This is a genomic window from Lelliottia sp. 489 (genome assembly GCF_050435885.1).
Classification (GTDB): Bacteria; Pseudomonadota; Gammaproteobacteria; order Enterobacterales; family Enterobacteriaceae; genus Enterobacter; species Enterobacter nimipressuralis.
Window position 1 is genome coordinate 229,929 of sequence record NZ_JBNDLC010000003.1, and the last position, 57,671, is coordinate 287,599.

51 protein-coding genes, 1 tRNA gene and 1 pseudogene (2 of these 53 cut by a window edge) are annotated in these 57,671 nt (G+C 55.4%); 19 read left to right on the forward strand and 34 right to left on the reverse strand.

Annotated features, from left to right (window positions below):
- Nucleotides 1-173: the 3' portion of an amino-acid N-acetyltransferase gene (gene argA / locus ABIE11_RS12355; protein WP_100779095.1), read on the forward strand. Its footprint begins 1,159 nt before the window's first position; 173 of the gene's 1,332 nt are visible here — the last part of the coding sequence; its start codon lies beyond the left edge, outside the window; it ends in the stop codon at nt 171-173.
- Nucleotides 174-223: 50 nt separating this feature from the next.
- On the opposite strand, the gene recD is transcribed toward argA, so the two are convergent.
- The 12 genes from recD to rppH form a co-directional block, all read right to left on the reverse strand.
- The gene (recD, locus tag ABIE11_RS12360; protein WP_429184594.1) at nt 224-2,044 is read right to left on the reverse strand and encodes an exodeoxyribonuclease V subunit alpha; all 1,821 of its coding nucleotides are present in this window, start codon (nt 2,042-2,044) and stop codon (nt 224-226) included.
- A complete protein-coding gene (recB, locus tag ABIE11_RS12365; protein ID WP_429184595.1) occupies nt 2,041-5,586 on the reverse strand; it encodes an exodeoxyribonuclease V subunit beta in 3,546 nt (1,181 codons plus the stop codon). Before recB ends, recD begins: the two co-directional genes overlap by 4 nt.
- Nucleotides 5,583-8,465: a pitrilysin gene (ptrA, locus tag ABIE11_RS12370; RefSeq protein WP_409255811.1), complete on the reverse strand. Its 2,883-nt coding sequence runs from the start codon at nt 8,463-8,465 to the stop codon at nt 5,583-5,585. Before ptrA ends, recB begins: the two co-directional genes overlap by 4 nt.
- A 140-nt stretch (nt 8,466-8,605) precedes the next feature.
- Nucleotides 8,606-11,980 carry an exodeoxyribonuclease V subunit gamma gene (gene recC, locus ABIE11_RS12375; RefSeq protein ID WP_429184596.1) on the reverse strand — a complete coding sequence of 1,125 codons (3,375 nt, stop codon included), beginning with the start codon at nt 11,978-11,980 and terminating at the stop codon, nt 8,606-8,608.
- A 12-nt stretch (nt 11,981-11,992) separates the two neighbouring features.
- Nucleotides 11,993-12,316: a prepilin-type N-terminal cleavage/methylation domain-containing protein gene (locus ABIE11_RS12380; protein ID WP_129035075.1), complete on the reverse strand. Its 324-nt coding sequence runs from the start codon at nt 12,314-12,316 to the stop codon at nt 11,993-11,995.
- Entirely contained in the window at nt 12,301-12,702 is a 402-nt protein-coding gene (locus tag ABIE11_RS12385) for a DUF2509 family protein (RefSeq protein WP_429184597.1), read from the reverse strand. The genes ABIE11_RS12380 and ABIE11_RS12385 overlap by 16 nt, the downstream gene beginning before the upstream one ends.
- The gene (locus tag ABIE11_RS12390; RefSeq protein WP_429184598.1) at nt 12,699-13,262 is read right to left on the reverse strand and encodes a prepilin peptidase-dependent protein; all 564 of its coding nucleotides are present in this window, start codon (nt 13,260-13,262) and stop codon (nt 12,699-12,701) included. The genes ABIE11_RS12385 and ABIE11_RS12390 overlap by 4 nt, the downstream gene beginning before the upstream one ends.
- Nucleotides 13,256-13,717 (reverse strand): prepilin peptidase-dependent protein, encoded by a 462-nt coding sequence (locus ABIE11_RS12395; protein ID WP_429184599.1) that lies wholly within the window; start codon nt 13,715-13,717, stop codon nt 13,256-13,258. The genes ABIE11_RS12390 and ABIE11_RS12395 overlap by 7 nt, the downstream gene beginning before the upstream one ends.
- A 184-nt stretch (nt 13,718-13,901) precedes the next feature.
- Entirely contained in the window at nt 13,902-14,696 is a 795-nt protein-coding gene (gene thyA, locus ABIE11_RS12400; RefSeq protein ID WP_429184600.1) for a thymidylate synthase, read from the reverse strand.
- A gap of 6 nt (nt 14,697-14,702) precedes the next feature.
- A complete protein-coding gene (gene lgt, locus ABIE11_RS12405; RefSeq protein ID WP_107702914.1) occupies nt 14,703-15,578 on the reverse strand; it encodes a prolipoprotein diacylglyceryl transferase in 876 nt (291 codons plus the stop codon).
- A 189-nt stretch (nt 15,579-15,767) separates the two neighbouring features.
- Nucleotides 15,768-18,014 (reverse strand): phosphoenolpyruvate--protein phosphotransferase, encoded by a 2,247-nt coding sequence (ptsP, locus tag ABIE11_RS12410; RefSeq protein WP_100779084.1) that lies wholly within the window; start codon nt 18,012-18,014, stop codon nt 15,768-15,770.
- Nucleotides 18,015-18,026: 12 nt separating this feature from the next.
- Nucleotides 18,027-18,557, reverse strand: a complete 531-nt coding sequence (gene rppH, locus ABIE11_RS12415) for an RNA pyrophosphohydrolase (protein WP_100779083.1) — start codon at nt 18,555-18,557, stop codon at nt 18,027-18,029.
- Nucleotides 18,558-19,011: 454 nt separating this feature from the next.
- Between rppH and ABIE11_RS12420 the strand changes: the two are divergent.
- From ABIE11_RS12420 to ABIE11_RS12435, 4 genes and pseudogenes are all read left to right on the forward strand, one after another.
- Nucleotides 19,012-19,089: pseudogene (locus ABIE11_RS12420) on the forward strand (hypothetical protein); the annotation flags it as partial.
- Nucleotides 19,090-19,241: 152 nt separating this feature from the next.
- A complete protein-coding gene (gene mutH / locus ABIE11_RS12425) occupies nt 19,242-19,928 on the forward strand; it encodes a DNA mismatch repair endonuclease MutH (RefSeq protein WP_100779082.1) in 687 nt (228 codons plus the stop codon).
- A 135-nt stretch (nt 19,929-20,063) separates the two neighbouring features.
- Nucleotides 20,064-20,282 (forward strand): YgdI/YgdR family lipoprotein, encoded by a 219-nt coding sequence (locus ABIE11_RS12430; protein WP_100779081.1) that lies wholly within the window; start codon nt 20,064-20,066, stop codon nt 20,280-20,282.
- Nucleotides 20,283-20,415: 133 nt separating this feature from the next.
- Nucleotides 20,416-21,456, forward strand: coding sequence for an NADP(H)-dependent aldo-keto reductase (locus ABIE11_RS12435; protein WP_102104674.1), 1,041 nt, complete (start codon nt 20,416-20,418; stop codon nt 21,454-21,456).
- Between the two features lie 52 nt (nt 21,457-21,508).
- Here ABIE11_RS12435 and lplT read toward each other — a convergent pair whose 3' ends face one another.
- Both lplT and aas read right to left on the reverse strand, forming a co-directional pair.
- On the reverse strand, nt 21,509-22,702 hold the full coding sequence (gene lplT / locus ABIE11_RS12440) for a lysophospholipid transporter LplT (protein WP_123428624.1): 1,194 nt from the start codon (nt 22,700-22,702) through the stop codon (nt 21,509-21,511).
- The gene (gene aas, locus ABIE11_RS12445) at nt 22,695-24,854 is read right to left on the reverse strand and encodes a bifunctional acyl-ACP--phospholipid O-acyltransferase/long-chain-fatty-acid--ACP ligase (protein WP_429184601.1); all 2,160 of its coding nucleotides are present in this window, start codon (nt 24,852-24,854) and stop codon (nt 22,695-22,697) included. The genes lplT and aas overlap by 8 nt, the downstream gene beginning before the upstream one ends.
- A gap of 625 nt (nt 24,855-25,479) precedes the next feature.
- Here aas and galR point away from each other — a divergent pair.
- Nucleotides 25,480-26,496: an HTH-type transcriptional regulator GalR gene (galR, locus tag ABIE11_RS12450; RefSeq protein ID WP_100779077.1), complete on the forward strand. Its 1,017-nt coding sequence runs from the start codon at nt 25,480-25,482 to the stop codon at nt 26,494-26,496.
- Here galR and ABIE11_RS12455 read toward each other — a convergent pair.
- The 4 genes from ABIE11_RS12455 to ABIE11_RS12470 all read right to left on the reverse strand — a co-directional run bounded on the left by ABIE11_RS12455 (nt 26,457) and on the right by ABIE11_RS12470 (nt 30,571).
- Complete coding sequence (locus tag ABIE11_RS12455; RefSeq protein ID WP_429184602.1) at nt 26,457-26,933, reverse strand: GNAT family N-acetyltransferase; 477 nt, start codon at nt 26,931-26,933, stop codon at nt 26,457-26,459. The genes galR and ABIE11_RS12455 overlap by 40 nt on opposite strands.
- Nucleotides 26,930-27,703, reverse strand: a complete 774-nt coding sequence (locus ABIE11_RS12460) for a GntR family transcriptional regulator (RefSeq protein ID WP_100779075.1) — start codon at nt 27,701-27,703, stop codon at nt 26,930-26,932. Before ABIE11_RS12460 ends, ABIE11_RS12455 begins: the two co-directional genes overlap by 4 nt.
- A 95-nt stretch (nt 27,704-27,798) precedes the next feature.
- Nucleotides 27,799-29,226, reverse strand: a complete 1,428-nt coding sequence (locus ABIE11_RS12465) for a glycoside hydrolase family 1 protein (protein ID WP_429184603.1) — start codon at nt 29,224-29,226, stop codon at nt 27,799-27,801.
- 7 nt (nt 29,227-29,233) lie between these two features.
- Complete coding sequence (locus tag ABIE11_RS12470) at nt 29,234-30,571, reverse strand: PTS sugar transporter subunit IIC (RefSeq protein ID WP_129035083.1); 1,338 nt, start codon at nt 30,569-30,571, stop codon at nt 29,234-29,236.
- A 401-nt stretch (nt 30,572-30,972) separates the two neighbouring features.
- On the opposite strand from ABIE11_RS12470, the gene ABIE11_RS12475 reads away from it, so the two are divergent.
- Nucleotides 30,973-31,989, forward strand: a complete 1,017-nt coding sequence (locus tag ABIE11_RS12475) for a LacI family DNA-binding transcriptional regulator (protein WP_107702910.1) — start codon at nt 30,973-30,975, stop codon at nt 31,987-31,989.
- Here the strand turns inward: ABIE11_RS12475 and lysA are convergent.
- The gene (gene lysA, locus ABIE11_RS12480; protein ID WP_231275083.1) at nt 31,981-33,243 is read right to left on the reverse strand and encodes a diaminopimelate decarboxylase; all 1,263 of its coding nucleotides are present in this window, start codon (nt 33,241-33,243) and stop codon (nt 31,981-31,983) included. The genes ABIE11_RS12475 and lysA overlap by 9 nt on opposite strands.
- A 121-nt stretch (nt 33,244-33,364) precedes the next feature.
- Here lysA and ABIE11_RS12485 point away from each other — a divergent pair, with 121 nt between their 5' ends.
- Nucleotides 33,365-34,285, forward strand: coding sequence for a LysR family transcriptional regulator (locus ABIE11_RS12485; protein WP_314523685.1), 921 nt, complete (start codon nt 33,365-33,367; stop codon nt 34,283-34,285).
- A 4-nt stretch (nt 34,286-34,289) separates the two neighbouring features.
- Here ABIE11_RS12485 and ABIE11_RS12490 read toward each other — a convergent pair whose 3' ends face one another.
- The gene (locus ABIE11_RS12490; protein ID WP_429184604.1) at nt 34,290-34,982 is read right to left on the reverse strand and encodes an aspartate/glutamate racemase; all 693 of its coding nucleotides are present in this window, start codon (nt 34,980-34,982) and stop codon (nt 34,290-34,292) included.
- 136 nt (nt 34,983-35,118) lie between these two features.
- Between ABIE11_RS12490 and ABIE11_RS12495 the strand changes: the two genes are divergently transcribed.
- Complete coding sequence (locus ABIE11_RS12495) at nt 35,119-35,442, forward strand: cupin domain-containing protein (protein ID WP_102104682.1); 324 nt, start codon at nt 35,119-35,121, stop codon at nt 35,440-35,442.
- A 47-nt stretch (nt 35,443-35,489) separates the two neighbouring features.
- On the opposite strand, the gene wzz(fepE) is transcribed toward ABIE11_RS12495, so the two are convergent.
- Nucleotides 35,490-36,620, reverse strand: coding sequence for an LPS O-antigen length regulator Wzz(fepE) (wzz(fepE), locus tag ABIE11_RS12500; protein ID WP_107702907.1), 1,131 nt, complete (start codon nt 36,618-36,620; stop codon nt 35,490-35,492).
- Nucleotides 36,621-37,166: 546 nt separating this feature from the next.
- Between wzz(fepE) and ABIE11_RS12505 the strand changes: the two genes are divergently transcribed.
- From ABIE11_RS12505 to ABIE11_RS12525, 5 genes are all read left to right on the forward strand, one after another.
- Complete coding sequence (locus ABIE11_RS12505) at nt 37,167-38,057, forward strand: carbohydrate ABC transporter permease (RefSeq protein ID WP_100779065.1); 891 nt, start codon at nt 37,167-37,169, stop codon at nt 38,055-38,057.
- Nucleotides 38,050-38,952, forward strand: coding sequence for a carbohydrate ABC transporter permease (locus tag ABIE11_RS12510; RefSeq protein WP_100779064.1), 903 nt, complete (start codon nt 38,050-38,052; stop codon nt 38,950-38,952). The genes ABIE11_RS12505 and ABIE11_RS12510 overlap by 8 nt, the downstream gene beginning before the upstream one ends.
- A 12-nt stretch (nt 38,953-38,964) precedes the next feature.
- A complete protein-coding gene (locus ABIE11_RS12515; protein ID WP_102104684.1) occupies nt 38,965-40,092 on the forward strand; it encodes an ABC transporter ATP-binding protein in 1,128 nt (375 codons plus the stop codon).
- Between the two features lie 14 nt (nt 40,093-40,106).
- Nucleotides 40,107-41,393 (forward strand): ABC transporter substrate-binding protein, encoded by a 1,287-nt coding sequence (locus ABIE11_RS12520; RefSeq protein WP_102104685.1) that lies wholly within the window; start codon nt 40,107-40,109, stop codon nt 41,391-41,393.
- Between the two features lie 66 nt (nt 41,394-41,459).
- The gene (locus tag ABIE11_RS12525; RefSeq protein ID WP_429184605.1) at nt 41,460-42,587 is read left to right on the forward strand and encodes an oligogalacturonate lyase family protein; all 1,128 of its coding nucleotides are present in this window, start codon (nt 41,460-41,462) and stop codon (nt 42,585-42,587) included.
- 39 nt (nt 42,588-42,626) lie between these two features.
- Here ABIE11_RS12525 and araE read toward each other — a convergent pair whose 3' ends face one another.
- The 3 genes from araE to kduI all read right to left on the reverse strand — a co-directional run bounded on the left by araE (nt 42,627) and on the right by kduI (nt 46,017).
- Nucleotides 42,627-44,045, reverse strand: coding sequence for an arabinose-proton symporter AraE (araE, locus tag ABIE11_RS12530; RefSeq protein ID WP_255409579.1), 1,419 nt, complete (start codon nt 44,043-44,045; stop codon nt 42,627-42,629).
- A 310-nt stretch (nt 44,046-44,355) separates the two neighbouring features.
- Nucleotides 44,356-45,117 (reverse strand): 2-dehydro-3-deoxy-D-gluconate 5-dehydrogenase KduD, encoded by a 762-nt coding sequence (gene kduD / locus ABIE11_RS12535; protein ID WP_100779059.1) that lies wholly within the window; start codon nt 45,115-45,117, stop codon nt 44,356-44,358.
- 63 nt (nt 45,118-45,180) lie between these two features.
- Nucleotides 45,181-46,017: a 5-dehydro-4-deoxy-D-glucuronate isomerase gene (kduI, locus tag ABIE11_RS12540; RefSeq protein ID WP_429184606.1), complete on the reverse strand. Its 837-nt coding sequence runs from the start codon at nt 46,015-46,017 to the stop codon at nt 45,181-45,183.
- A gap of 457 nt (nt 46,018-46,474) precedes the next feature.
- Between kduI and ABIE11_RS12545 the strand changes: the two genes are divergently transcribed.
- Entirely contained in the window at nt 46,475-47,650 is a 1,176-nt protein-coding gene (locus tag ABIE11_RS12545; RefSeq protein ID WP_100779057.1) for an oligogalacturonate lyase family protein, read from the forward strand.
- Between the two features lie 176 nt (nt 47,651-47,826).
- On the opposite strand, the gene ABIE11_RS12550 is transcribed toward ABIE11_RS12545, so the two are convergent.
- The 3 genes from ABIE11_RS12550 to ABIE11_RS12560 form a co-directional block, all read right to left on the reverse strand.
- Nucleotides 47,827-48,510 carry an oligogalacturonate-specific porin KdgM family protein gene (locus ABIE11_RS12550; RefSeq protein ID WP_100779056.1) on the reverse strand — a complete coding sequence of 228 codons (684 nt, stop codon included), beginning with the start codon at nt 48,508-48,510 and terminating at the stop codon, nt 47,827-47,829.
- Nucleotides 48,511-48,835: 325 nt separating this feature from the next.
- A complete protein-coding gene (locus ABIE11_RS12555; protein WP_100779055.1) occupies nt 48,836-50,014 on the reverse strand; it encodes an acetyl-CoA C-acetyltransferase in 1,179 nt (392 codons plus the stop codon).
- A gap of 94 nt (nt 50,015-50,108) precedes the next feature.
- Nucleotides 50,109-50,975 carry a LysR family transcriptional regulator gene (locus tag ABIE11_RS12560; RefSeq protein WP_319417818.1) on the reverse strand — a complete coding sequence of 289 codons (867 nt, stop codon included), beginning with the start codon at nt 50,973-50,975 and terminating at the stop codon, nt 50,109-50,111.
- A gap of 103 nt (nt 50,976-51,078) precedes the next feature.
- Between ABIE11_RS12560 and ABIE11_RS12565 the strand changes: the two genes are divergently transcribed.
- The gene (locus ABIE11_RS12565) at nt 51,079-51,537 is read left to right on the forward strand and encodes a multidrug/biocide efflux PACE transporter (protein ID WP_100779053.1); all 459 of its coding nucleotides are present in this window, start codon (nt 51,079-51,081) and stop codon (nt 51,535-51,537) included.
- A 118-nt stretch (nt 51,538-51,655) separates the two neighbouring features.
- Nucleotides 51,656-52,885 carry an amino acid permease gene (locus ABIE11_RS12570; protein ID WP_107702904.1) on the forward strand — a complete coding sequence of 410 codons (1,230 nt, stop codon included), beginning with the start codon at nt 51,656-51,658 and terminating at the stop codon, nt 52,883-52,885.
- 37 nt (nt 52,886-52,922) lie between these two features.
- Here the strand turns inward: ABIE11_RS12570 and ABIE11_RS12575 are convergent, their stop codons facing one another.
- Nucleotides 52,923-53,450, reverse strand: a complete 528-nt coding sequence (locus ABIE11_RS12575) for a GNAT family N-acetyltransferase (protein WP_100779051.1) — start codon at nt 53,448-53,450, stop codon at nt 52,923-52,925.
- A 4-nt stretch (nt 53,451-53,454) separates the two neighbouring features.
- Nucleotides 53,455-53,925: an Lrp/AsnC family transcriptional regulator gene (locus ABIE11_RS12580; RefSeq protein WP_194512115.1), complete on the reverse strand. Its 471-nt coding sequence runs from the start codon at nt 53,923-53,925 to the stop codon at nt 53,455-53,457.
- Nucleotides 53,926-54,039: 114 nt separating this feature from the next.
- Between ABIE11_RS12580 and ABIE11_RS12585 the strand changes: the two genes are divergently transcribed.
- Nucleotides 54,040-54,651 (forward strand): LysE family translocator, encoded by a 612-nt coding sequence (locus ABIE11_RS12585; RefSeq protein WP_100779049.1) that lies wholly within the window; start codon nt 54,040-54,042, stop codon nt 54,649-54,651.
- Between the two features lie 29 nt (nt 54,652-54,680).
- Here ABIE11_RS12585 and ABIE11_RS12590 read toward each other — a convergent pair whose 3' ends face one another.
- The 3 genes from ABIE11_RS12590 to ABIE11_RS12600 all read right to left on the reverse strand — a co-directional run bounded on the left by ABIE11_RS12590 (nt 54,681) and on the right by ABIE11_RS12600 (nt 56,159).
- On the reverse strand, nt 54,681-54,953 hold the full coding sequence (locus ABIE11_RS12590) for a GNAT family N-acetyltransferase (protein ID WP_429184607.1): 273 nt from the start codon (nt 54,951-54,953) through the stop codon (nt 54,681-54,683).
- A gap of 10 nt (nt 54,954-54,963) precedes the next feature.
- On the reverse strand, nt 54,964-55,194 hold the full coding sequence (yjdI, locus tag ABIE11_RS12595; RefSeq protein WP_100779047.1) for a 4Fe-4S mono-cluster protein YjdI: 231 nt from the start codon (nt 55,192-55,194) through the stop codon (nt 54,964-54,966).
- A 68-nt stretch (nt 55,195-55,262) separates the two neighbouring features.
- Complete coding sequence (locus ABIE11_RS12600; RefSeq protein ID WP_194512116.1) at nt 55,263-56,159, reverse strand: LysR family transcriptional regulator; 897 nt, start codon at nt 56,157-56,159, stop codon at nt 55,263-55,265.
- An 86-nt stretch (nt 56,160-56,245) separates the two neighbouring features.
- On the opposite strand from ABIE11_RS12600, the gene ABIE11_RS12605 reads away from it, so the two are divergent.
- Nucleotides 56,246-57,031 carry an NAD(P)H-dependent oxidoreductase gene (locus tag ABIE11_RS12605; protein WP_231276057.1) on the forward strand — a complete coding sequence of 262 codons (786 nt, stop codon included), beginning with the start codon at nt 56,246-56,248 and terminating at the stop codon, nt 57,029-57,031.
- A gap of 37 nt (nt 57,032-57,068) precedes the next feature.
- Here the strand turns inward: ABIE11_RS12605 and ABIE11_RS12610 are convergent.
- A tRNA-Gly gene (locus tag ABIE11_RS12610) sits at nt 57,069-57,142 on the reverse strand.
- Nucleotides 57,143-57,222: 80 nt separating this feature from the next.
- A protein-coding gene (gene actS, locus ABIE11_RS12615; protein WP_255409576.1) for an amidase activator ActS crosses the window boundary here: on the reverse strand, nt 57,223-57,671 show its 3' portion. The gene runs 298 nt beyond the window's last position; only the last 449 of its 747 coding nucleotides appear in the window; its start codon lies off the right edge, out of view; the stop codon is at nt 57,223-57,225.

Below are 57,671 nucleotides of genomic sequence, written 5' to 3' on the forward strand. Positions count from 1 at the left end.
CCCAGGCACGTCAGATCGGCCTGAATAAATTATTTGTCCTGACCACTCGCAGCATTCACTGGTTCCAGGAACGCGGCTTTACACCGGTCGATATTGATTTGCTGCCGGAGAGTAAAAAAGAGATGTACAACTATCAGCGACGTTCGAAGGTGCTGATGGCGGACTTGAGTTAACCCCACAGGCCCTACGCTTCCCTCTCCCGAACAGAGAGGGAGCCAAACAATCAGGCAGATTCAAACACCGCGCTTAATCCGCTGCGCCGCTCGGTACGCGTCGTCACTGCCTGCGCCAGCACACGCTCGTCGGCATACAGCGACAGCCTTTTCCGCGCGCGGGTGATGGCGGTATACACCAGCTCGCGCGTCACTACCGGCGACATTTGCGCGGGCAGAATCAGCACCGCGTGATCAAATTCCGAACCCTGCGATTTGTGCACCGTCATCGCCCACGCCGTTTCGTGTTCCGGCATACGGCTTGGCTGCACTGATTTCACGCTACCATCCGGCATCTGGAACCAGACGCGCAGCCCCTGGCCGCGATCGAGTGCAATGCCGATATCACCGTTAAATAGCCCAAGGGCGCTGTCATTACGGGAGATCATCACCGGACGCCCCTCATACCAGCGGGAATGCGGCTGGCGGAAGATTTTCCGCTTCTGCGCTAACGCCAGCTCCAGCCGTTCATTCAGCCCGGTGACGCCAAACGGCCCTTCACGCAGCGCGCACAAAAGCTGATACTCACCGAAGGCCGCAATCACAGCTTCGGGTGCATCTTGCTGCTGCACGCTCAGAAGGAAACGCTGATAACCCTGCAATGCATCCTCGAGCATGGCGAGATAATCTTCGCCCGTCTGGAGTGGCTTTTTCTCAATGTCGTCAAATGTGCCGTTAAATACCGTTCTGATGGCCGCACGATCGCCGCGGTTAACGGCGGCGGCGAGCTGGCCGATACCGGAATCGCTGCCAAAACGGTAGCTTTTTTGCAACAGGCACAGGCTGTCGCGCAAGGCCCCCGCCCGTTCTTCTGTGTGCCCTTCAATCGGGCAGCCGGTCAGGTGCGATAATTCCTGCGCGCGCGCGAGGGTATAGCCTGCGCTGGCATAATTGCAGATATCCCCCAGCACGGCCCCCGCCTCAACCGAGGCCAGCTGATCGCGATCGCCGAGGAAAATCACGCGGGCGTGCGGCGGTAGCGCGTCGATCAGGCGCGACATCATCGTCAAGTCGATCATCGAGGCTTCGTCGACCACCAGCACATCCAGGTGCAGCGGATTCCCTGCATGATAGCGCAGACGCTGACTGCCCGGCTGGGCGCCAAGCAGGCGGTGCAGCGTGCTGGCCTCATTCGGGAACAGCTTGCGCTGGGCATCATTCAGCGGCAGTTTATGCAGCGTGCCGCCCAGTGATTCCGTCAATCTTGCCGCCGCTTTGCCCGTGGGAGCAGCCAGCCGGATACGGCATTTCTGCTCGCCCGCCATCTGAATCAGCGCAGCCAGCAGTTTTGCGACGGTGGTGGTTTTCCCCGTCCCTGGCCCGCCAGAAATCACCGAAATGCGCCGCGTCAGGGCTACCGCCGCCGCCACTTTTTGCCAGTTCACCGTTTCTGAATCACCGAACAGGTCATTCAGGGTTTGAATCAGTGCAGTATCGTCATAGGGCAGCGGCTGATTGGAATCATTAAAGAAATGCGCTATCGCCAGCTCGTTACGCCACATGCGATTGAGATAGAGCCGGTCGTGACAAAGAATCAAGGGCGTCGGGATATCACCGTGACTGACGGCGCCAGAGCGCAGTAGCACGTCTTGCCAGTCCGTCGTTTCGCCGATGAGGGCGAAACAGGCCTGCAGCGGAGCGGGCATTTTCTCATCCGGTACCAGGCGTGACAGGGGCAAGCACACATGGCCTTCACCGGCATCTTTACTGAGGATCGCGGCGGCCAGCATGACCGCAGCATCGTTATCCGCCACCATCATGGCAAACTGCGCGTCCAGAGGGCGCAGCGCACGCTGCTCTACCGCCTCAAGCAACAGCTCTTTCATTGTCATTGGGCCACCTCTTCCGTGCTCGCGGCAAACAATCTGTCCATTTTATCAATCAACAACGGATCCGGGCGCGTGGTAAAGATCCCCGACTGCGGATCCCGGGCGTCAACGCCACGTAAAAACAGATAAATCACACCGCCGAAATGGTCTTCATAGTTGTAATCTGCGATGCGGTGGCGCAGGTAGCGGTGCAGCGCCAGGGTATAAAGTTGATACTGCAAATCATAGCGGTGCGACTGCATTGCAGCGGCCATTGCCTGGCGGGTATAGGCCTCGCTGTTTTCGCCCAGCCAGTTGGATTTGTAATCCAGCAGGTAGTAGCGCCCCTCATGGCGGAATACCAAATCGATAAAGCCTTTCAGCATCCCGCTCACCTGGCGGAAATTGAGCGCCGGGCTGTTCTTCGACAACGGATCGTGCTCGCGAATAATCGCATCCAGTGCGTTCGCCGTGAGCGGCCCGGCAATCGGGAGATAGAACTCCATCTCAACCTGTTTTTCTTTTGCCGTAAGCTGGCTAAGGGAGATCCCCGAATCATTAAGCGGCGCCCGTAAAATCGCCGTGATCCACGCGGTAAGTACCGGCTGCCACTGGGCGTCGTACCCGCCTTTTTGCAGCATCTCCAGCACCCACTCCGGCGACACCGGCTGCGTAAAATCGAGCGTTTCAAACAGGCTATGTAAAAACGTGCCTGGCGACGCACCGCGCGGGAACTGATGCGGTGTAAGCTCGGGTTCTGCCACCACCTCACCTACGCCCGACGCATCTACGTCGAGTTTGGGCATCAGATCCTGCGCAATGTTTTGTCCGTGCTGCTGGAGACCGGAATAGCTGGTGACTCGCCAGTCGTCCACCAGCGCACGCGTAATCTTCCGCGCGCCTAAATCGGGCACCGATGGCTCTGGCATCTGCCAGCGGGAAAGATCGGGCTGGCCGGGGATCTGCAGGGCAATATTTTCATTACATAACGCGTCGAGACACTGGCGCAGCCCGGCGGCATCTTTGGGCTCACCCTTTTGAATCAGCCTCCCGAGCGCACTTTGATGGAAATCACTCTCCCCCGCCTTCTCGCCGCGACGGCGGAACAGCGGCGCAACGCCCAGGCTGCAATGCCAGACGGAGCGCGTCAGGGCGACATACAGCAGGCGTAAATCTTCCGCCAGACGCTCCGCCTCGGCAAGCTCAATACTAGAATCGGCTTTGCTGAGATCGAGCACCGGCTCAAACGACACGCGATCGTGATAGAACGCCTGATCCTGCGCACGATAGTTGGCGATAAACGGCAGACAAACCAGCGGATATTCCAGCCCTTTTGATTTGTGGATCGTCACGATTTTTACCAGATGTTTGTCGCTTTCGAGACGCATCTGCTGACTGGCCGCATTGCTGTTAGGATCGGCGATATGCTGCGACAGCCAACGCACCAGCGCATGTTCGCTCTCAAGCTGCGATCCCGCTTCCTGTAAAAGCTCGCTGATGTGCAAAATGTCGGTCAGGCGGCGCTCACCGCCTGCGGTCGCCAGCATATTTTCAGCGACATGACGCTGAGCCATCAGTTCGCGCAGCATCGCCATGACGCCGCGTTTTTGCCAGCGCTCACGATAATGCGCAAACTCTTCAACCACCGCATCCCATGCGCTTTCGTCGTTATTCAGCGCATCAATATCACGCGCGTTAAGACCGAGCATTGAGCTTGCCAGCGCACTGCGCAACGTACTCTCCCGCTCAGGCGTCAGCACGGCCTGCAACAGCCATAGCATCTCCTGCGCTTCGAGCGTTTCAAACACGCTGTCGCGGTTGGAGAGGTAAACAGAAGGGATCGCGAGCAGCGTGAGGGCATCGCGCACCAGCGACGCCTCCTGACGACTGCGCACCAGCACGGTAATGTCCGAGGCGCTGACCGCTTTAGCGGTGTGACCTTTCCACAGTAGCGCTTCGCCCTGCGCACCGGCGCTGAGCCAGTCGCGGATCTGCGCCGCGCACTGCTGCGCCATCACGTTCTGATAATCACTGACGCCACAGCCTTCGCCGTCCATCAGCCAAAAGTTCATCGCAGGCTGAACGTCGCCACGGAGCTCAAAGCGCAGTGCGCTGTTTTTCTCAGCCGACTTAACGGGCGAAAACGGAATTTCCTTGAACATGAAAGCCGCATCCATACGCTCAAAAAGCGTATTTACGCTCGCCACCATTCCCGGCGCGGAACGCCAGTTGGTGTCCAGCGTATAGTGCGCTTCGACCTCTCCGCGGGCTTTCATGTAGGTGAAGATATCCGCGCCGCGAAAGGCGTAGATGGCCTGTTTAGGATCACCAATCAGTAACAGTGCCGTTTCGGGCTGTCTGCGCCAGATACGGCGGAAAATACGGTATTGTTGCGGGTCGGTATCCTGGAATTCATCGATCATTGCTACCGGGAAGCGGGCGCGGATCGCCGCTGCCAGCGCGTCACCATTTTCACTGCCGAGTGCCGCATCCAGGCGGCTTAGCATATCGTCGAAACCCAGCTCGCCACGACGATGTTTCTCACGCGCAACGGTTTCGCGGATCTCGGCCATCGCACGCGTGATCATCAGATCGTTAAGGGTCAGCGGCTGCGCCAGCAGCGTTTCTATCGCGACAAACAACGGATGTTCAGGGACGATACCGTCAGCTTTGGTGCGCTCCACCAGGAAGCTCTGAGAAAACTTCTCCAGCGCATCGGGCAGCTGATAGCTGCGCGTCTCTTCCTGCGCCCAGGCGCTGATTTTTTCGATCCATTTCGCCTGATTGCCACGGTTAAATTTGCGGCGGTCAATGCCGGAATTTTCAAGAATGGCGTCAATATCGGCAACCGACTCGCACCATTTTTGCTTCAGGGCGGCTATCAGCGAAATAATTTTCTCGTGCCGTGCAGCCAGCGTTTCATCCGCAGGCGGCGGGGATTTTATCGCCGGCGCTTCGCCTTGCAGGTAGCGTTCGATAGCGCGTAAAAGTTCTTCCGGCCCTTTCCATAAGGCATGCACCGCTTCGGCGATATCACGCGGGAGCGGATAGCAATGGCGACGCCAGAAGTCCGCGCACGCCCGATGACGCAGTTCGGATTCATCCTCAATGAGTTGCTGTTCAAAGAGCATGCCCGATTCAAACGCATTCAGGCTCAGCATGCGCTGGCAAAAACCGTGAATGGTAAAGACGGCAGCTTCGTCCATTTGACGCTCGGCCAGAAGCAGCCATTGAGCGGCCTGCTGCTTATCAGCGATCTCTTCAAGAAGACGAGCGTAAAGTGGGTTGTCTGTGGTCTGGCGCAGGCAGGCGATGCGCAGTTCGTGTATGTTCGCACGAATACGTCCGCGCAGCTCAGCGGTCGCCGCTTCGGTGAAGGTCACCACCAGCAGTTGTTCCACGCTGAGCGGGCGCCCAAACGCCGCATTGCCGCCCAGTCCTAACAGAAGGCGCAGGTAGAGGGCGGCAATGGTGAAGGTTTTTCCCGTTCCCGCTGAGGCTTCAATCAATCGTTCGCCCTGTAGCGGCAAACGTAAGGGATCAAGGGACTCAGCGGTATCGGTCATTCTTTCTTACTCCAGGGCATCGATTTCTGCAGTGCGCTGACGCTCTCCCAGACTTTCCAGCCCTGCGGATTCACATAATCCACTTTCCCGTTCTGGCTGCCGGAAACCTGAGACAAGCATGCCATGCCTTGCGGCTTCACCACCGCCTGGTGGAAGAAGTCGGCAACCTTTTGAGGCGTCAGCAGTTTTATCTCGGCCACTACTTTATCACGTGAATCAAAGGTCATATTACCCTGATCGAAATCTTTGCTGAGCTGAGACGCTTCTTCGCCCAAGGTTTGCGGAGCCTGCTGCACCTGCGCGATCACGGCCTGCTGAATTTGAGCAAACTCTTCCGGCGTCATTTTGCGCAGTTTCTCTTCAGCCTGAGGGAAGAAGGACTGATAACGCTGCCACAGATACGCGGGCTGTTTATCGCTGCTCTGCAACAAGAAGCCCAGTCCCCACTGGCGACCCACGTTCATCGAGAATGCAAACACCGCATAGCCAAGCTGCTCTTCGGTACGCAACTGATTGTAGAACCACGGCTGGATGATCTGCCCCAGCACCGCGCTGTAGGCGGAGCTGGCATACTCATCGTAGCCGGTCGGCACAAATACTGCGGCCAGCGCAGAGTCCGTGCTGCTCCCCGCCTTTTCAAAGATCACATTCTGCTGTTTTTCCACCAGCACATTCTGGTTACGGCACCACTCATTGCCGTTGGCACCCAGCTGTTTGCGAACATTCTGCGCGAGGGTTTTAGCCTGATCTTCACTCATGTTGCCGACAACCAGAAACTCGGGGCGCGAATGGGTTTTCAGGGCCGTCCGGTAATCCATCACCTCTTTCAGGGTGATTGACGGCAGCAGCGCGCGGCGCGTTTCACGCTGGAAGTACGGAATTTGCGACAGCATCTGCACAGGCATAATCGCCTGATCAAAAGCTTTGCCTTTTTCCGCCGAATCCATCATCTGCGCATACCAGGATTTGGCCTGCTCCAGCTGTTCTTCGGTCGCCGTGTAGCTGAAATACCCCTCCAGCAGCGCCTGGAAAAGCTGCGGTAAACGCTGGGTGTAACCGTTAGCATTGACCATTAGCCCGTTGTTGGCGTTGGTGGAGAAACTGATCCCACCGACAGCCGCCTGATTGCTGAGCTGATCCAGGGCGATCCCCGCCAGATAGTCATTCAGCGCAAACATCACCTGGTTTTTAGCGCTGTCCATGGCCTGCGGATTGCGCAGCACCACGCTGACATCGGCTTTCGGCTCACTGGCAAAATAGCGGCTTGGGGTGTAAACCACACGTAATGTCGGTTCGTTAACGATCAGTTCCGGATGCGGGTATTCCTTTGCAGGCTTGATGAGCGTGAAATCGTCAGGAATGTACGGATTGAGTTCAGGCAATTTCAACGCAATCTGGCCGGACTCTTTCTGCCAGTCAGCGAAGGTTTGCGCGCTGATTTTATTCACCTGATACGGCGCATCGACAAAGTACGCAGTTTTGTTGTGCGGCTCTTTCGGGCTGATATACCAGATGCGGGCGTTCTGCGGGGTCATCATCGCCAGACGCGCTTTGATGGCATCGGCGTCATAACGATCGGCAATGTTCACCGCATCCAGCGTATTTTCCACCGGAACACGAATCATGGTGTCAGCCAGCCATTCAACATAGTCCATATCGCGGGTGATCGACGGGTAGCGGAAATCGAGATCCAGCACGTGGGCCAGTTCGTCAAAGTAACTCTTGTCCACACCTTTATCGCGCAGCAACGACAGATAGCTGAAGATCGCCGCAACCACTTGATCGCGGTGCGCAAGGCCTTTGTCTGTCAGGGTTGCCGAGATCGCGAGAACACCGCTGTTACCGTTGACGACAGGATCGGAATCAGCGCGGATGCCCTCCACCAGCCCCTGCTTCTGCAGCCAGTCAGAGAGCGTGCCCGGGCTGCGATTACCGATCAGATAGGTGAGGAGCTCATCCGTTTTGCTGCGAAACTGTGCAGTATTGTTATCAATACGGAACTCGACACGCAGCACTTTACGCGGCATTGCAGGCACGTAGTGAATGATGATCCCTTTTTGGTCATCCGTGACCACTGGCGTGGTGATCTCCGGCTTTTCAATATTTTTATTCGGCACACGACCATAGGTTTGTGCCGCAAGACGCGCCAGCTCCGGCAGCGGTTTGTTGCTGTAAACCACCGCTTTCATCAGATTGGCGGAATAGTATTTATCACGAAAGGCGTGTAAGGCATCGAGAACCGGGCTGCCGGGTTTATCGCTCAGGGTTTCCAGATTACCCCCTGAAAAACGCGAGCCTGGGTGCGCCGGGTTAATTGTTTCGGCACTGACCTGCGCCATGCGCATACCGTCTCGCGTGCGCGCCATAGTCAGTTCGGCATTGACGGCGTTACGCTCGCGATCGGCATACTTTTTATCCAGTAAAGGCGACGCGATGGCATCGGCGAGACGGTCAACCGCCCCTTCCAGCGCATCGTTTTCGACTTCAAGATAGAACGCAGTGCGATAAGGTGCCGTGCTGGCATTGTGGCTGCCACCGTGCATTTTGAGGAATTCAGAGAGGCTATCCGGCTGCGGATATTTTTTGGACCCCATCAGCGTCATGTGTTCAAGGTAATGGGCAAGACCAGGATGCGAATCGGGGTCTTCCAGCGAGCCGACGGGGACGACCAGTGCAGAGAGCGATTTAATCGCCTGCGGATCGGAGACCAGCAGCACAGTCATCCCGTTATCAAGACGAATAGCCTGATACTGGCGGGTGTCTTTTTCGCTCTTATGGATTTTTTCCTGAACGGGCTGCCAACCGGTATCTGCCTGAGTGAGGGGTGCCCAGAGGGCGACAAACAAAACAAACGCTTTTAACAAGGTGCTGCCTGGCATTCACTACCTCTTCATCACGGCTACATCATTAACAATTTGCGTGCTGGGCACGCCAGCATCTCTTTATGTTGGTACATCAGTCCGTGACAAGATGGGCATAATAAATGAACGCTTTCTCCTGCGCAATTTTTATACAATCATCAGGACTGATTAAATTTAAACAAAGGTAACAGATAGCGTTGAGCCTCTTGCGTAATGGCGTCGAAGTACTCCGGCTCAAGGGTTCTCCATAACCGCTGATACCAGACATCATCACCCTCTCCGCGCACCATCATATTTCCTTCATACGCCTGTAAAAACTTGCTGCGCGCTTTTTGCAGCGAGGCGTCATCCGTTAACATGGCATCATTCTGCGCGTCGTAACAGGCTTTTATCCACGCCCCCCCACTTTCTGGCAGCAACAGCAGCGGCTTATTCATTCCCTGGCGATAGCCCTCGATATAGGGTTCGAGACAGGCCAGAGCCTGATCGGACGCCATTGGAGGGAAGCGCCATTCGCCGTCCTTACGGACGAATAAACGGCTTTCACCTTCGTTACCGCCCGCACAGTAGACAAGATGTTCGAGCCAGAGTTGCAAACCTTGTGACACACTGAGCATGGCAGGACGCCAGCGCAGTAGCCCGTCCGGCTGCACCTGCTGTAGCCAGCCCGTGAGCTGAATACCGTTGCAGGTCAGATCGATTTCAAGGCTTTTTCCCGGCTGACGGAATTCAATAACGCGATCGGCCAGGGCCTGCATCTCCTGACACTGCATATCCCAGGCGATCTCCCCGAAGGCGCCATACGGGAGCTGGCCTGCGGCCCGATAGCGACGAAACAGCGTTTGTGCATTTTCCTCTTCAACCAGCGCATTAAGCAGCTGTTGATTCAGCTGATAGCGGCTTAATCCATTGAGGGTGAAAGGTTCTGCATCAGGGATCTCGCTCTCTTCGGAGCGGAAATTCACCTGCAACCGCTGCTGGAAAAACGCGCGTACCGGGTGCGCCCAAAACCGTTGCAACTGCTCAAAGGTGAGCGTCTCAAGCAAACGAGGCTCAAGTTCCTGAATGAAATCCGTATGGGCTTGCCCCTCTTTCCTCGCAGCGGGCAGCCATTCGCGGGCATAGCTTTGCTGTTCGTTATCGACGTAGTTAGCCGGATCGAACGGCATGCGAGTGTGGAGACAGGTGATATGAGCTTTCACCCGCTGTTCGCTTTCGTCGCAGTTACGCGCCTCATCACCCGGCAGATAGTGGCTTTGCCCAATGTAATCGACCAGTTCCTGCACCAGCACTGACGGGAAGCGCTCGCTGTTATCCTGAATGGAATGCCCTATATAGCTGATATAGAGCTTTTGCTGGGCCGAAATCAACGCCTCGAGGAAGAGGTAACGGTCATCGTCACGTCGGCTACGGTCACCACGCTTCGGCTGCTGGCTCATCAGATCAAAGCCCAGCGGCGCCAAAGCACGCGGATAGATACCATCGTTCATTCCGAGCAGGCAAACCACCTTAAACGGAATCGAACGCATTGGCATCAGCGTACAAATATTGACGGGACCAGCAAGGAAGCGCTGGCTAATACGTTCCTGATCCAGGCGCTGCGTCAGTTCATCGCGAAGTAAGGAGAGCGGAATAGCCTCGCCATAATGAGATGAAATACCTTCTTCGATAATGGCCTGCCACTGCTGTTCGATAAGTGCCATCGCCGCTTCGGTGTCCGTGTCGGGCAGGAAAAAATCATTCAACATTTCCCGGCACAGTGGCTGCCATTCCTCAAGCGTGCGGGACTGCATCAGCTCGCGCCGCCAGCGATTAAGCTGCATTAACAGTGAAGCCAGATGGCCGACCAGTTCGGCAATCAGCCCTGAAGATTCATCGTAAGGCAGGACCTCATTCCACTCCCCCTGATGGCTCTCCATTGCATAGCCCAGCAGCATACGCGTCAGGCCGAACTGCCAGGTGTGCTGCCCCGTCGGCGGGAGCTCGAACTCCTGGACGTTATCATCGTCAATCCCCCAGCGAACACCCGATTCATTGACCCACTGGCGCAGATAGCGCAGCCCCTCTTCGTCGATGTCGAAGCGAGCGGCCAGCACCGGAACATCCAACAGCGCCAGTACGTCTTCCGAAATAAAGCGGCTATCGGGCAGAGCAAGCAGGCTAATAAACGCCTGCAAAGCCGGATGCGACTGGCGCGCCCGGCGGTCGGAAACGGCATAAGGCAGATATCGCTCGCCGGTGGCACTGCCAAAGACCGCCTGAATAAACGGGCTGTAGCTGTCAATATCCGCCACCATGACCACAATATCGCGCGGCGTCAGTTCAGGATCGTCCTGCAACATCGCCAGCAGCTTGTCATGAAGCACTTCAACTTCGCGCTGCGGGCTGTGGCACACATGTACGGTAACGCTGCGATCCTCTGGATCCAGTTTTCGCTTCTTATCGCTGCGGGCAAACTCTTCGGCGGTGATCCCCGCGATGGCGCGGTTCTCCAGATCGAGAATATCCAGTTGCACGTTATGCAGCAGGCTGTCAGGAGTGATCTCCGCAAAGGCATCCACATCGCCTTCTCCGGACGAGGTGATATCGGACAGCATGTGAATGTAGTCACGCCCCAGTTTTCCCCAGGAGGCCAGCAGCGGATTCGGTAAGTTTTGAATGCCTTCTTCATCAAAGAGCTGCGCGGCATTGTCGCTGTCTTTGAAGAGCGGGATCGCGCGCTCTTCAAAGATCCGCCGCCGTTGGCGAGCAACAAGACGAGCGAGCCATTTAGGGTCCTGAATATCCCCCCAGTAATGGCGACACGGGTTGGTGAACAGAATGTGGATATCGACATGCTTACCCAGGGCTTTTAACGCGCTCAGGTAAACAGGTGGCAGAGCGGAAATCCCGCATATAAAGACGCGCGACGGTAACCCGGCAGGCGGTTCAGAGGCCTTTTCGAGGGTTGAGATAAACCGCTCGTATAGGTTGGCACGGTGCCACTGTGGCTGGCCCAGTTTTTCGGTGTGTTCCACCAGCGCTTTCCACAGCGGGGCCTGCCAGATTTGCGCCTCAGGCAGGCCGTCAATCAGCTCACCCTTTTCCCAGGACGTCAGCCATTCCGGGCGATAGACCAGATACTGGTCATACAGATCCGCCGTCCGCGAGGCCAGCTGGAACAGTTTACGTTTGTCGGTATCATCGCTCAGGTAGTGGCGCAGCATGGCGAACGCATCGCTCGCCAGCATATCCGGCAGCAGCGACATTAGCTTCCAGCTCATGCTTTGCTTATTGAATTCGCTTTTTTTGGGGATGTCCGGCAGGACGCGAACAAACATCTCCCAGATAAAACTCGCCGGAAGCGGGAACTCGATATTTGCCGCAATACCGAATTTTTGCGCCAGGGACATTTGCAGCCACTGAGCCATACCGGTGCTTTGCACCAGCACCATTTCTGGCTCAAAGGGATCGGCAGGATGCTCGCGCTCGACGATAAACTCCATCAATGCTTCCAGCACATCCAGACGATTTGAGTGGTAGACCCGTAACATAGACGCTCCCGACTACTGACTAAGCGGGCAATGCAGGCGTGTCATCTGACCCTGCCGCCCCAAAGGCGAAATTATAGTGACCGAGATGCTGACACATCCAGCCTGCATTGTCTGCCCCCTGTTTATCCGCCAGCCATCCGGTAACGTCCCCTGTGACAGCTGGGTCTGGCTCCAGGCAGAATGCCAGAGCTGGCGATACTGATTGAAAACCGTAAATCGCGCTGCCAGCGCCCGATGATAGCCAGACAGCGCAGTAATGACGATAACCAGCAGCATCATCGCTAACAGCACTTCCACCATACTAAATCCCCTTTGCCGGGCTAAGGTAGCTGACACAGTGCGCTCTCCTTCAGTGGACAAAAATCGCTCCAGCCATGGCGGGAGAACACCACTCGCCCGTCCTGGATTATCCCGCCGCGCCACAGCAGCAGCTCACCACTCCCCGCAATAAGCAGGACGCGATTGTCTTCAGTAACGCGCAGACAGACTCGCCCTTGCAGCCCTTTTTTGCACTGAATACCTGACCCCACCGGCCAAAGCTGCCTTTTGCCCCACTCCAGCGCCGACTGGACGTTGGCCTGCTGCAAAATCAGCTGCCGCTCACGGCTCACCATCCGCGTAAAAGCATCGAGCTGCAGATTAAGGCCGGTAAGGATCAGGCTGCCGATCACAAGGAGCAACAGGACCAGCGCAAGCGATGACATCCCCCGCTGACGTTTCACAGATTAAATCCTGTGACGCGATGGGTGACCTGTATTGGCTCGGCGTGTGGACGTGTTGTTGAAACTGCCAGCTCAATACTTAGCTCAGGCGCAAAGCCAGTGTGCTCAATTTTTCTCACCAGGAAGTGAGTCACTAACACACGTTCAGGTTCGGTCAGCTTTTCCCAGCCTTTTCCTTCGCAGCTTGTGGCTCCCCGCTGGGTTTCAAGTGCGCCAGCCTCCAGGCGAAACCCTGTTTGCTCCGCCTCTGTCGAGGGGGCATTCTCCCAGCGCCCATTGCTGTTGGCATCCCATTGCACAATGACACAGCGCCCTGCTCTACCCATCGTCAACGCGGGTCCCTGACAAGAGCCGTTACAGTATCCGGCCCTTTGCAGCTGCTTGCCGATAGCAGTGGCTCTGAGCCAGACCTCTTCTTCTAGCTCCTGCTGTTGCTCTTGCTTGAGAATGGCTCGCTGTAACGCCGGCATAAAACGCGCGGTACTCAGCAGCAAAATACTGCTTATTGCCATCGCGATGAGTACCTCGGTCAGCGAGAAGCCGCGCTGGTTTTTTAACATGTTCCCTTCCCTGTGCTGTTGCACATCCTGATACGCCCGGTGTTCGACACGATAATCAGCCATTCTCCCGCGGGGCTTTTGATGCGTATCCTCCCGGGCCAGGCGGTATCCCGTAATCCATAAAACGCCAGTGATTTCGTCAGTTCTGCAATCGTGACTTCCGGCCATGGCAAATTGAGGACCAGCCCGCTCTGAGTCTGGCAGTCCGCACTTTTCGTCGTCGCAAGACATGCCTTTTCGCCGTCCTTATTCACCACGATGAGATGATCCAGGTTATAACCGTTCGCATCGTTGCGAAGCTGTACCAGGTAGTCACGTACCTGATGGGCGGTTTGCCACAGGCGTTGCTGTTGCTGCCAACTCTGCCAGCCCGACAGCCCTGTGGCGCTGAGAATGACGACAAGGGAAATTGCCACCATGGTTTCGATAAGCGTAAAGCCGCGTTGTTTTTTCACTCCCGGAGTGTGGCGGGAAGCGCACAGAAAAACGACAGCAGAAAGTGAAGATTACGAGGCGCTTTCCTGTGAAAATCATCCGTTGCATTACGTTGCAAAAACGCTGGAAAGCCGCTCGTAAAGGTGAAATCTGGGCAAAAAAAACCGGCGCTAAAGAGCACCGGTTGTGTCAGGATTTGATGTATCAGATAGCGACAGGGGCTTTGATACCAGGGTGGGGATCGTAACCTTCAATCTCGAAATCGTCGAAGCGATAGTCAAAGATGGATTCCGGCTTACGCTTGATAACCAGCTTCGGCAGTGCGCGCGGTTCGCGAGTCAGCTGCAGGTGCGTTTGTTCCATGTGATTGCTGTACAGGTGCGTATCGCCACCGGTCCACACAAAATCACCGACTTCAAGGTCGCACTGCTGCGCCATCATATGAACCAGTAATGCATAGCTGGCGATGTTGAACGGCAGACCGAGGAACACGTCGCAAGAGCGCTGATAGAGCTGGCAGGACAGTTTGCCGTCAGCGACATAGAACTGGAAGAAGGCGTGACAAGGCGCCAGCGCCATTTTGTCCAGCTCGCCGACGTTCCAGGCTGAGACGATAATGCGACGTGAATCGGGATCGTTTTTCAGCTGGTTTAGCACGGTCGTAATCTGGTCAATGTGGCGGCCATCTGGCGTTGGCCACGCGCGCCACTGTTTGCCGTAGACCGGGCCGAGGTCGCCGTTCTCATCTGCCCATTCGTCCCAAATCGAGACGTTGTTTTCGTGCAGATAAGCCACGTTGGTATCGCCTTGCAGGAACCAGAGCAGTTCATGAATGATCGAGCGCAAATGGCAGCGCTTGGTCGTCACCAGCGGAAAACCTTCCAGCAGGTTAAAGCGCATCTGGTGGCCAAAAATAGAGAGCGTTCCGGTGCCGGTGCGATCGTTTTTTGGCGTGCCCTCGTCGAGCACTTTTTTCATCAATTCAAGATACTGTTTCATGGTTCCTCAGGAAAGCTGTTGCTGTGGACGACGACGATACGCCCAAATCATCATTATGATACCCGCGACAATCATCGGGATGGAGAGAATCTGCCCCATGCTGATGTACTGTACCCATTCCCCGGTGAATTGCTGATCCGGCTGGCGGAAGAATTCTACGATGATTCGGAACGCACCATAACCAATCAGGAACAGCCCGGAGACGGCACCCATTGGACGCGGTTTGCGGATAAAGAGATTCAGAATGATAAACAGCACCACACCCTCAAGCGCCAGCTCATACAGCTGAGACATGTGGCGCGGCAGTGAGCCGTAGGTGTCGAAGATAGACTGCCACTCTGGGTGGGAAGGCAGCAGCGCAAGGTCTTCCGCACGTGAGTTCGGGAACAGCATCGTAAAGGAGACACTCGGATCGACACGACCCCACAGTTCCCCATTAATGAAGTTGCCGAGACGACCCGCGCCCAGACCAAACGGGATCAGTGGGGCAATAAAATCAGCCACCTGGAAGAAGTTGCGTTTGGTGCGTTTGGCGAAGATAACCATCACCAGAATCACACCTATCAGACCGCCGTGGAAGGACATGCCTCCGTCCCAAACGCGGAACAGGTAAAGCGGATCGTTCAGGAAAATCGGGAAGTTATAGAACAGCACATAGCCGATACGCCCACCGAGGAATACCCCGAGGAACCCGGCATAGAGCAGGTTTTCAACTTCGTTTTTCGTCCATCCGCTGCCCGGACGACTGGCGCGACGACCCGCAAGCCACATGGCAAAGATGAAGCCGACCAGGTACATAAGACCGTACCAGTGAAGCGCAACGGGACCGATTGAGAAAATGACCGGATCAAATTCCGGAAAATGCAGATAACCACTGTTCATCTGTCACCACAAGATGTTGTTATTCCGCTGAAAGTGGACAGCGAAAAATAAGCGCGCGCAGGGTTAACCCACGCTCCAAAGTTGCGAATCATAGCACAAGGCAGGCGCGGAGGATGCGTCTGAGATGTAAAAGATGTGTATAGAGAATGGAGCAGAGTGTCGCTCCATTCGTGTCGGGAATGGGAAAGTTTAGCGACCACCGCGGATCAAACCGCCCATGCCGCGACGCTCCATAAAGGCCGCGACCTGGTGACGGACTTCCGTCGCCAGCTGTGCCTCAAGGCTGCGTTTTGCCAGCTCCTGAGCATCTTCGATTTCGATGTGGCGCAGCAGATATTTCACACGCGCCACCGAGCGACCGTTCATCGACAGATGACGGAAGCCAAGACCGATCAGGATCGCCACACACATGGAATCCCCTGCCATTTCACCGCACAGGCGCAGGTCGATTCCGTATAGTTCGGCGTCACGCGCAATCATCGCCAGCGCACGCAGCATCGCCGGGTGCAGGCTGTCGTAAATGCTCGCGACGCGCGTATTGTTACGGTCCACCGCCAGAATGTACTGGGTCAGATCGTTCGTACCGACCGAGATGAAATCCACGCGGTTGGCCAGCTGTGGCAGCATAAAGACCATCGAAGGGACTTCAAGCATCACGCCGAGGCGCGGTTTGGGAATCGCATAACCGATCATCTCTTCCACTTCGCGCCCAGCACGTTCGATCAAGCGACGCGCTTCGTCGACTTCGTCCAGACTGGTCACCATCGGCAGAAGAATGCTGAGATTTCCGGTGGCCGCGTTAGCACGCAGCATGGCGCGTACCTGCACCAGGAAAATCTCCGGCTGATCGAGCGTAATGCGGATCCCACGCCAGCCAAGGCACGGGTTTTCTTCACTGATGGGCATGTACGGCAGCTGTTTATCGGCGCCAACATCCAGCGTTCGCAGGGTGACGGGCTTGTCGTTAAACATCTGCAACATTCCCTGATATTGCGCCACCTGCTCCTCTTCGGAAGGGAAGCCGCTTTGCAACATGAACGGAATTTCAGTGCGGTACAGGCCGATGCCGTCGATGCGGCTGCCGAGCTTCTCTTCGTGCGCCGGGCTAAGGCCCGCGTTGAGCATCACCTTAACCCGCTCGCCGCTTTTCAACTGCGCGGGCAGATCGACGTCATCTTCCGCCAGGCGGCTTAATTCGTTTTCTTCACTGATTAATCGCTGATATTCCTGCAGCAGTACCGGCTCAGGATCGACCAGCAGCTCACCGCGATAACCGTCGACCACCAGGGTGCGGCGTTGCAGCACCGAAGGCTGAATATCCGCGCCCATAACGGTGGGAATACCCAGCGCGCGCACCATAATGGCCGCGTGGGAGTTGGCTGCGCCATCGCGCACCACGACGCCTGCCAGTCGGTCATGCGGCAGTTCGGCGAGAGTGGTTGCCGACAGTTCATCGGCGACCAGCACAAAGCGTTTTGGCCAGGCATTTTCGCCCTGAATGGTGTCGTCGAGATGGAACAGCAGACGCTGGCCCAGACTTCGCAGATCGCCCGCACGCTCTTTCAGATAACCGTCTGTCAGGGAGGCAAACTGCTCGGCGAAACGTTCGATGACCTTTTTCACCGCCCATTCCGCCACCGATCCTTTGTCTACTTCGGCGAAGAGTTCGCGGCGCAGGCGCGCATCGGACAGCAGGTGAGAATAAAGATCAAAAATCGCTGCCGTCTCTTTCTGCGCCCCCGCGGCAAAACGCTTACTGTAGCGTCGGAATTCGTTGGAGGCCTCTTCCAGGGCACCGGTCAGGCGTTCGCGTTCAAGGGCAGCGTCCAGCGTAGAGGCTTCGTACACCTGCTCCATGAGCGGCAGCGTGGCGTCCATCCATCCTTCGGCGATGGCCACGCCCGGCGATGCGGGCAGCGCACGGATACGCGTCTGGCGATACTGGCCAAATAGCGCAGCTAACTGAGACTGGGAGAGGATTGCGGCCATTTGCGTGGCCAGCGTGACGAGGAATGACTCCTCGCTTTCGTCAAACTGGCGAAGCTCACGCTGCTGCACCACCAGTATCCCAAGAAGCTGGCGGCGCTGAATGATAGGGACACCTAAAAACGCGCGAAAACGCTCTTCCTTGACGGAAGGGATATATTTAAAACTGGGGTGTTTTTGCGCATCGGCGAGGTTGATGGGTTCCGCCAGCCGTCCAACGAGGCCAACGATCCCTTCATCAAAGGCGAGCGCAACGGTGCGACCACGCGGTTTTTTCAACCCACGTGTCGCCATCAGGTAATAACAGCGTCGATCGTGGTCGGCCAGATACACCGAACAGACTTCGGTTTCCATCGCAAGACAGATGTCGGTCACCAGAATGTCCAGCGCCTCATTGAGGCGCGGAGCACTGGCAACCTTTTCGACTATTTCTCGCAAGCGGGTGAGCATGATGTGCGTTGCTTAACCTCTTTTACGTCGCCAGGCAGGTGGGCTTTGCGGTTTAGGAGGGGCCTCCTGAAACGCAATCACCACACTTGCAAACTCTTTCATCACCCTGCGGTAAACGTCGCGCTTAAAGGACACGACCTGACGAACGGGATACCAGTAGCTTACCCAACGCCAGCCATCGAACTCTGGCGTACTGCTGGTTTGCATATTGATTTCCGAGTCGTTGCTCACCAATTGCAGAAGAAACCACTTTTGTTTCTGGCCGATACAAACCGGCTTTGTGTCCCAACGCACCAAACGTTTCGGTAACTTGTAACGCAACCAGTTGCGGGTCGAAGCCAGGATGCGAACATCTTTTCGGCTTAAGCCGACTTCTTCGAACAGCTCCCGATACATCGCTTGTTCTGGGGACTCTCCTGGATTGATCCCGCCTTGCGGGAATTGCCAGGAGTGCTGACCATACCGTCTTGCCCACATAACCTGGCCCTGACGATTACAAATTACGATACCTACATTCGGGCGGTAGCCATCGTCATCAATCACCGGACTACCTCAAACTAAACCTTATATATGATCGATTGTTTCATACTCCTGTGAGGCGGTAAACCACTCTCTTACAGGGCTGCGAACGAATAACATTTGAATAACTCACAATTTTCACTCAAGTTATAAACAGATGACGGACGCAAAGGGCCATTTTATTCACTTTTTCTGTGGATATAGTTGTGAAGAAGTATGGAATTACCGCTGGACAACATTGCGGGAAGGAAATCACCTCGCAATCTCACTGCTAAATAAATCACTATATTTCATAAAGTTAACAGGTAATACCTGTGAATAATACGCCATAACGTGACGATCATCACATGAGAGATCCGCGTGCTGATGAAAGATCGAACAGCGTCGGTTTTATCCACAGATTGTGCCAATAACTTAGACACTATTTGTGTGAAAATTCGATTTTCGTCGCACGTCAAGGCTGTAAATTGAAACAGTAGTGAGGGTTATTCCCACTTATCCCACTTTTCTGTGGATAACATGGTGTAAGATCCTGTTCATTGTCAGTGACCAGTTTTGAACAACCCGATTTTACCCTTTTTATCCGGCAGTGGATTTGTCTTAAAAACGCTGATAAATCATCAGCCTGCCATATCGCCAAAGAAATAGTTAAACTCTATCCACAAGGTCTGCTTTTACGGTTCATTTTTTAATCAAAGGTTTAACGTTATGCTTCCGCTCCTTCCACTCACCTCCCCTCCGGCTACAGAAGCGCAGTTATTGCAGCAGGCGCAACGCGTCGCGGGCTACTCGCTCGGCGAGCTGGCGGCCATGGCGGGCTTGCCGATTCCTGCGGATCTGAAACGGGATAAAGGCTGGATCGGTGTGTTGCTGGAGCGCTGGCTTGGCGCGAGCGCGGGCAGTAAGCCCGAGCAGGATTTTGCCGCACTGGGGGTGGAGCTTAAAACCATCCCCATTGATCGCCAGGGAAAACCACTGGAAACCACCTTTGTCTGCGTTGCGCCGCTCACCGGAAATACGGGTGTGACCTGGGAAATGAGCCACGTGCGCCATAAGCTCAAGCGCGTGCTGTGGGTGCCCATCGAAGGCGACAGAGCTATTCCCCTTGCGGATCGCCGCGTGGGTGCGCCACTGCTTTGGAGCCCAAACGAAGAGGAAGAGCGGCAGCTTTCGCAGGACTGGGAGGAGCTAATGGATATGATCGTGCTGGGTCAGGTCGAGCGGATTACCGCGCGTCATGGCGAGGTGATGCAGTTACGCCCGAAAGCCGCTAACAGCAAGGCGCTGACCGAGGCGATTGGTGCTCAGGGAGAACCGATCCTGACGCTGCCGCGCGGCTTCTATTTAAAGAAGAACTTCACCGGTGCTCTGCTAGCCCGTCACTTTTTCGCTTAAACGCGGTTTTTAGCCGAAGTTTGAACTGAATCAAACACATTCACCTGATGTTTAAGATTTTACTGCTTCCTCCTGACGCTTTCTCAGGTTATTACTACACTATGATGTGATACGAGCCAGGTGAGGATGATAACGATGAAAAAATGGGCAGTGATAATCTCAGCGGTGGGTTTAGCGTTTGCGGTTTCAGGTTGTAGTAGTGATTACGTTATGGCGACAAAAGACGGTCGAATGATACTGACTGACGGCAAACCCGAAGTCGACGACGATACCGGCCTTGTAAGCTACAACGATCAGCAGGGCAATAAGATGCAGATCAATCGCGACGAAGTTTCGCAAATCATCGAAAGATAAACAGTTAAAGGTCAGTTGCTTACTGGCCTTTTTGATTTTTTTCTTCCCCTTTTGCTCCCCCTCTGCCATGTTTATAGTCCTTCGTCGGGGAGATTCCTGACGCCGTCAATTTTCACAGTATAGGAAGCCGGCTATGCATTATCACCGTATCCCCCACAGCACTCTGGAGATCAGCCAACTGGGGTTGGGCACGATGACATTCGGTGAACAAAACAGCGAAGCCGATGCCCATGCGCAACTCGATTACGCCGTCAGCCAGGGGATCAACCTGATTGATGTGGCCGAAATGTACCCGGTGCCTCCGCGCCCGGAAACCCAGGGATTGACCGAAACCTACGTTGGCAACTGGCTGGCGAAAAACGGCAATCGCGAAAAGCTGGTGCTGGCGTCGAAAGTCAGCGGCCCGTCGCGCAATAACGACGCGGGCATTCGTCCGAATCAGATTCTGGATCGCAAAAATATCCGCGCCGCGCTGGATGCCAGCCTGAAGCGCTTGCAGACCGACTATCTCGATTTATACCAGGTTCACTGGCCTCAGCGCCCGACCAACTGCTTCGGTAAACTGGGCTATACCTGGAGCGACAGCGCGCCGGTGGTGACCCTGCTCGAAACCCTGGAAGCTCTGACCGAGTGTCAGCGCGCCGGTAAGATCCGCTACATTGGCGTTTCGAACGAAACGGCGTTCGGCGTGATGCGCTATCTGCATCTGGCCGATAAGCACGATTTGCCGCGCATTGTGACCATTCAGAACCCTTACAGCCTGGTTAACCGCAGTTATGAAGTGGGTTTGGCGGAAGTGACGCAGTATGAAGGCGTTGAGCTGCTGGCTTATTCCTGCCTCGGCTTCGGGACGTTGACCGGTAAATACCTCAACGGCGCAAAACCTGCCGGGGCACGTAATACCCTGTTCAGCCGTTTTACCCGCTACAGCGGTGAGCAAACGCAGAAAGCCGTTGCGGCGTATGTTGATATCGCGAAACGTCACGGTCTGGACCCTGCACAGATGGCATTAGCCTTTGTGCGTCGTCAGCCGTTCGTGGCCAGTACCCTGCTGGGTGCCACCACAATGGAGCAATTGAAAACGAACATCGACAGTTTCCATCTGGAGTTGAGCGAAGAGGTGTTGGCGGAGATTGAGGCGGTGCATCAGGTTTACACCTATCCGGCACCGTAACGCGTTTTGATCTGGTATGCCGGGTAAGGCGAAGTCGCCCCCCGGCAATCCGTTACCGACGACGCTGCCAGAGCCACAGCCCCGCAATTGCCAGCGCAAACAACCCACCGAACCCGACACCGATGCCCACGACCGGTAATCCCACTTTAACCGCCAGGGAATACAGCCCCAGCATCAGCAGCATCGCAGTGTTTTCACCGAGATTTTGCACCGCAATCGCATTACCCGCCCCGACGGTCTGTTTACCACGCTCCTGCAGGAGTGCGTTCAGCGGTACCACAAAGAAACCACCGAGCATCCCAATCAGGATCAGCAGCACGTAAGCCGGCAGCAGCGCATGTTGTAGGGAGAAAAACAGCACGCCGACGCCAATCAAAATCCCCGCAGGCATACAGCGCGATACGGTTTCCAGGGTGACCAGCTTCGCAGCCACACCGGCCCCGACCACAATCCCCACAGCGACCATCGCGTTGAGATAGGTGGGCGTGGCGTTATCGGTGATCCCGAGCGCCGTCGGCACCCACAATACCAGCAGGAAGCGCAGCGTCACGCCCGCGCCCCAGAACATGCTGGTGCCCAGCAGGGAGAAGCGCGTTTCGCCGTTACGCCACAGCACGCGGCAGGCATTGAAGAAACTGGCCGTCATCGGCGTAAAGCGCCAGGATTGCCCCGGACGCGCCACGGGCAGCGTCGGGATAAACAGGTTCGCCACGACTGCGCCCGCATACACCAGCGCACACACACCCAGCGCGGCCAGCACATGCCAGTCCGCCAGCACGCCGCCGGCGACGGAGCCGAGCAAAATGGCGGCAATCGTCGAGGACTCCATCAGGCCGTTGGCTTTAACCAGTTTGTCGCCGGTGGTCAGCTCCCCCAAAATCCCGTATTTCGCCGGTGAATACGCCGCCGCGCCAATCCCCACCAGCGTGTAGCCGATGAAGGGATTAAAGCCGAAGCAGATACTCGCCGCGCCCAGCAGTTTGAGACTGTTGGCGAACATCATCACGCGCCCTTTAGGGAAACTGTCAGCCACCTGCCCGACAAACGGCGCAAAAATGATGTAAGCACCCACAAACACCATCTGCAGGATGGGCTGGCTCCAGTCCGGATAAAACTCGGCTTTCAACAGCGCCAGCGTAGCAAACAGCAGCGCGTTATCGCCAAAGGCCGAAAGGAACTGAGCGCTGGTCACCGCCATCATGCCCTTCGACCACAGGGAGGTGTTAGTGTGTACTGACTCACGCATTATGCTGTTCCGCCTCATCAACCATGCCTTTCAGCGCGACAAAATCGGGTTTACCGCTGCCGAGCACCGGTAACTGCTTCAGATAACGAATATCGCGCGGCACGGCCAGCTCAGGCACGCCATGCTCGCGGGCGTAGTGCAGAAGCTGCTCGCGTTTCAGTTCGCTGTCGGTGGTAAAGAGCACCAGCGCTTCGCCTTTGCTGGCGTCGCTCTTAATCGCCGTGGCATGCATTTTGTCGGCAGAGACCGCCGTCGCCAGCTGTTCTACCATCTCAAGCGAAACCATCTCCCCGGCAATTTTGGCAAAGCGTTTGGCGCGGCCTTTGATTTGCACGAAGCCCTGCTCATCAAAGCGCACAATATCGCCCGTGTCATACCAGCCGGTTTCGACCTCGCCCTGCGCGTTTTCCGCCGTCGGCGCTTCAAGCACGCCTGGGTTTTCCACGCGCAGATAGCCATTCATCACATTTGGCCCTTTCAGCTGCAGGCGACCGCCATCTTCAATGCCCGGCACCGCTAACAGACGTGCGTCCATGCCCGGCAGAATGCGCCCGACCGTGCCAGGCTTCGCCGCCATCGGCACATTGATCGAGACCACCGGGGCACACTCTGTCACGCCGTAACCCTCAAGAATGCGCAGACCAAACTTGTCCTGCCAGATTTGACGGGTGCTGTCCTGCAGTTTCTCTGCTCCCGCCACCACGTAGCGCACACGGAAGAAATCATACGGATTGGCGAAACGCGCATAGCTGCCAAGAAACGTTGAGGTGCCAAACAGCACCGTACAGTTACGGTCATACACCAGTTCCGGTACAACACGGTAATGCAGCGGGCTGGGATAGAGGAACACCTCGGCGCCCGTGAACAGCGGCGTAAACAGCCCGACCGTCAGGCCAAAGGAGTGGAAAAGCGGCAGCGCCGACATAAAACGATCGTTCGCGGTGAAGTCGGCAATGGTTTTGATCTGCTCGACGTTCGCCAGAATACTTTTATGAGAGTGAACAACCCCCTTCGGATTGCCTTCAGAACCGGAGGTAAACAGAATAATGGCCGCATCTTCCGGCTGCTGTTTAACCTGCGCCAGACGTGGCGCCAGCAGATGGGCAAAGATCCACAGCTTATCGGCAAGGGTAACGTCAGCTTTTAAATCTTCGAGGAACACCCAGCGCACCTGCTTGAGCTGCTCCGGCAGATGCCAGAGTTTGCCTTTGTCGAGGAACTGGCGCGAAGTGAAAACGGTTTTGATCTCCGCAGCCGTTATCGCGCTGGTCAGCCCTTTCACTCCCGCCGTGTAGTTCATCATCGCCGGAATGCGTCCGCGTGACACCGCACCGAAAATCACCGCCGCGCTGATCCCGGCGTTAGGCAGCATAAGACCAATTTTTTCCCCGTGCTGGCTGTATTTTTCCAGAATACGGCCCACAAACAGGGTCTTGGTCAGCAGCTTGCGATAGGTATCGGGCGTGAAATTGATATCTTCAACGCAGTTTTTCTTCGCGCCAAAACGGTCCTGCGCGGAGAGAAGCGATTCATATAAGGTTTCGCGCGGGCGCACGGCCATGCGCGCTTCCATCATAATTTGATGGAGCATTTCGCCTGCGATCTTTCGGCGATCCCTTGCGCGCGGTGCTTCAGGCATCGGCAGCGTGGTCGGAGGCAAAATGTGGAGGGTGATTTGCGGGAACAGGCTCTGCTTCACTAGCCCTTTCAGACGGCTGAAATAGGTCAGCTCTGCCCCTTCGATGCGTAGCGGCACCACGGTGGCTTTCGATTTCGCCGCGACAAACCCCGCGCCGTCGTAGATTTTCATCAGCGAGCCGGTCACGGTAAGACGCCCTTCCGGGAAAATCACCACCGGACGGCCCTGCTCGATCAGGCGCACCAGATGTTTAATCATCATCGGTTTGGTCGGATCGAGGGGAACAAAATCAATCAGCGGCGCCAGCCAGCGCATAAACCACTTCTGGCTGATGGAGCTGTAGACCGCGAAGACCGGGCGGCCAGGCAGGAAAAGTGCCAGCAAAACGCCGTCGATAAAGGAGACGTGGTTTGGGGTGATGAGCACGCGCTCGCCGCGCAATGACTGAGTGTCCCCCGTCAGGCGGACGCGAAAGAGGATACGAAACAAGGTACGGAAGAACCCAAATAGCATTTCAACTCCCTTTGCCTGTTAAATTTTAGGGTTACGCTAAATTGTGGCAGATTACACGAGAAGTGCAGGCGGGAGGAGAGGTAGCGTATTTCAGGCGAAAAAAAACCTGCGCATCCGCGCAGGCTGGTGCAAGAGATGAGTACGAAACCGTACCAAGAATTCTCACCAATCAATACCTCTGGGATCTTGATTGTGGCTGCTGGCAATCCGCTTCGCCAGCGCGAAAACGCAAGGGAATGAGCCTAAGTGCAACCAGGTGTGAAAAATATCGATTGCTGTTACATGTTGAAGTTACAGACAAAAAAAACCTGCGTATGGACGCAGGTTGGTGTAATTCGTGTTAATCAACCGGAGTCGATTTCACCTATCAATACCTCTGGGATCTCGACTTTAGCAATCTGTTCACATTCTCCACCAGCAGACAATCGCAACAGCCTGCCGCAAAGTGTAAGCAAAGGTTCGCTTTGACATTATTCTGACACGCTTCCCCGTGTAACGATTACACTGTTTTCCCATGTTCTGCGTCACGTTTGCGAGGTGCATTGCGGGCTAGCCCTTGAATGCACCTCGGTTTTCCGCAACACTATTGAGTGTGTAAACGCTTACCCCCTAAAGAAGGTATTTAATGGCGACAATTAAGGATGTGGCTCGTCTGTCGGGTGTTTCTGTGGCGACCGTTTCTCGCGTCATCAACAATTCACCGAAAGCCAGCGATGCGTCCCGTCAGGCCGTGCAAAGCGCCATGGAAACCCTGAACTATCATCCCAACGCCAACGCGCGCGCCCTGGCGCAGCAGTCAACGGAAACCGTGGGTCTGGTGGTCGGCGACGTGTCGGATCCCTTTTTCGGCGCGATGGTCAAAGCGGTTGAACAGGTGGCGTACCAGACCGGCAATTTCCTGCTGATCGGCAACGGCTACCATAACGAACAAAAAGAGCGCCAGGCCATTGAGCAGCTGATACGCCATCGCTGCGCCGCCCTGGTGGTTCACGCCAAAGTCCTCCCCGACGCCGAACTGCTGCATCTGATGAAGCAGATCCCCGGCATGGTTCTGATTAACCGTATTATCCCCGGCTATGAGAAACGCTGCGTGGCGCTGGACGATCGCTACGGCGCCTGGCTTGCTACACGCCACCTGATCCAGCAGGGTCATACGCGCATTGGTTATCTCTGTTCAAACCACCAGATTTCCGATGCCGAAGATCGTCTGCGCGGCTATTACGATGCCCTGCGCGAAAGCGGCCTGCCGTGCAACGATCGTCTGGTCACCTATGGCGAACCCGACGAGAGCGGCGGCGAGCAGGCGATGACGGAGCTGTTAGGCCGTGGGCGGAATTTCACCGCCGTGGCCTGCTATAACGACTCGATGGCCGCGGGTGCGATGGGTGTGCTGAACGATAACGGTATCGACGTACCGGCAGAAATTTCGCTGATTGGTTTCGATGATGTGCTGGTCGCGCGCTATGTGCGCCCGCGCTTAACCACCGTGCGCTATCCGATTGTCACCATGGCAACGCAGGCCGCTGAACTGGCGCTGGCGCTGGCCGAAAAACGCCCGCCGCCAGATATCACTCATCTGTTCAGCCCGACGCTGGTTCGCCGTCACTCCGTGGTTGCCCCCGCAGATCCGGTCAGCGAATAGCGATAGAGATGGACGGTTTTATTCGGGTATTCCAGCGCATCGCCGATGTACTGCCAGCCGTAGCGCTCGTAAAAGTCCCGGCAGGCTGACCAGAGATGCAGCTCGGAATACCCGGCTTTTGCGGCATAGCCCATCACATGCTCCTGCAACTGCCCCGCCAGCCCTTTCCCGCGCGCGGCGTCATCAACGTACAGCGCCGCCAGCCACGGAAAGAGATCCTGGCGCGTCATCAAATCACAGCGCCATAAACCGACGGTGCCCAGCAGTGTTTCGCCCTCGACCGCCACAAACGTGAGCGGCAGTGCGCCCGGCGTCTGGCTGTGTTCGATGATGCTGTCAAAGAATTCACGCGGTAAACCGTCACCAAACGCCTGCCATAACCAGTCGGTTACGCGCTGGGCATGGTGCGCAGCGGCATAAAGGGGAATGATCTTCACACCAGTTTTCCCTGGAAAAGCGGGACAGATTCAAAAAGATAGCCGTCAAAATCCGGCGCGTCTTCATCCGACAGCTCCAGCAGGCTTTTTTTTACGTTTTCCAGGTGCTGGAACATGGCCTGCCACGCCCCCATCACGTCGCGACGACGCAGGGCCGCGAGAATGGTCTGGCGATCGCCAAGCCACTTCAGGCGATATGCGCGGCTGGCGATGTGAACGTTGAACTGCTGCCACAGCGGGCTGCTGTCCATGTGGTGCCAGACGCTCTCGACAGTCGCCAGCAGCATCTGGTTTTGCGTTGCGCCCGCTAGCACCAGGTGGAACATCTTGTTGTTATCCTGGCTGTGATCGTCGGCGGCAATCGCGCGCTGCTCCTGCTCGATGATGCGACGCAGATTATCAATATCCGCGCGGGTCGCCATTTTCGCGGCAAAGGCGGCAATATTGCTTTCAAGCAGCTGGCGCGCCTGCAAAATCTCAAACGGGCCGACGTCGCTATTTAAAAAGCGCTCTTCCTCGTTTTCGTGCTCTTCGGGGATGCGCATCACGTAAACGCCGGAACCCTGACGGATATCGACGGTACCCTGCAACTCCAGCATGAGTAAGGCTTCGCGCACGATGGTGCGGCTGACGCCGTACGTCTCGGCGATATTGCGCTCAGGCGGCAGACGGGACCCCACAGGATAGTGACCGTCGATGATTTGCGTGCGCAGATCATCGCCAATCTCCTGGTACTGTTTTTTTTCTGGCGGAACGACGGCCTTCTCCACGATTTCACCTGTACTGACAGTTGAGTTGACGCTCGGGCCGGGCATCCTCCCGGCCAGTTGGCGGCTATTTTACCAGAACCTGCGTCGTGATTAGCCTATTTCCATTCATCATCGACAGTCAGCGTCAGCGTGCGTTCATCGCCCAGCTTTCGGAACCACGCCGCCGACTTTTTCGCCCGGCGGGCGCGGTTATCGGCCAGATCGATTTCAATCAGGCCATAGCGGTTTTTGAACGCGTTCATCGGCGAGACGTTATCGGTGAACGCCCACAGCATATAGCCGTGGCAGTTTGCCCCCTCTTCGCGCGCCAGCAGCGTGTAATAGAGGTGCTCGCTGATAAACGCGATACGATAATCGTCGGCAATAACCCCGTCGCTGCCCCGGAACTGCCCTTCGTTTTCCACGCCCATTCCGCTTTCCGCCACAAACCACGGGATGTTGCGATAGTCGTTTTTGATACGCATCGCCATGTCGTAGATGATTCGTGGATAAATTTCCCAGCCGCGCGAGGCGTTCATTTTGCGCCCCGGCAGCTCGAACGGCTCGTAGTAGTAGGCCGGATGGAAGGGCGTTTCCGGATGCCAGGCCCGCGACGGGGCTTTGACCCGGTGCGGATAATAAAGGTTGATCCCCAGCTCGTCGACGGTGTTTTCGGCAATGATTGCCAGCTCATCCGCGCTGTACTCCCACTGCACATGGTGCTGCTCAAGTAAGGTAAACAGCGCCTGTGGATAGCGCCCATGTACCAGTGGCTCGAGAAAGACGCGGTTATAGAACAGATCGTAGATTTCTGCCGCGCGCACGTCATGGGGCGCTTTCGAGCGCGGATAGGTCACTTCCGGGTTCAGGATACAGCCCACGGTTCCCCGGTAGCCTTTCTCACGGAACAGCTTCACCACTTTCGCCGTCGCCAGCACTTTGTGATGGTTCCACTGCATCCAGGTGCCTGTGTTCTGCTCGTAGGGCCAGCGCAGCGCGTCGAGATAAACACGCGTCTGCACCACAATCGGCTCGTTGAAGGTGAACCAGCGCGTCACTTTCCCGTGATAACGTGCAAACACTTTTTCGGCGTAACGCACAAAGAGTTCCACCACCTGCTTTGAGGCCCAGCCGCCGTAGGTTTCCAGCAGCGCGCCCGGTAGCTCGTAGTGCTCCAGGCAGATCATCGGCTCGATGCCCTGAAGGTGCATTTCGTCGAACAGAGCGTCGTAATACGCCGCGTACTCTTCATCGACGGTCACGTTTTCGTAATCGGTCAAAAACCGCGACCAGTTGATAGAGGTGCGATAGTGCGTCAGCCCGGCCTGTTTCATCAGCGCCACGTCTTCGCGGAAGCGGTTGATAAAATCGGTCGCCACCGCCGGGCCGTAGCCGTTATGCCAGACGTGACGATCGTTTTTGTACCAGAGATCGATCCACGAATCCTGCCCCTCTTTTTTGCCGCTCCAGCCTTCCGTTTGCCAGGCCGACGCGGCGGCACCCAGAATAAAATCCTGCGGGATCGAGATGTGTTTTGTGCTCATGAGATCCTCATACGTTATTTGTCGCTTGCTGGCTTTGCGCCTGCAGGGCCGCCTGCTCCGCGCGGCGTGAGGCAATTTTCACGAACGGCAGATAGATCAGCACGGCGGTGACGATACAGATCAGCTGGGTGATCACCGCTCCCATCGATCCCGCCGTCGACAGCCAGGCGTTAATCAGCGGAGGCGTAGTCCACGGCACCATCACCACGGCTTTTCCGGCGAAACCGGTGACCGTCGCGAAATAGCCAATCGAGCCGGTTACCAGCGGAGTGATGATGAACGGGATCGCAAGGATGGGGTTGAGCATGATTGGCATACCGAAGATCACTGGCTCGTTGATGTTAAAAATCCCCGGCCCGATAGAGAGCTTGGCGATCTCACGCATCTCTTTGCGCTTCGTGCCAATCATCACCGCGATCAGCAGGCCGATGGTCAAACCCGATCCGCCGATGCTCATGTACACATCCCAGAACGGCATAGTGATGATGTTGGGGATCTCTTTGCCCTGCTCAAAGGCGCTCATGTTGACGGTGATCGCCCCCAGCAGCAGTGGCTCGCGGATCGGTTTGATCATCTGATTACCGTGGATGCCGATCACCCAGAAAAGCTGCGCGACGAACATCAGCAACAGAATACCCGGCAGGCTCTGCACCACGCGCTCAAGCGGCTGCTGCACCACCTGATAGACCGCGTCATACAGGTACATGCCGGTCAGTTGATGGAAGATAAAACCGAAGGTCGCAATGGCGGTGGTGGTGATAATCGCCGGGATCAGCGCCGAGAACGACGCCGAAACGTTCGGCGGGACCGTATCAGGCATTTTGATTTTCAGCCCTGGACGGTTTTCCAGCCAGCAGTAAACCTCGACGGAGAGAATGGCAATAAACATGCCGAGGAACAGGCTGCGGGTATCCGAGAACTGGCGCAGCAGCACGTCTTTCACCACGTGCATCTGCCCGTCGACCAGCATTTCGACGGTGGTCGGCGTGACACAGATAAAGCAGATCACTGCCAGCAGGCCCGGAAACAGTGATTTGATACCGTTGATACGCCCAAGCTCAATACCAATTAAAAACACCGCGCCAATGTTGAGAAAATTCAGCGTGGCGTAGTTTATCGCGCTGGTGATCGGCTTAAGCGCCGCCAGAAACGAGAGGGACTGGAAGCTCGCGAGGCCGTTTTTTGGGTCCAGCACCATGTTGGAAATCAGCACCGAGAAGGCGCCCACAATGATGACCGGCATTAAGGTAATGAACGAAGATTTTATCGCCATGATATAGCGATAGCTGTTGAATTTAGTGGCGAAACTGCCCAGAGCGTCGATCAGTTTTTCCTGCACTGCCATAAGGTAATACCTCAGTAAAAGGGCTTTTATACCCGTCGCCTTTCACGTTGCAGGGTTTTAGCTGCACTCACTCACCCGAACCGCTGCCTAACGTAAGCGCATCGGGATGGGTAAGGGTGCCGCCGTCCTGCCACATGAAGCCGCCTGGATAGAGAATAAGGTGTACAGCCGGATACTATTGGCATACCAAAAATAGCTTCAGGTCGCTCAGGGTTCTGTGATTCAACTCTCAATGCGGCCAGAGGTATTCCAAATCATGATTTTTCACCACTTTGGTATGCCAGTTACCCCGTTTTATGCTGAACCGTGATCGCGATAGGGATTTTCCCCTCGCCGTCTCGCTTATGCGCCTGAGGGTCTGTGATAAACTGCGGACGATTACGTGAATGCAGGAATGTCTAATGGCAACAATGCTGGATGTCTCACTACGCGCGGGTGTGTCGAAAGCCACGGTATCGCGCGTGCTGAATGGCACAGGTCAGGTCAAAGAGAGTACGCGTCAGCAGGTATTTAACGCGATGGAAGAGCTGGGCTATCGCCCAAATTTCCTCGCGCAGTCGCTGGCGAACCAGACCAGCAACAGCATTGGTCTGGTGGTCTCAACCTTTGACGGTTTTTACTTTGGTCGTCTGCTGCAGCAGGCGTCGCGCCAGACGGAAACGCACGGCAAGCAGCTGATCGTCACCGACGGCCACGACGCGCCTGAGCGTGAAGAGCAGGCGGTGCAAATGCTGGCAGACCGCCAGTGCGACGCCATTGTGCTGTACACGCGCTATATGAGCGAAAAAGCGATCATGAAGCTTATCAACAGCGTGAAAATGCCGCTGGTGGTGATTAACCGCGACGTCAGTCTGGCGCGCGATCGATGCGTGTTTTTCGAGCAGCAGGAAGCGGCGTTTAAAGCGGTCGATTATCTGATTAGCCAGGGCCATCGGGAGATCGCCTGCATTACAGTGCCGATTCATACGCCAACGGGTAAAGCACGTCTGATGGGCTATCGTCAGGCGCTGGAAAAACACGGCATTGCCTGGGACGATCGTCGGGTGAAGTATGGGGATGCGGGCATGACGCGGGGATATGAGCTGTGCAACGAGCTGCTCAGCGAGAAAGTCCCGTTTACCGCCCTGTTTGCCTGTAACGATGATATGGCGCTCGGGTCGTCCAAAGCGCTGCATCAGGCCGGGCTGCATATTCCGCAGGACATTTCGCTGTTTGGTTTTGACGACGCACCGAGCGCCAAATGGCTGGAACCCGCCCTCTCCACCGTCTATCTGCCAATCGATAATATGATCGTCACGGCTATCGATCAGGCGGTTCGGCTGGCTAACCACCAGCCGATCGAGACGATCCCGCCGTTTACCGGTACGCTCATGTTGCGCGATTCGGTCACGACAGGGCCGTTTTACACCTCAAAATAGTTCGAGCGCGAGCAGCTCTTCAATGGTCTGGCGACGGCGAATCAGCCGCGCCACGCCGTTATCGAACAGCACTTCCGGCAGCAACGGACGGCTGTTGTAGTTGGACGACATCGACGCGCCATATGCCCCCGTATCGTGCAGCACCAGATAATCCCCCGGCGCAACGACAGGCAGCGCGCGAGTTTCCACTTTGCCCCCTTCCTGCTGGGTAAAGACATCGCCCGATTCGCACAGCGGACCGGCGACCACGGTATCAACCCGCGGCGCCTGCGTTAAATCACGACCATCCGCCGCCAGCGCGGTAATGTGGTGATAGCTGCCGTACATCGCCGGGCGCATCAGATCGTTAAAGCCTGCATCCACCAGCACGAAGTGTCGGCTACCCATCGCCTTCACGCTGCGGACCTGAGTAACCAGCACGCCGGACTCTGCCACCAGGAAACGTCCCGGCTCGATTTCCAGTTTAACCGCATGGCCCAGATGGGCGGCAATTTTGTCGCGCGCCGCGCTCCAGAGGCCGTAGTAGTGAGCTGTATCGATTGCCTCTTCCCCTTCGCGATACGGGATCGACAGGCCGCCACCGGCGGAGATCGCCTCCAGATCCTGACCGAATTCGATCACCTGGCGTACCATCGCGCCGCACACCTGCTCAAGATGACCGTAGTCGACGCCGGAACCGATGTGCATGTGAATGCCCACCAGCGTCAGGTTGTAGCGCTGCAGCACTTCCAGCGCCGCAGGGAGGTCGGTATACCAGATGCCGTGCTTGCTGTTTTCACCGCCGGTGTTGGTTTTCTGGCTGTGCCCGTGACCAAAACCCGGATTGACTCGCAGCCACACGCGGTGGCCCGGTGAAACTTGCCCCAGCTGTTCCAGCATATCCACCGAACCGGCGTTGACCGGGATCTGCAGCTCATGCACGCGGGCGAGCGTCGCGCTGTCAATCACGTCAGCGGTGAAGACAATCGCCTCGCTGTCGTGCTTCGGATCGTACCCCGCCGCCAGCGCACGTTCGATTTCACCCAGCGAAACGGAATCCACTTTCACGCCCTGCTCGCGCATCAGACGCAGAATATGGATGTTCGAACAGGCTTTCTGCGCGAAACGCACCACGTCAAACTGATGCAGCGCCGCAATCTTTTCGCGAACGATCTGCGCGTCATAAACCCAGACCGGGCAGCCAAACTCAGCGGGTAAGCGCAGCAGGTTCTCGGCATTCAGATCGGTATCGGTACTGTTCAGTGGGCGTGGCATGGTGTTCTCCGGGTAACGTCATTTTTTAACATTACGCCACAGCGCGAAGAGAATAAAAAATATCGTTTTATCGCGAGTCTATGCAAAAATGATATGGCTTACCGATCAAAACAGGTGCCCTATGCCCGCCGTTAACCTACGTCATATCGAAATTTTTCACGCGGTGATGACCACCGGTAATCTGACCGAAGCCGCGCAGATGCTGCACACCTCGCAGCCCACGGTGAGCCGCGAGCTGGCGCGGTTTGAAAAAGTGCTGGGGCTAACGCTGTTTGAGCGTACGCGCGGCAGGCTGCATCCGACGGTGCAGGGTTTGCGCTTGTTCGAAGAAGTTCAGCGCTCGTGGTACGGCCTGGACCGCATCGTCAGTGCAGCGGAGAGTCTGCGGGAATTCCGCCAGGGCGAGCTGTCGATTGTCTGCCTGCCGGTCTTTTCCCAGTCGTTCCTGCCGCCGCTGATTCAGCCGTTTCTCGCCCGCTATCCCGACGTGAACCTCACTATTGTGCCGCAGGAGTCGCCGCTGCTTGAAGAGTGGCTCTCGGCACAGCGCCACGATTTAGGCCTGACCGAAACCCTGGTCACACCTGCGGGAACGGAGCGCACTGAACTGCTGTCTCTGGATGAAGTCTGCGTGCTGCCTGAGGGCCACCGCCTTGCCAGCAAAAACGTGCTGACACCGGCGGATTTCCACGGCGAAAACTATATCAGCCTGTCACAGACCGACAGTTACCGACAGCTGCTGGATACGCTGTTCCAGGAACATCAGGTGAAACGACGGATGGTGGTGGAGACCCACAGCGCGGCGTCCATTTGCGCGATGGTGCGGGCGGGCGTGGGAATTGCGGTGGTGAATCCGCTCACGGCGCTGGACTATGCCGCAAGCGGGATTGTGATCCGCCGCTTTAGCATTTCCGTTCCCTTTACCGTGAGCCTGATTCGTCCGCTGCATCGTCCGGCGTCTGCGCTGGTCGATGCATTTACGGCGCATCTGGTGGAGCACTCCCACCGGGTGGCGCAGCAGTTACCGGACCTGCAAAACTAACCTCTTACGACAGCATAAACTCGACGGCATCGGCGGCATGAATTGCCGTGGTGTCAAAGACCGGGAGCGCGCTGTCGTCAGCCGGAACCAGCAGGCCAATCTCGGTGCAGCCAAATATCACCCCTTCGGCGCCCTGCTCCGCGAGTTTATCGATCACGTCGAGATAATAGTGGCGCGAGGCGTCGCTGAAGGTACCGAGGCACAACTCTTCAAAGATGATCTGGTTGATGCGCGCCCTGTCGGCCTCGGTGGGGATTAGGCTTTCAATGCCGAACTGTGACTCCAGTCGCCCACGATAGAAATCTTGCTCCATGGTGTAGCGCGTTCCCAGGAGTGCCACGCGCGTCATCCCGCTGGCGGTTATGGCCCGCCCGGTGGCATCGGCGATATGCAGGAACGGCAGCGAGCAGCTTTCCTCAATATGTGACGCCACTTTGTGCATGGTGTTGGTACAGAGCAAAATGCCATCCGCGCCCGCACGCTCCAGCCCGAGGGCCGCTTGTGCGAGGATCTCCCCCGCTTTATCCCACTCACCGCTGGCCTGGCAGGCCTCAATCTCATGGAAATCGACGCTGTGCAGCAGCAGACTCGCCGAATGCAGGCCGCCGAGACGTTGTTTGATGCCTTCATTAATCAGGCGATAATAAGGAATGGTGGACTCCCAGCTCATTCCTCCCAGCAGACCGATCGTTTTCATATGTTCTCCTGTTCAGATTTCTCCAGTGAAGCAAACTTGTGATCCTGTTTCCAGTTATTTGGCTTGCCGTTTCCTTTTCACTCGCGCTGATATAAATTAATTAAAACAATGTTTCACTAATTAACAGGACACCACGATGTTTATTTTCCACAAAGAGACACAGCTTGAGGATCTGGGCAATGGCGTGACGCGTCGTATTCTGGCGCACGACGGCAAGATGATGGCGGTGGAAGTCAATTTTGAGCAGGGGGCGATTGGGCCAATGCACAACCATCCGCACGAACAGTTAACCTACGTGCTCTCCGGCGAATTCGAGTTCACCATTGGCGAAGAGAAACACGTGGTGACGGCGGGCGACACTCTCTATAAAGAGCCGCACGTGATGCACGGCTGCGTGTGCCTGAAACCGGGCACGCTGCTGGATACCTTCACCCCCGTGCGCGAAGATTTCCTGAAATAAATAAAAAAGGGCGGTCGTTACTCCGCCCTTCTCGTCATCAATGTGATTTAGTTCGTCGCCAGTTCATGCTCTGGTAGCGGTGAACGTGCATGCATTGCCTCACGAATCAGCACGCTGCCACAAGCCACGATTCCGCCGATCAGAGCGGCCAGGATAATGATCAGAGCCTTGCCCGGTCCGTCTTTTTTCACCGGCATCGACGGCGAAAGCTGATACTTGAACGGTTCAAAATTCACATCATTGATGGAGAGCTTCTCCAGCTGAGCCAGATGGTATTCGCGGTTCTGGAAATCGGCGTTCAGCTCGGCCACATCTTTCAACGATTTCTCAATTCGCAGCTTCTGCGCAATCCCGTCCGCGCCCAGCGCGATGGAGTAATCAGGATCATCTTTTACCGCCTGACCATTGCTGTAGACCGGCTTTTTGATTCCGGCGGCGTTCGCCACTTCCAGAGAGTAGTTAAGGCGCTGAAGATTGGTGTTATGGATTGTCGTCAGACGGACACGGTCCAGCTCCAGCCGCTCTTTTTCCATCTGCGTTTTCAGTTCCAGCGCGTTACGCACGTTGAGCATCGTCTCTTTCTCAACGATGGCAGAGATGTAATCGATGTACCCTTTCAGCACGATCTGCGCGTCTTGCGCCGTCGGCGCGCTAAAACTCAACGTCCATGACGCGTAGGGCGCTTTATCGGAATTTTTGGCTGCTGCGTTATCGGTCGCGGTCATTCGTTCGGCAATATTCACCGCCGCGCGATGCAAGTCCTGCGGATCGATCTCAGCATCTTTTAACTGCGCCATCACGAAGGGGGAGGTCTTCAGATACTCTTCCAGCAGCGACTGAGACTGAAACTTTTTGATAAACAGGTTAAAAACGTCCGAACGCTTAACGCTGACATCGACATCCAGCACCTGCAGCGCGATCAGCATTTTCTGCACGTCACTCCACTGGGTTTGCTCCGCGGGAGTCACTACCGCTTTACTGGTCCACTTTTGTGGCATCAGGAAGGCGGCGATAAGCCCCACGACAGCAAAAGCGAAAACCACAGCAATAATCCGCTTTCTGGCGGCAAATAAGATTTCGAAGAGCCCCAGGAGGTCAATTTCTTTCTGGGCAACGACCGGGGGTGGATAACTGGCAAAATGCAGCTCCGTGCTTTTTTTGATATCCATAGCAGACATTCTAATTCTTCTGGTTGAGTTGCAGTGAAATCCTGCCAATCACAGTTAGGTGAAATGGATGATACCCGAAACTAAGAATCATCTGAATGTGCGTTTGCAAAAAATGAGGAATGCGCTACGAAATTTAGTAGTTAGTCGCAATGAGTTATTGAATGTTACAAAGACACATGTTTCACCCGTCACCGATCTCCTCCTTCGGCTTTTCTTCTGTCTAAAAGTCAAAATTGCCAGCCACCTCACCTTATTGAAACAGCGTTTCGACAGCGATCACATTTCCATCATTAATAGAATGACGCAGAAACAAATCGCAATAAAATAAATTAAAACGATGTTTTACAAATCAAGAACAACGGTTCGTTTGTTTTTGAAACCCAGACAAGGCGTGTCCAAATGGAATGATAAAACATCTTATTTATCAGCAGGTAAATGGAGTAGACCTCGTGCGACGCACACCGAACACTCGCTTCCCCGTCTCGTAAAACCGATGCGGGTAGCAGCACCACCAGCAGATTCCGTTTTAAACCATTGATTGCCAGGTAGGTATGTATGAATGAAAACAAAATGCTGGGGCTAGCGTGGATATCACCCTACATAATCGGGTTGATAATCTTTACCGCGTTTCCCTTTGTTTCATCTTTCTTTCTCAGTTTCACTGATTACGATCTGATGAGCCCGCCGGTATTTAACGGCATTGAAAACTACCGCTACATGTTTACAGAAGATACCCTCTTCTGGAAATCCATGGGCGTCACCTTTGCCTATGTATTTTTGACCATCCCGCTGAAGCTGGCCTTTGCGCTGGGAATTGCGTTTGTCCTGAACTTTAAATTACGCGGCATTGGATTCTTCCGAACAGCCTATTATATTCCATCAATCCTCGGCAGCTCCGTCGCTATTGCCGTTCTGTGGCGCGCGCTGTTTGCGATTGATGGCCTGCTGAACAGCTTTATCGGTGTATTTGGGCTGGACCCGGTGAACTGGCTCGGTGAACCGTCTCTGGCGCTGATGTCCGTCACCTTACTGCGCGTCTGGCAGTTTGGTTCCGCGATGGTCATCTTCCTGGCTGCTCTGCAAAACGTTCCGCAGTCTCAGTATGAAGCGGCGATGATCGACGGTGCTTCCAAATGGCAGATGTTCATGAAAGTGACCGTGCCGCTGATTACGCCGGTGATCTTCTTCAACTTCATTATGCAGACCACCCAGGCGTTCCAGGAATTTACCGGTCCGTACGTGATAACGGGCGGTGGACCAACCTATTCGACCTATCTGTTCTCGCTTTACATCTACGACACCGCCTTCAAGTACTTTGATATGGGTTACGGCGCAGCGCTGGCCTGGATCCTGTTCCTGGTCGTCGCGGTCTTTGCCGCTATCGCCTTTAAATCTTCGAAATACTGGGTGTTCTACTCTGCCGATAAGGGAGGCAAAAATGGCTGATATTCAGGAACTCTCCACGGCGAGAAGCATCGCGGAACGCGAAGTGGCCCGCACGCTGCGCAAAGAGAAAATCAACGCCAGTATCCGCTACGTGATCCTGCTGTTTGTTGGCCTGCTGATGCTCTATCCGCTGGTGTGGATGTTCTCGGCGTCGTTCAAACCGAACCACGAGATCTTCACCACCCTGAGCCTGTGGCCCGCACACGCCACCTGGGACGGCTTTATCAACGGCTGGAAAACCGGTACCGAGTACAACTTTGGCCATTACATGCTGAACACCTTTAAGTATGTGATCCCGAAAGTGATTCTGACCATTATCTCCTCCACCATCGTGGCGTACGGCTTTGCCCGCTTCGAGATCCCCTGGAAGAAATTCTGGTTCGCCACGCTCATCACCACCATGCTCCTGCCGAGCACCGTACTGCTGATCCCGCAGTACCTGATGTTCCGCGAAATGGGCATGCTGAACAGCTATATGCCGCTGTACCTGCCGCTGGCGTTCGCCACCCAAGGGTTCTTCGTCTTCATGCTGATTCAGTTCCTGCGCGGTGTTCCGCGTGACATGGAAGAGGCCGCACAGATCGACGGCTGCAACTCCCTGCAGGTGCTGTGGTATGTGGTGGTGCCGATTCTGAAACCGGCCATTATCTCCGTCGCATTGTTCCAGTTCATGTGGTCAATGAACGACTTCATCGGGCCGCTGATTTATGTCTACAGCGTGGATAAATACCCGATTGCACTGGCTCTGAAAATGTCCATCGACGTCACCGAAGGTGCGCCGTGGAACGAAATTCTGGCAATGGCGAGCATCTCCATTCTGCCATCCATCATTGTCTTCTTCCTGGCACAGCGCTACTTCGTACAGGGCGTAACCAGCAGCGGAATTAAAGGTTAAGAGGGAAATATCATGGCTGAAGTTATTTTCAACAAACTGGAAAAGGTTTACTCCAACGGCTTCAAAGCGGTACATGCTATCGACCTGAAAATCGCTGAAGGGGAATTTATGGTGATCGTCGGGCCATCCGGCTGCGCCAAATCGACCACTCTGCGTATGCTGGCGGGTCTTGAGACCATCAGCGGTGGCGAAGTCCGCATCGGTGAGAAGATCGTCAACAACCTCGCGCCAAAAGAGCGCGGAATTGCGATGGTGTTCCAGAACTACGCGCTCTATCCGCACATGACCGTGCGTGAAAACCTGGCCTTCGGTCTGAAGCTCAGCAAAATGCCGAAAGATCAGATTGAAGCACAGGTCAACGAAGCCGCGAAAATCCTCGAACTGGAAGAGTTGCTGGACCGTTTACCGCGCCAGCTCTCCGGCGGCCAGGCACAGCGTGTGGCCGTGGGCCGCGCCATCGTCAAAAAACCTGACGTGTTCCTGTTCGATGAACCGCTCTCCAACCTCGACGCCAAGCTGCGCGCCTCGATGCGTATCCGTATTTCTGACCTGCACAAACAGCTGAAGAAATCCGGTAAACCGGCGACCACCGTTTACGTCACCCACGATCAGACGGAAGCGATGACCATGGGCGACCGCATCTGCGTGATGAAACTCGGTCACATCATGCAGGTGGATACCCCGGACAACCTCTACCACAAACCGAAAAACATGTTCGTGGCCGGGTTTATCGGCGCGCCTGAGATGAATATTCGCGCCACTCGACTGGTCGATCAGCAGGGCCGTCTGGCGCTGAGCATCGGCAATGAAACGATGCCATTAAGCGAAACCCTGCACGACAAAGTGGTCGGCCATCAGGCGCAAGACACCTTCTACGGCATCCGCCCGGAATTCGTCTCTGTCTCTGACGAGCCGTTCGCAGAAGGTAGCTGCAGCGGCGAGCTGGTACGCGTAGAGAACATGGGTCACGAGTTCTTCGTCTACCTGAAAGTCTCTGATTACGAACTGACTGCCCGAATTCCTTCCGATGAAGCTAAGCCTATGATTGATAAAGGACTTCATCGTAAGGTGTATTTCAAGTTTGATATGAATAAGTGCCACATTTTTGATGCAAAAACTGAACTGAACATCTCAATCTAACTGGAGTTATAAAAATGAAAAAAGTGCTTTTAAGCGCAGCAATCTCCGCTACCCTGGGCCTTACTGCTTTGCCATCGATGGCGCAAGATGTTGATTTACGTATGTCCTGGTGGGGGGGTAATGGCCGCCATCAGGTTACCCTGAAAGCGTTAGAAGAGTTCCACAAACAGCATCCGGACATTAACGTCAAAGCCGAATACACCGGCTGGGACGGCCACCTGTCGCGTCTGACCACCCAGATTGCAGGCGGCACCGAGCCGGACGTCATGCAGACTAACTGGAACTGGCTGCCGATCTTCTCGAAAACCGGCGACGGCTTCTACGATCTCAACAAAATGAAAGATGTGATCGACTTAAGTCAGTTCGATGCCAAAGAGCTGCAGTCCACCACTGTCGACGGCAAGCTGAACGGTATTCCGATCTCCGTGACCGCGCGCGTGTTCTATTTTAACGATGAGACCTGGAAAAAAGCGGGCGTCGAATACCCGAAAACCTGGGACGAGCTGAAAGCAGCCGGGAAAGCTTTTGAGAGCAAACTGGGTAAACAGTATTACCCGGTGGTTCTGGAACATCAGGACACGCTGGCGCTGCTGAACTCCTACATGATTCAGAAATACAACATTCCAGCCGTTGACGAAAAAGCGAAAAAATTCTCCTACAGCAAAGAGCAGTGGGTGGAATTCTTCCAGACTTACAAAGATCTGGTGGATAGCCACGTGATGCCAGACACCAAATACTACGCGTCATTCGGCAAGAGCAACATGTATGAAATGAAACCGTGGATTCAGGGTGAATGGGGTGGTACCTACATGTGGAACTCCACCATTAACAAGTATTCCGACAACTTGAAGCCACCAGCGAAACTGGAGCTGGGCAGCTACCCAATGCTGCCAGGCGCAACGGATGCGGGCCTGTTCTTCAAACCGGCGCAGATGCTCTCTATCGGTAAATCGAGCAAAAACCCGGAAGCCGCAGCAAAAGTCATTAACTTCCTGCTGAACAGCAAAGAAGGGGTGGATACGCTGGGTCTGGAGCGCGGCGTGCCGCTGAGTAAAGTGGCGGTGAAATACCTGACAGAAGACGGCACCATCAAAGAGAACGATCCGGCCGTCGCGGGCTTGCGCCTGGCGCAGTCTCTGCCAGCTAAACTCTCTGTCTCGCCATACTTTGACGACCCGCAGATCGTGGCGCAGTTCGGCACCTCCCTGCAGTATCTCGACTACGGTCAGAAATCCGTGGAAGAGACGGCAACCGACTTCCAGCGTCAGGCTGAACGTATCCTGAAACGCGCGATGCGCTAATTCCTGTGACCTTCCCTGCCCTGCCACCTCCGGTGGCAGGGTATTTTTTTATCCGGAGAACACGCTATGAAAGGCAAAATCATCCCGCTGAATTTTCGCACGCGCCAGGACAGTGAAACGGGGCACGAGGTGATACGGATGACGCCCCCGCACATCATTTGTCATCGCAACTACTTCTATCAAAAGTGTTTTACTCAGGACGGCAGCAAGCTGATTTTTGGCGGCGCGTTTGAGGGCCACTGGAACTACTACCTGCTCGATATCGCCAGACAGCAGGCCACCCAGCTCACCGACGGTGCGGGTGATAACACCTTTGGCGGGTTCTTATCTCATGATGATAACGCGCTGTGGTATGTGAAAAACAACCGCGAACTGCGGCACGTCTGTCTCGACAGTTTCGAAGAGCAGATTGTGTATGCGGTCGACGACGAGTGGGTGGCGTATGGCACCTGGGTCGCGAATTCAGACTGTACAAAACTGGTCGGGGTCGAAATCAAAAAGCGTGACTGGCAGCCGTTGACCGACTGGAGCAAGTTCCGCGCCTTTTACTTTACCCAGCCCGAATGCCGCCTGATCAATATTGATCTACGCACCGGCGAGCAGCAGGTGATTTTGCAGGAAAAACGCTGGCTCGGGCATCCGATCTATCGTCCGTTTGACGACAGCACAGTCGCGTTTTGCCACGAAGGACCGCGCGATGCCATCGACGCCCGCATGTGGCTCATCAATCCCGACGGCAGCCAGCTTCGCAAGGTGCGCCAGCATGCGCCGGGGGAAAGTTTTACCCATGAATTCTGGGTGCCGGATGGTTCCACGCTCTATTACGTCGCGCACAAGGAGAACGATCCCCAGCGCTATCTTTGCAGCGCCGATCCACTGACGCTGGAAAATCGTCAGCTGATGGCAATCCCGCCCTGTTCGCATCTGATGAGTAACCACGACGGCTCACTGATCGTGGGCGACGGCGCGCCGCACAACACGGGCGATATCAGCCTGAACGATCCTTTTATCTGGGTATTTAATATTGCGACCGGAACGCAACACGCCGTTTGCCAGCATAACACCAGCTGGAAAGTGCTTGATGGGGACCGCCAGGTGACGCATCCACACCCGTCGTTCTCGCCGGATAATCAGTGGGTGTTGTATACGTCGGATGAGGAAGGGATGCCGGCGTTGTATTTAGCGCGAGTGTAAAAAAAGCCCGGCAGGCGAAGCGCTGCCGGGCAGCAATAATCAGACGCCGATATTGCGTAACTTCTCCCCCGCCATCAGCTTGCGTTCGATATGTTCCAGCGTGACGTTTTTGGTTTCAGGAATCAGCCAGAACGTGATGCCGATAAACGCCACATTCAGCACCGTATAGAGCCAGAAGGTTCCCGCTGCACCGATGGAGTCGAGCAGCGTCAGGAAGGTCGCGCCGATAATCATGTTCGACACCCAGTTGGTGGTGGTGGAACAAGTGATACCAAAGTCGCGGCACTTCAGCGGCTGAATTTCCGAGCACAGGATCCACACGACCGGCGCAGCGCTCATCGCGTAGCCCGCGATGCACATCATGGTCATGCCGACGGAGAGCCAGGAGAGACTGCTGGAGGCCGTGCCGTTATCGAACTGCATCAGACAGTAGCCGAGGATCAGCGTTCCGAGCGCCATCACGCTGAAACCAATTTTCAGCGCCGGTTTGCGCCCCGCTTTATCGACGGTAAATACGGCGATAAAGGTGGCGAACATAAAGGTCAGGCCCACCACCAGCGTGGCGATCATCTGCTGTTCGGTGGTGGTAAAACCGGCCATTTTGAAAATGCGCGGCGCGTAATACATGATGATGTTCATCCCGGTAAACTGCTGCATCGCCTGCAGCAGCATCCCAAGAAACACCGCGCGGCGCACGTTGCGGTTGGCTTTAAACAGCGACCAGCCGCCCTGCTTCAGCTTCAGGCTTTCGCGGATTTCGTTCAGCTCTTCACGCGCTTTTTCCGAGGTATCGCGCAGCATCCGCAGCACTTCTTCCGCCTCCACGTGGCGCCCTTTTTGGGCCAGCCAGCGTGGGCTGTTCGGCAAGAAAATCACCAGCACCATCAGCAGTACGGCGGGCAGCGCCAGCACGCCCAGCATTGCGCGCCAGTTGCCGCTATAGCTGAAATAGGTGTCCGAAAGAAATGCCAGCACGATACCCAGCGTCACCATCAGCTGATACATGCTGATCATTTTTCCGCGCACGTTTTCACTCGCCATTTCAGAGAGGTAGAGCGGGGCCGTGTAGGACGCAATCCCCACCGCTACACCCAGCAGCACGCGGGAAAGCAGTAACGCTTCAACGCCTGTGGCAAACGCGGAACCGAGCGAACCGGCGACAAACAGCACTGCCCCCACCATCAGGCTGTATTTGCGCCCCAGCCGGAAAGAGAGCCAGCCGTTGAACAGGGCACCCAGCGCCGCGCCGAGCATCATGCTGCTCACCACCCACTCCTGCAGACGGCTGCTAAGCGTAAAGTGGTCGGTGATAAACGGCAGCGCACCGGCGATCACGCCGATATCCAGCCCAAACAGTAAACCGGCCACCGCCGCTGAAACGGACACGAACAGATTCATTCTGCGGGTATCGCGCAGGGCGCGGGGCATAAAGGTAGAGTCATTGATAGATGTCATAATTTCCTGCCTGAACAGCGTTAAGACGTTAACTGAAATTACGAGAAAGCCAGCAAAAGTGTCAGGCCGTTAGACGCGAAGTTATGGATTATTTGGCTGGGCAGTAGCGTTCTGTGATGGACATTACAATTTCAACTCTGGGTAATTAATCACCATTTATTGTTAATGCATTAATTTATAAGCAATAAAGTTGTGATATGCATCCATCATGGATTTTCACTATGGATTTTATGACTTTGCGAATATGGACAAGCTGATTTTTTGGCAAAAAAAACCTCCGCACCAGGCAGAGGTTTTCTTTATAAGGCGAGAATTAACGCGCCAGCCAGCCGCCGTCCACCGCAACGGTGTAGCCGTTGATGTAGTCAGATGCCGGGGAGGCCAGGAAGACAATCGGCCCCATCAGATCGCTTGGCAGACCCCAACGGCCCGCCGGAATGCGGTCGAGAATTTCCGCGCTACGCTGTTCATCCGCACGCAGCTGCTGGGTGTTGTTGGTCGCCATGTAGCCTGGTGCAATCGCGTTGACGTTGATGTTGTGCTTCGCCCACTCGTTTGCCAGCAGACGGGTCACGCCCATCACGGCGCTTTTTGACGCGGTGTAAGACGGCACACGGATGCCACCCTGGAAAGAGAGCATGGAGGCGATATTGATGATTTTGCCGCCGTTACCCTGGGCGATAAAGTGTTTCGCCGCCGCCTGAGACATGAAGAACACGCTCTTAATGTTCAGGTTCATCACGTCATCCCAGTCGCGCTCGCTGAAGTTGATCGCGTCTTCACGACGAATCAGACCCGCGTTGTTGACCAGCACATCGATATGACCAAATTCAGCCACGGCGCGATCCAGCAGTTCAGGGATCACGTCGATTTTGCGCAGGTCCGCAGTCAGGCTCAGGAAGCGACGACCCAGCGCAGTCACGCGCTCGATGGTTTCAGTCGGTTCAACAATGTTGATCCCCACGATATCACAGCCCGCTTCCGCCAGACCCAGCGCCATACCCTGGCCCAGACCGGTGTCACACCCGGTTACGACCGCTACTTTACCCTGCAGAGAAAATGCATCCAGAATCATGTTTGTTCCTTAATCTTTCAGAGCCTGTCACGAACAGGCAGGTTTATGCTTCACTGCCCGCGACTAGCGCAGATCCTTAACAGCGACGTGGTCCATGTCATCGAAGACCTGATTTTCACCGACCATACCCCAGATGAAGGTATAGGCTTTGGTGCCAACACCGGAGTGAATGGACCAGCTCGGCGAAATCACGGCCTGCTCGTTTTGCATCACGATATGGCGCGTCTCTTGTGGCTGCCCCATCATGTGGAACACGCAGGCGTCTTCGTCCATGTTGAAATAGAAATACACTTCCATGCGGCGCTCATGGGTATGGCACGGCATGGTGTTCCACAGGTTGCCTGGATCCAGTTCGGTCAGGCCCATGCTGAGCTGGCAGGTTTCCAGCACATCAGGAACGAAGTATTTGTTGATGGTGCGGCGGTTGCTGGTGAGGTTGTCACCGAGGGTGACTGGCGCAACATCCGCTGGAGTGACTTTTTTGGTTGGGTATGCCGTATGAGCCGGTGCGCAGTTGTAGTAGAACTTCGCCGGTTTGCTGTTATCGATGCTTGCGAACACCACTTCCTGCGCGCCTTTGCCGACATACAGGGCATCGCGGTGACCGATTTCATAGCAGGTGCCGTCTACCGTGATAGTGCCCGGCCCGCCGATGTTAATCACACCCAGCTCGCGACGCTCCAGGAAGTAGCTGACGCCCAGCTGTTTACCCACTTCGCCACCCACGGAAACGGTTTTAGTGGTTGGCATGATCCCGCCGACGATGATGCGGTCGATGTGGCTGTACACCATGGTGTATTCGTCGGCCACAAACACCTTCTCAACTAAAAACTCATCGCGCAGACCCTGAGTATCCAGTGTTTTAGCGTGCGCGCTGTGGATGCTTTGTCTGACGTCCACATTTACCTCCAGAATTGATCGTGCCCGAGGGCAAGGATGATTAACGAAACAACGTTCCGTTTTCTCTATGAGCACATAGTATCCGCTGCGAAATGGGTTTTCAATTACATTTAAAACGATGTTTCACTTTTTCTGCATCTTAATAACAGAAGTGTAGTTTGGATCACGATTGTTAAGCGTTGACAGGGATGCAGAGGTGGCACACGGAAAACAAGTGAAGAATATTTATCATAGTAAACAATCAATTATAAAACCTTTAAGATTTGACCGCAGAGAAAACATTCCACGTTCAAAATCAAAGATAGCCCTCACGACAAACAATTATTCTTACAAAGTGCGCCATCAGTCACACACATTGAAACGATGTTTTGATAATTTAACACTCAGTTTTTAACTTATCTCACATTCAGATCTGACTGGCAGAAAGTATCCTGCGGTCATATTAAAGGAGCGCATCATGGCTAAAGGTATGCGGGTCAAGCTGAACTATGACGTCAGCCGCGATCCGGATACAGGCGTGGAAATCACCCGCCTGACCCCACCGGAAGTAACCTGTCATCGAAACTACTTTTATCAGAAGTGCTTCTTTAATGATGGCAGCCATCTGCTGTTCGCCGGAGAGTTCGACGGCCACTGGAACTACTATCTGCTGGATCTGAAAAAAGCCGAAGCGGTGCAACTGACGGAAGGCGCGGGTGACAATACGTTTGGCGGTTTTCTCTCGCCGGATGATAAGTCCCTTTATTACGTCAAAAACGACCGCACTCTGCTGGAAGTGAATCTGGACACGCTGGTCGAGCGCGAAGTGTATCGCGTCTCCGACGAGTGGGTCGGCTACGGCACCTGGGTCGCCAACAGCGATTGCACCAAACTGGTCGGGATCGAGATCGCCAAAAGCGACTGGACGCCACTGAACGACTGGAAAATTTTCCACGACTTCTTCCACAAAGGGCCGCACTGCCGCCTGCTGCGCGTGGATCTGAAAACAGGTGAAAGCGCGACCATTCACGAAGAGAAAAACTGGCTCGGCCACCCTATCTATCGCCCGTTCGACGACAATACTGTCGCCTTCTGCCACGAAGGCCCGCACGACCTGGTGGATGCGCGGATGTGGATGGTGAACGAAGACGGCAGCAATGTGCGCAAAGTGAAAGAGCATGCCGAAGGCGAAAGCTGCACGCACGAATTCTGGGTGCCAAACGGCTCCGCGCTGGTGTATGTCTCGTATCTGAAAGGTCAGCAGGGCCGCACCATTTACAGCTTTAACCCGGACACCGGCGTCAACGACGCGGTCATGCAGATGCCAGCCTGTTCCCATTTGATGAGCAACTTTGACGGCACCCTGCTGGTCGGCGACGGTTCTGGTACGCCGGTGGATGTGAAAGACACCAGCGGTTATACCATCGATAACGATCCTTATCTGTACGCCTTTGACGTGGCGAAAAAAGCGCACTTCCGCATCGCCCGTCACGATACCTCCTGGGCCACCGTGGCAAACAGCCGGCAGGTGACCCATCCGCATCCATCCTTTACTCCGGATGATAAAGCGGTGCTGTTCAGTTCCGATAAAGACGGCAAACCCGCTCTCTATATCGCGAAACTCCCCGAGCAACCTGAAATGTTGCATGCATGATTTAAGTTAGTGTTTCTGTAACTGGCCTTGCCCTCCTCCTGGAGGGCTTTTTTTTGGTTTGAAGAACATCTGTTTGCTCGTGATTTCGACCCGACCAGGCGAATACCGCCTGCCGATAGGCATAAAAAAAACCGGCTCATGCGAGCCGGCTTTTTCCCGGAGGTACTTATTATTATTTAGAAGGAATATGCCACACCTAAACGGAAACGCGTCTGACGTTCGTCGGTCTCTTTCACGCCCACGTTGCCCACTTCCACATACGGCGCCCAGTTTTTATCCCATTTGTATGCCAGCTTAGCGTTATATTCGTTGGAATAATCTTTATTATTATTACGAATCATCCCTTCTGAACTCTTCGCGTAGACATAGTTCAGCTCGGTACGGAAATCACCCATTACCCAGCCTACCCACGCATCGCCACGATTAACTTTATCGTCGTCTTTATTTGAGCTTGAAGGATAGCGCGTATATTCGTAACGATAACGTGCCGCCACATAGAAGCCACTGTCGAAACTGTATTGCAAATGAAGATTCGGTTTATAGATGGTACGGCTGTCATTACTTTCGATGGTAAATGCCGGTGTCAGCGCAATATTGTCGGTGGCTTTCCAGCGCCAGCTAATCTGGTCTTCGTGGCCGTTACCGACGACATCCGCAAAAGGCTGGTCGGCTTTATCGCCGCCTGATTTCCATTTTGCTTCAACGGAAAAACCTAAGCCATTGGCGAAGCGGTGTGACACGGAAACACGGTCGGCGTTAGAGCCGCTGTCGATGTATTCGTGACGTAAATCAACGGTAACAGCCTGAGCTGCGAAAGACGCACCAACGAGAGAAGCAAGGACCAGAGATTTTTTAAACATGACAAAACCCTCAAATAAAATTATGTTTCGTTTTTATGAAATTGCATTTTATTTTTTAAATAACGATATTTTAGTGATCGAGATCGTAATTATTTGTTTCAATTTTTTTGGCAAAGATCGACGTGACACCCATCAACAAACATCGGGTATTAAAAGGGAATTTCAGGTTTAAGATCACAAAAAGAGGATATTTGATCAGAATATGAAGTTTCTGGATTTAACTGGAGGCTTTAGAATCATCTCATAAGCGTAAAAATAGATTTCAGGCGCACACAAAAAAGCCTCCAATAAGGAGGCTTTTAAAGAGAGACCTATTTCAGTGCGGTTATCTTTCGATGGCGAGCGCCACGCCCTGTCCGCCACCAATGCACAAGGTCGCCAGCCCTTTGCGGGCATTGCGCTTGGTCATCTCATGCACCAGCGAAACTAAAATACGGCAGCCGGATGCGCCGATCGGGTGCCCAAGTGCAATCGCCCCACCGTTGACGTTCACCCGGCTCGGATCCCACTCCAGCATTTTCCCCACCGATATCGCCTGTGCGGCAAACGCTTCATTCACTTCAATCAGATCCACGTCGCTGAGCTGCCAGCCCGCGCGCTCAAGACAGCGGCGCGTGGCATATACGGGAGCGATGCCCATCAGGGCAGGATCGACGCCCACGCTGGCGAACGCTTTGATGCGCGCCAGCACCGGCAGATTCAACTCTTCGGCTTTGCTTTCGCTCATCATCATCACCGCCGCTGCGCCGTCGTTGATCGACGAGGCGTTGCCCGCCGTCACCGAGCCGAGCGTTTCAAAGGCAGGATTGAGTTTAGCCAGCCCTTCCGCGCTGGCATCCGTGCGCGGCTGTTCATCCGTATCGATAATCAACAGCTCGCCGTTGTGGCGCAGGGTGTCCACCGGCACGATTTCATCACGAAAACGCCCTGAGTCGATGGCGGCACGCGCTTTTTGCTGCGAACTGAGCGCGTAGGCGTCCTGAAGCTCACGGCTGATGCCGTACTCCCGCGCCAGGTTTTCTGCGGTCACGCCCATATGGTAATCGTTGAATGCATCCCACAGTCCGTCATGCACCAGGCTATCGAGCAGCTGGCTGTTGCCGAGCTGTGCGCCGGTGCGGCTGTCCGTCAGGACGTGCGGCGCGCGGCTCATGTTCTCCTGGCCGCCGGCGATGATCACATCGGCCTCGCCGCACTGGATCGCCTGCGTCGCCAGATGCAGCGCTTTCAGACCCGAACCGCAGACGTCGTTGATGGTGATCGCCGACACAGTATTCGGCAGCCCGCCTTTCAGTGCCGCCTGACGCGCAGGGTTCTGCCCGGCGCCCGCCGTCAGCACCTGGCCCAGGATCACTTCATCTATTTCATGGGCGGGGATTCCACTGCGTTCGACCAGCGCCCTGACGACCACGCTCCCCAGCTCCACCGCAGAATGGCGAGCCAGCGCGCCCTGGAAACAGCCGATTGCCGTACGCAACGCCCCCACGATCACGACCTCTTTCATCTCTACCTCTGCGCAAAATGACACCGCTGATAGTAGATGTATTGTTATCAACAATTAACGTAATTGTTTAAAAAAAGTGAGTTTTGTCACAGGATTAGCGCGCGTCCTGCAGATACTGGCGCAGCCAGCTTCCGGCGACGCCTGGCGGGCTTCGTTTGTTCCACAGAAGATCGATGGCGATGGTGCGCGGCCAGCCGGGAACGCTGATTTGTACGAGGCTTTTCGCCGCGGCGAACTCTTCCACCAGCGCACAGGGCAGCGCGCACCAGCCGAAGCCCTGCACCGCCATGCTGAGGAGCAGCAGATAGTTAGGCGCAGACCAGATGGGGCCGCGCACTTGGGTGGTTTCCCGTTCCAGATATGTGCTCAGCTGCAGTTCGCGCCAGCCGTGCAGCTCATCCACCTCCACTCTCCCCTGCGCCGCTAGCGGGTGGGTGGTGGCAACATAGATCGCCATCTGGGTTTGCATCGGCAGGCGGATCACGCCGATCCCGGTGGGGTAAATATCGCGCGCTTCCGTAAGGCCGACCTGCGCACGCTCTTTTTGCAGCAGATCGATGACGTCCTCTTCCTCGCCAATCAAACACTCAAATTCCGTGTGCGGAAAGCGCTTGTCGAACTGGATCATCAGATCCTCCAGCACGTCCGGGTTGAGCGTGTCCGAGAGCACAAAGGTCAGCCGCGCTTCCGTCTGGGCAGTCAGGGAGACGGCCAGTTCGTCCAGACGCGCACTGGCGGCCAGAATCGACTGTACGTAACCCAGCACCTGCTCGCCCTGTTCGGTTAACACCGGTTGACGGGCGGATCGGTCAAACAGGGCAAACCCCAGATCTGCCTCCAGATTGGCAATCGCGGTGCTGACAGTGGACTGGCTTTTACGCAGGCGTCGCGCCGCAGCGGAGAACGAACCGGTAGCCACGGTTTCGACAAAAGCGGTAAGGGCTTCGGGAGAGTAGCGCATGATGTATCTATTTTATCGATGGATAGTATCTTTTATATATCACAAATTACGATAAAAATAGGCCACATCAACGCCCATTCCGGCGAATTCATGAGGTCAGGTTATGCAACACAATGTACAAAAACGAAAACTGCCGGAGCGTATCTTCCACGCGGTGTGCTTCGAAGGGATTGCCACGGCAATTCTGGCGCCGACCGCCGCCTGGTTAATGCAGCGTTCGATGGTGGAGATGGGTGGACTCACCATCATCCTGGCGACCACAGCGATGGTCTGGAACATTATCTATAACTATGGATTTGACCGTTTGTGGCCCGTTCACCGCGTAACCCGCACGGCAAAAGTGCGTGCGTTTCATGCTCTGGGCTTTGAGTGCGGCTTTATCGTAATCGGGGTGTCGATCGTCTCGGCGGTGCTCGGCGTAACGCTGCTGCAGGCATTTACCCTGGAGATCGGTTTCTTCCTGTTCTTCCTGCCGTACACCATGTTCTATAACTGGGCGTACGACACGCTGCGCGAAAAAGTCATCAAGCGCCGCCAGCAACGACGTGCCCTGGCGAACTGATCCCTCTAAGGCCGGAACCCTCTTCCGGCCTTACCTGCGACGTCAACTGCGCCTTCAACGCATAATTATGGTAAATTACCCTCCTTTTTGTTCGTTTTATAGTTGATACGTTGCTCTAATGTCGAAAATTTGGTCAAAAGAAGAGACTCTCTGGAGTTTCGCCCTCTATGGCACTGCCGTGGGCGCAGGAACCCTGTTCTTGCCCATTCAGCTCGGCTCCGCAGGCGCGATTGTCCTGCTCATTACGGCCCTTGTGGCTTATCCTTTAACCTACTGGCCGCACAAAGCGCTGGCCCAGTTTATCCTGTCGTCGAACGCCAAAGGCAGTGAAGGGATCACCAGCGCGGTGACGCACTACTACGGCAAAAAGATCGGCAACCTGATCACCACCCTCTATTTTGTCGCCTTCTTCGTGGTGGTGCTGATTTACGCCGTGGCGATCACCAACTCGATAACAGAACAGCTGGCGAAGCATCTGACCGTCGACACCACCGTGCGCGTGCTGGTGAGTCTTGGCGTAGTGATGGTGCTGAATCTGATCTTCTTAACGGGCCGTCATATCACCCTCAAGGTGATGGGTTTTCTGGTCTTCCCGCTGATCGCCTACTTCCTGTTTGTGTCCCTGTATCTCACCGGCAGCTGGCAGCCGTCGCTGCTGACCAGCCAGATGGCGTTCGATCAGCACACGCTGCACCAGGTATGGATTTCTATTCCAGTGATGGTTTTCGCTTTTAGCCATACGCCAATCATCTCCACTTTCGCCGTCGACAGACGTGAAAAGTACGGTGATGCGGCCATGGGTAAATGCAAAAAAATCATGAAGGTCGCGTACCTGATTATTTGCCTGAGCGTGCTGTTCTTTGTCTTCAGCTGCCTGCTGTCGATTCCGCCGTCGTACATCGTGGCGGCCAAAGAAGAGGGCGTGACAATTCTCTCGGCCCTCTCGATGATGCCATCTTCCCCGGCATGGCTGGGTATTTCGGGCATTGTGGTGGCGATTGTGGCGATGTCGAAATCTTTCCTCGGCACCTATTTTGGGGTCATTGAAGGGGCGACGGAGATCGTCAAATCGTCGCTGCATCAGGTGGGCATTAAGAAAAGCCGCGCCTTTAACCGCGCGGTGTCGATCATGGTGGTGTCGTTTATTACCTTCGTGGTCTGTTTCATCAACCCGAACGCGATTTCGATGATTTACGCCATCAGCGGGCCTTTGATCGCCATGATTCTTTTCATCATGCCGACGCTCTCCACTTATCTCATCCCGACGCTGAAACCTTACCGCTCTTTCGGCAATCTGCTGACGCTGATCGTCGGCGTGCTGTGCGTGTCGGTCATGTTTGTCGGATAGCCCTCATGCAGGCCCGGTGAGCGCTTCGCTTTCCGGGCTACACTTGCCGCGCTATACGATAAAGCACATGCTCCGCCAGACGATGATCGGGGGCGAGCGCAGGATGCAAAAACTCGCCCTCTTTTATCATCCCCAGGCGTTTCATCAGGTTCTCTGACGGCGCATTCAGCACCGAGGTAAATGAGACCACCTCGCTCAGCCCCAGCGTTTTAAAGCCATACTCCAGCGCCGCCGTGGCCGCCTCGTACGCCAGCCCCTGATGCCAGAACGGTTTTGCCAGACGCCAGCCAATCTCCGTGCAGGGTGAAAAGGCAAAACGGTCAGGCTGAGGGTGCAGCCCCAGGCTACCGACAAACTCCCCCGTCGCGGTTAACTCAACGGCCCAGAATCCCCAGCCGCGTTCGGCGATGCCTTCCTGAAATCGCGCGGCAAGATTGTCGCTCTCTTCCCGCGTCAAGGTCGCCGGGAAAAATCGCATGACGTCGCTGTCGCCATTGAGTGCCGCAAAAGGGGCGAGATCTTCTGGCCTCCACTGCCGGAGCAGCAGTCGTGGTGTCTCTATCATCGGGTTATCCTTGTTTTAAGGTGTCGAGGGGGAATGGCCGGTCCTGCACGACGGTTTTCATCACCAGCGTCGAGCGCAAATGCTGCACGCCAGGCATTGCCGACAATTTCTCATCGTACAGTTTCTGGAACGCGGGGAGATCGCGCGTGACCACATGCATTAAATAGTCAGGATCGCCGAACAGACGCTGCGCCAGCACGATCTGCGGGATCTCTTCCACCGCCGCCTCAAAGGCGCTGACGGCCCGCTTGTCGCCCTCTTTTAACGTCGCAAAAACAATCGCCACAAAATTGAAGCCCATTTTCGCGGGATCGAGATTTGCGCGATAGCCCGTAATCGCCCCGCTCTGCTCCAGGGCGCGCACGCGTCGGTGACAGGGTGAGAGGCTTAAGTTTACCCGTTCGGACAGTTCCGTAAGCGACAGACGGCCATCCACCTGTAGCTCAGCAAGTATTTTTCGATCGATGCTATCCATTTAGAAGAGTTTCTCATTTTAGACCTGTTTTCAGCATAACATTGGAAGCTCATTTCGCCTGGATGTCGATATTCTTTCTTTCCGCTAATATCGTTTTTGAAGGGTGATCAAAGAATGGAAATGAGTATCGTCGTCGGGTTCTGGCTGGTCTCTTTTCTGCTGATAATGACGCCAGGCGCCGACTGGGCTTATGCCATCAGCGCGGGGATCAACGGGCGGCGCGTGGTACCGGCTGTGATGGGGCTGATGTCCGGGCATTTGCTGGCGACGGTTATTGTGGTGGCGGGTGTCGGGGTGTTGATCGCCGGGCATCCTCTGGCGCTGTCGCTGCTGACCGTCCTGGGTGCCGTCTATTTGCTGTGGCTGGGCGTGACGATTTTGCGCCATCCGGCCACGGTCAGCGCCGCTGAGCAGCAGGACGGAAGCTGGAACCAGTGGGCGCTTAAAGGGCTTTGTATCAGCGGACTGAACCCGAAAGTGTTCCTGCTGTTTCTGGCACTGCTTCCGCAATTTACTGACCCCAAAGGCAGCTGGTCGGTGCCTGTACAGATGTCCGCGCTGGCGATGATGCACCTGCTCACCTGCACGCTGATCTACCTGCTGGTGGGCTACGGTTCACGGGCGCTATTAGCCACACGCCCGCAGGCGGCGCGGGTGGTGGGCATGATTTCAGGTGGGGTGATGGTGGTCATATCCGTCATTCTGATTTACGGACAGTTCAGATAAAAAAACACCGGCGGGAGCCGGTGCTGAAGTCAGGCGCGGATATCGTCGTATTCGCGCGTTTTATCAAACTCGTGTTTGGCGAACGGGCACAGCGGGATAACTTTGCGGTTCTCCACGCGCATTTTCTCGACCACTTTCGCCACCAGCTGTTTTCCTACGCCCTGCCCTTTCAGGCTGGCATCGACGTCCGTGTGCTCGATAATGCTTAGATGTTCCCCGGTCGGAACAAACACAATTTCAGCAACCTGATTCCCTTGTGCATCGTTGACGTAAAACTTGTTGTGGCCTTCCAGAATATCCATGGTTCCTCGCTTATTTCTGGCGGTACTTCAGGGCACCGCTCGGGCAGGTATCAATCACTCTCTTGACCGTCTCGACATCCACTTCATCGGGGATGATCCACGGCTTACGCTTCAGATTAAACAGCTTGCTGCTGCCGCGCACGCAGTTTCCTGAGTGCTGGCATATCCCCGTATTGAAGTAGACATCGATCTTTTCCCCGGTATAGGCCCGGTACCCCGCGTCCAGTAAATCCTTATCCATGACATTACCTCTGTTATTGTTATGCGTTCGGGATAAGCATAGCGCCGATATCACGAGGTGACTATGGCTCAGCCGAGCTGTGTCATCAGCATCTGACGTAGCCAAACGTGGCCCGCATCGCGATGCAACCGTTCATGCCAAAGCATCAGCATATCAAAGCCTTCCACGTCGACAGGCGGCGCTGAGACAGTTAATCCCGCCACATTACGCGTGAGCCTTTCCGGCACCACCGCCACCAGATCGGTCTTCAACAGCGCTTCGACCAGGAACAGGAAATGCGGCACCGACAGCACGACTTTTCGTGCCAGCCCGCTGCGGGCCAACGCCACGTCTGTAGCAGCCCAGAAGCCGCCGCCATCCGGGGAGACTATCGCGTGTTCGAGCTGTGAAAACTGCTTTGCCGTGACGCCCGTTCGGAGCGCCGGATGGTCGCGACGCCCTGCCAGAACATAGCGCTCGCTGAAGATCACCCGCTGATGCAGTGACGCGGGCGCCCCCTCCCGGGTATGAAAAATCAGATCGATATCGCCCTGCTCAGCCTGCCGCAAAATCCGCTGCGGATTAAGCTCATACACGGCGAGGCGCGAGAGCGGCGCCGCCTGGCGGAGTGCTTCCAGCGCGGGCAGCAGGATTGCCGTCGCCATGTAGTCCGTTGCCGCCACGCGCCAGGTATTTTCTGATTTCTCTGGTTCGAATGATGCCGCCGGGGCGACCACCGACTCCAGAGCCGCCAGCGCCTGACGCAGCGGTTCCCGCAGGGCGTCGGCTCGGGCCGTTGGCCTCATCCCGCGCGGCCCCGGCAGAAGCAGCGGATCGTTAAAAACTTCCCGTAACCGAGCCAGCTGGACGCTGACGGAGGGCTGGGAGAGGTTCAAGCGCCTCGCTGCCCGGGTCACATTCAGCTCGTCGAGGAGCACCTGCAGCGTGAGGAGGAGATTGAGATCCAGTTGCGAGAAATTAATCATGGCAATACCTGTCATTGCGGTAATCAATTTTTACTATAACGGAGATTTCCCTATTCTGACGGGACTTTCTCTATCAGGAATCGCTCATGAATGTATTAATTGTCTTTGCCCATCCCGAACCCCGCTCGCTTAACGGACAGCTGAAAGATGAGGCTGTCAGACATCTGCAGCAGACCGGTCATCAGGTGCACGTTTCTGATCTCTATGGCATGAAGTGGAAGACCGTCCTGGATACCGATGATTCACTCGCCCCGTTGCGTGGTGAACGTTTTGACCCTTCCGTAGACTCCCGCTTTGCCTACGACAACGCCCTACAAGCAGCGGATATCGCCGCTGAGCAGGAAAAATTACGCTGGGCCGATGCCGTGATTTTCCAGTTTCCGCTGTGGTGGTTCTCAATGCCTGCCATCATGAAAGGCTGGTTTGACCGGGTGTACGCCAACGGTTTTGCCTACGGCGTGGGCGAGCACAGCGACCACCACTGGGGCGATCGTTACGGCGAGGGGAATCTGTCCGGTAAACGCGCGATGCTGCTGGTCACCACCGGCGGCTGGGAATCGCACTATGCTCCGCGCGGCATAAACGGTGCCATCGACGATATTCTCTTTCCAATCCAGCACGGGATGCTTTTCTACCCAGGCTTTACGGTGCTTCCACCAATGCTGATTTACCGCACCGGTAAAACCGACGACGCGAAGTATGCCAATTACCGCCAGCAGCTGACTGACAGACTGGACAGTTTGTGGCACACAGAGCCGCTGAATTATCGTCGTCAGAACGCCGGAGATTATGAGATTCCTGCGTTAACCCTGCGTCCGGACCTTGCGAAAGGAAAAACGGGACTGGGAATACATTTGCAGGACAGTGATTGATGCTGGTGTGAGTGTTTTGAACTGGGTGGAATAGAGCTGGAGCGGGCGAAGGGAATCGAACCCTCGTATAGAGCTTGGGAAGCTCTCGTTCTACCATTGAACTACGCCCGCTTTGAGGTGCGTAAGGCATTATAGACCTTACGCATGTTCACACAAGCCTCCCGACTGCTAACCGGTGAATAATTAACCGCTTAGCATTTCGGTTTGCTGCCCTGCGCCGGAAGGTAGCGCTGGGGATCAATCGCCGTTGCGCGATAGCGAATCTGGAAATGCAGCGCAACGGAACTGGCTCCCGTGCTGCCCATGGTCGCGATTTTCTGTCCGGCTTTTACGTTTTGTCCGTTATTCACCAGCAGCGTATCGTTGTGCGCGTAAGCGGTAATATAGTCCTCACCGTGCTTGATCATGATCAGGTTGCCGTAACCGCGCAGCTGATCGCCCACGTAAACCACCTTCCCTGCACCCGACGCATAGACTGGCGTTCCGCGCGCATTCGCAATATCAATGCCTTTGTTGCCACCTTCGGCGGTGGAGTACGGCATAATCACTTTCCCACTGGCAGGCCACACCCAGCAGCGTTGCCCGACCGGCGGCCAGGACGATTGCGGCACCGCGTAAGACGGCGTCACTTTGGCGGTTT

Coding starts and splice junctions, on each gene's coding strand:
- ABIE11_RS12510 (WP_100779064.1), top strand. CDS start 38,050: ATGGCTGATATTCAGGAACTCTCCACGGCGAGAAGCATCGCGGAACGC.
- recC (WP_429184596.1), bottom strand. CDS start 11,980: ATGTTACGGGTCTACCACTCAAATCGTCTGGATGTGCTGGAAGCATTG.
- yjdI (WP_100779047.1), bottom strand. CDS start 55,194: ATGGATAAGGATTTACTGGACGCGGGGTACCGGGCCTATACCGGGGAA.
- ABIE11_RS12485 (WP_314523685.1), top strand. CDS start 33,365: ATGCCCGCCGTTAACCTACGTCATATCGAAATTTTTCACGCGGTGATG.
- aas (WP_429184601.1), bottom strand. CDS start 24,854: ATGCTATTTGGGTTCTTCCGTACCTTGTTTCGTATCCTCTTTCGCGTC.
- ABIE11_RS12490 (WP_429184604.1), bottom strand. CDS start 34,982: ATGAAAACGATCGGTCTGCTGGGAGGAATGAGCTGGGAGTCCACCATT.
- ABIE11_RS12590 (WP_429184607.1), bottom strand. CDS start 54,953: ATGGATATTCTGGAAGGCCACAACAAGTTTTACGTCAACGATGCACAA.
- ABIE11_RS12430 (WP_100779081.1), top strand. CDS start 20,064: ATGAAAAAATGGGCAGTGATAATCTCAGCGGTGGGTTTAGCGTTTGCG.
- ABIE11_RS12520 (WP_102104685.1), top strand. CDS start 40,107: ATGAAAAAAGTGCTTTTAAGCGCAGCAATCTCCGCTACCCTGGGCCTT.
- ABIE11_RS12555 (WP_100779055.1), bottom strand. CDS start 50,014: ATGAAAGAGGTCGTGATCGTGGGGGCGTTGCGTACGGCAATCGGCTGT.
- ABIE11_RS12525 (WP_429184605.1), top strand. CDS start 41,460: ATGAAAGGCAAAATCATCCCGCTGAATTTTCGCACGCGCCAGGACAGT.
- ABIE11_RS12560 (WP_319417818.1), bottom strand. CDS start 50,975: ATGCGCTACTCTCCCGAAGCCCTTACCGCTTTTGTCGAAACCGTGGCT.
- ABIE11_RS12505 (WP_100779065.1), top strand. CDS start 37,167: ATGAATGAAAACAAAATGCTGGGGCTAGCGTGGATATCACCCTACATA.
- ABIE11_RS12585 (WP_100779049.1), top strand. CDS start 54,040: ATGGAAATGAGTATCGTCGTCGGGTTCTGGCTGGTCTCTTTTCTGCTG.
- ABIE11_RS12600 (WP_194512116.1), bottom strand. CDS start 56,159: ATGATTAATTTCTCGCAACTGGATCTCAATCTCCTCCTCACGCTGCAG.
- lysA (WP_231275083.1), bottom strand. CDS start 33,243: ATGCCACGCCCACTGAACAGTACCGATACCGATCTGAATGCCGAGAAC.
- lplT (WP_123428624.1), bottom strand. CDS start 22,702: ATGCGTGAGTCAGTACACACTAACACCTCCCTGTGGTCGAAGGGCATG.
- ABIE11_RS12495 (WP_102104682.1), top strand. CDS start 35,119: ATGTTTATTTTCCACAAAGAGACACAGCTTGAGGATCTGGGCAATGGC.
- ptrA (WP_409255811.1), bottom strand. CDS start 8,465: ATGCCAGGCAGCACCTTGTTAAAAGCGTTTGTTTTGTTTGTCGCCCTC.
- ABIE11_RS12470 (WP_129035083.1), bottom strand. CDS start 30,571: ATGGCAGTGCAGGAAAAACTGATCGACGCTCTGGGCAGTTTCGCCACT.
- ABIE11_RS12545 (WP_100779057.1), top strand. CDS start 46,475: ATGGCTAAAGGTATGCGGGTCAAGCTGAACTATGACGTCAGCCGCGAT.
- ABIE11_RS12565 (WP_100779053.1), top strand. CDS start 51,079: ATGCAACACAATGTACAAAAACGAAAACTGCCGGAGCGTATCTTCCAC.
- recB (WP_429184595.1), bottom strand. CDS start 5,586: ATGACCGATACCGCTGAGTCCCTTGATCCCTTACGTTTGCCGCTACAG.
- ABIE11_RS12575 (WP_100779051.1), bottom strand. CDS start 53,450: ATGATAGAGACACCACGACTGCTGCTCCGGCAGTGGAGGCCAGAAGAT.
- ABIE11_RS12465 (WP_429184603.1), bottom strand. CDS start 29,226: ATGAGCACAAAACACATCTCGATCCCGCAGGATTTTATTCTGGGTGCC.
- ABIE11_RS12435 (WP_102104674.1), top strand. CDS start 20,416: ATGCATTATCACCGTATCCCCCACAGCACTCTGGAGATCAGCCAACTG.
- ABIE11_RS12515 (WP_102104684.1), top strand. CDS start 38,965: ATGGCTGAAGTTATTTTCAACAAACTGGAAAAGGTTTACTCCAACGGC.
- ABIE11_RS12550 (WP_100779056.1), bottom strand. CDS start 48,510: ATGTTTAAAAAATCTCTGGTCCTTGCTTCTCTCGTTGGTGCGTCTTTC.
- ABIE11_RS12605 (WP_231276057.1), top strand. CDS start 56,246: ATGAATGTATTAATTGTCTTTGCCCATCCCGAACCCCGCTCGCTTAAC.
- ptsP (WP_100779084.1), bottom strand. CDS start 18,014: ATGCTCACCCGCTTGCGAGAAATAGTCGAAAAGGTTGCCAGTGCTCCG.
- ABIE11_RS12475 (WP_107702910.1), top strand. CDS start 30,973: ATGGCAACAATGCTGGATGTCTCACTACGCGCGGGTGTGTCGAAAGCC.
- kduD (WP_100779059.1), bottom strand. CDS start 45,117: ATGATTCTGGATGCATTTTCTCTGCAGGGTAAAGTAGCGGTCGTAACC.
- lgt (WP_107702914.1), bottom strand. CDS start 15,578: ATGAACAGTGGTTATCTGCATTTTCCGGAATTTGATCCGGTCATTTTC.
- recD (WP_429184594.1), bottom strand. CDS start 2,044: ATGACAATGAAAGAGCTGTTGCTTGAGGCGGTAGAGCAGCGTGCGCTG.
- ABIE11_RS12390 (WP_429184598.1), bottom strand. CDS start 13,262: ATGTTAAAAAACCAGCGCGGCTTCTCGCTGACCGAGGTACTCATCGCG.
- ABIE11_RS12580 (WP_194512115.1), bottom strand. CDS start 53,925: ATGGATAGCATCGATCGAAAAATACTTGCTGAGCTACAGGTGGATGGC.
- thyA (WP_429184600.1), bottom strand. CDS start 14,696: ATGAAACAGTATCTTGAATTGATGAAAAAAGTGCTCGACGAGGGCACG.
- ABIE11_RS12570 (WP_107702904.1), top strand. CDS start 51,656: ATGTCGAAAATTTGGTCAAAAGAAGAGACTCTCTGGAGTTTCGCCCTC.
- mutH (WP_100779082.1), top strand. CDS start 19,242: ATGCTTCCGCTCCTTCCACTCACCTCCCCTCCGGCTACAGAAGCGCAG.
- galR (WP_100779077.1), top strand. CDS start 25,480: ATGGCGACAATTAAGGATGTGGCTCGTCTGTCGGGTGTTTCTGTGGCG.